The following is a 57106-nucleotide window of genomic DNA, read 5'->3' as shown; positions in this document are numbered from 1 at the left end:
GTTCGTCCTTGCCATGGTCCAGTCGTTCAAGCAGAAGGCCTCACCGCCGGTCATCCTGGCCTACGCGGCCTTCGAGGGCGTCTTCCTCGGCGTGATCAGCGCGGCCGTCAGCACCTACCTCGGTGCCGGCGTCGTCGTCCAGGCCGTGATGGGCACGATGTGCGTCTTCGCCGCCGTGCTCTTCGCGTACAAGATGCGCTGGATCCGCGTGAACCGGCGCTTCACCGGTTTCGTGATGGCCGCCGCCATGGGCTTCATGCTGCTCATGCTGGCGAACCTGCTGTTCTCGGTCTTCGCCGGCGGTGACGGCCTCGGCTTCCGCAGCGGCGGCCTCGGCATCCTGTTCGGCGTCATCGGCGTCATCCTGGGCGCCTGCTTCCTCGCCCTCGACTTCAAGCAGGTCGAGGACGGCGTGACGTACGGCGCCCCGCGCGAGGAGGCGTGGCTGGCGGCCTTCGGCCTCACCATGACCCTCGTGTGGATCTACCTGGAGATGCTCCGCCTCTTCTCGATCCTCTCGGGCGACGACTAGCGGTACCGACGGCCTACCGGCCGTCCGCGCAGGGGGAAGGCCCCGCGAGCACACCGCTCGCGGGGCCTTCCCGCGTTCGTAGGGGACAGGCGACAGGGGGACAGGGGTCGGGAACGGGGTCCCACAGGGCTCAGCCGAAGCGGCGGGCGGCCCTGCGCAGGTCGTACTCGTGGATGATCGCCTTGGCCTGGCCGTACGACAGTTCGTGCGCGCCGCGCAGCCAGCCGACCTTCTCCTCGAACCGGACGAGGGACGGGCCCTCGTCGACGGTGCGGAGCCAGTCGGAGAGTTCACGACCGGTGGTCTGGGGGATTCTTTCGATCATGTTGCGGTGGGTCTGCTCCGAGAACTCTACGGACATATGGGCGCCTCCGGAGGTATCGCCGTGCTGTTCTCTTCACGACACCGTGCCGCAGAGTCCGCCCGTTGGCAATGGCGCCCGGGCGGCGCGTAAGGTCGGCCGGGTGCTTGATACTTCGCCCCTGACCGCCGTCGTGGAACGTTTCGCCGACCGGCTGCGGGCAGCCCCGCAGAGCCGCTTGCAGCGGGGCGCCGCCGCCGTGGCGCTGGAACTGGCCCGGGAGCTCTCCGTACGGGCGCAGCGCCTGGAGGGGTCCGGGCCGGCGCGGGAGATGCCGGACGCGGGGATCTTCGCCGTCGGCGACCAGGTGGCCGTGGCCGGGCTGGACCTCGCCGAGGCGCTGCGCGGCGCCGGGACGGCCCCGCAGACGGCGTCCGGGGCGTCCGGGGCTTCCCGGGGGGCCGAGGCTTCCCCGGAGTCCACGGCGGGGGACACCACGAAGGCCCCGTCCGTGATCCTGGACGAGGCCGTGCGGCTGGTGGAGCAGGCGGACGTCAGAGCGATGCGATGACGCGGTCCGCGAGGATGTAGACGTTGCTGTCGGGGTCCTCGGCGTCGCCGCACGAGAAGGTCAGGGCGTACGCCCCGGAGATGCCCGAGCCGCCCAGCAGGACCGGCGCGGTGCCCGAGCGCAGGGCCTCGGCGAGCCGCTCCGCCGTCTCCCGGTGGCCGGGGGTCATGCAGAGCGTGGTGCCGTCGGTGAAGACGTACACGTCGAGCGTGCCCAGCGGGCCCGGCCGGACGTCCGAGAGGGCCGTACGGGCCTCCGCGAGCTCCTCCAGGCGGCTGACGGTGCGCTCGTGGTCGGCGCCCGGGTGGGAGGTCTGGACCGGTACGAAGTCGGGGTGCGAGGGGTGGCGCCGGCGGGCGGCGGCCAGCTCGGCCGACTCCTCCGGGTAGCCGGTGTACTCCTCGTACGACTCCTCGCCGAGCACCGCCTCCAGACCCACCAGGTCGGCCTGCCGGGGCAGGAAGACCGGGCTGTCCTCGCCGAGCCCGGGCAGACCGCCCAGCAGCGACGGGGCGTCGGCGGCGTCACGGGCCTCCTGCGCGGCCCAGAAGGCCCGCGCCTCGGCCAGCTCCCGCTCCCGCTCCTCGGCGAGGGCTTCGGCCACGGCGGCCCGTATTTCCGCGGCGGGGGACTCCACGGCGCTGCGGGCGTGCGGCACGGTCGCACCGCGGGGGTGGGCCGGCACCGCCAGCTCACTGCGCAGGGCCGTGACCTGCTTGCGCAGGCCGTGGACGGCGTGCAGCGCAGCAGCGCCCACGGTCGTGGCAGCGGCCGTGGTCAGCAGCAGGGCAAGAGACATGGCGCTCACTGGCTAACTCCTGATTGTTTCGATCCCCCGACTTCCTACATCAGAGTGTCCCGACCTGGGAATGGCGTGCAGTGCATTACGTCATGAATTGGACAGGTCTTTCGTCCCGGAGGTCTCGGCCGCACGGTGGTTGACCTGCACATATGCCGATCCCCCAGGACAAAGGTCACATCCTGGGGGAGATTCGGTCACAGGTCGGCCGCGACGGGGTTAGAACCGGTGTCAGTACGGGACGCGGGATCTCGCCGGATCCCTTGCGGCGCCCGGGGTCCGAGGCGCCGGGGCCACTCCCGGCAGGGGCGCCACCCGTTCGGACGAGCGACACGCCCCCTACCCTCCGCTACGACCCGACCGGGAGGTAGCGGCCCGGTTTCGGGGCACGCAGGTGCCGCCCTCGTCCCTCGGGCGACCCCTACCCTCCGCTGCGGGCAGGTGCCGCCCTCGTCCCTCGGGCGACCCCTACCCTCCGCTGCGGCTCAGCTCAGCCGCTCGATCACCATCGCCATGCCCTGGCCGCCGCCCACGCACATCGTCTCCAGGCCGAACTGCTTGTCGTGGAACTGGAGGCTGTTGATCAGGGTGCCGGTGATCCGGGCGCCGGTCATCCCGAACGGGTGACCGACGGCGATGGCCCCGCCGTTGACGTTGAGCTTGTCCAGCGGGATCTCCAGGTCCCGGTAGGACGGGATGACCTGGGCCGCGAAAGCCTCGTTGATCTCGAACAGGTCGATGTCCCCGACGGTCAGGCCGGCCCGCTTCAGCGCCTGCCTGGACGCCTCGACCGGGCCCAGGCCCATGATCTCGGGGGAGAGGCCGGTGACGCCGGTGGAGACGATCCGCGCCAGCGGGGTCAGGCCCAGGTCCCGCGCCTTGGTGTCGCTCATGATGACCAGCGCCGCGGCGCCGTCGTTGAGCGGGCAGCAGTTGGCGGCCGTGATCAGGCCGTCGGGGCGGAAGACGGGCTTGAGGCCCTGGACGCCCTCCAGCGTCACGCCGGCGCGCGGGCCGTCGTCGGCGGAGACGACCGTCCCGTCGGGGGTCGTGACCGGGGTGATCTCGCGCTCCCAGAAGCCGTTCTTGACCGCGGCCTCGGCCAGGTTCTGCGAGCGGACGCCGAACTCGTCCATGTCCTGACGGGTCACGCCCTTCAGGCGGGCCAGGTTCTCCGCGGTCTGGCCCATCGCGATGTACGCGTCGGGGATCAGGCCGTCCTCGCGCGGGTCGTGCCAGGACGCGCCCTCGCTCTGCGCGACGGCGGCCGTACGGCCCTCGGCGTCGGCGAAGAGCGGGTTGTGCGTGTCCGGCAGGCCGTCGGAGGAGCCCTTCACGGACCGGGAGACCATCTCGACGCCCGCGGAGATGAAGACGTCGCCCTCGCCCGCCTTGATGGCGTGCAGGGCCATCCGCGAGGTCTGGAGCGAGGAGGAGCAGTAGCGGGTGATCGTGCAGCCCGGCAGGTGGTCCATGCCCATCTGCACGGCGACGATGCGGCCCAGGTTGTGGCCCTGCTCGCCGCCGGGGAGGCCGCAGCCGAGCATCAGGTCGTCGATGTCGCGCGGGTCCAGCCCGGGAACCTTGGCGAGGGCGGCCTGGATGACCGTCGCGGTCAGGTCGTCCGGGCGGACGTCCTTGAGGGACCCCTTGAAGGCGCGCCCGATGGGCGAGCGGGCGGTCGAAACGATGACGGCTTCGGGCATCGGGACTCCAGGGGGTGCGTCGTTGCGGGACCGCAAGCGAAGTTACCGCCCCGTACGGTCGAGGTCACCGGCCTTGCGGTGTGATGCCGGTCGCTCCCGCGGGGCGGCGGGCGGCCGGGCGGGCGCCGACGCGGGGCGGGCGCCCCGGCCCCGGACCTCCCCGAGGGCCCCGGGCGGTTCAGGCCGGGCCGGAGACCGCCTCCGGGTCCGGCGTGCCGGTGGTGGCCGTCCCGGCGGCGCGGGCGGCCGGTGCCGGCTCCTCGCCCGGGACCCGCCGCCTGCGGCGGTGCTTGAGCAGGGCCCAGGGCCCGCGGGCCGCGGTGACCTCCGTACCCGCCTCGCCCGCGGCCGCCGACGCGGCCTTGGCCACCGGGAGCATGTCCTCGTCCCGGGACACGTCCAGCCGGTCCGACTCGGGCCATACCCCGAGCGCCGCGCACAGCGTGGGCAGCACGGCCATCGCGGCGGTCGCGTACCCCTCCGCCGACGGGTGGTAGGAGTCCGGGCCGAACATCTCGCGCGGGTTCGCGGCGAACTCCGGGCCCAGCAGGTCCCCCATGGAGACCGTGCGGGCACCCAGCGCGACCACGCCCATGGTCTGGGCCGCCGCCAGCTGGCGCGAGACCCGCCGGGCGACCCACCGCAGCGGCTGGTACACCGGCTCGATGGTGCCCAGGTCGGGGCAGGTGCCCACGACGACCTCGGCGCCCGCCAGCCGCAGCCGCCGTACGGCCGAGGTCAGGCACCGCACCGAGTGGGTGGGCGGCATCCGCCGGGTCACGTCGTTCGCGCCGATCATGATCACGCAGACGTCGGGCGGGGGCACGTCCTGCCCCTCGGGCCCGTCGAGCAGCAGGGCCACCTGCCGGTCCAGGTCGTCGGACATGGCCCCCGACAGGGCCACGTTGCGCAGCTCCACCGGCCGCTCGGCCACCGACGCCAGCCCGGAGGCCAGCAGCGCCGCCGGTGTCTGCCGGGCCCGCCGTACGCCCAGGCCCGCGGCCGTGGAGTCGCCCAGCATGCCCAGCCGCAGCGGCCCCGGGCTCAGCTCGGGTCCGCCGAACTCGCTCCCGTACAGCCCGTCCGCGCGCGGCGGATCCGGCAGCCCGGTCCCCACCGTCCGCTTCGCGAACTGGACCTCCGCCAGCACCAGACCCACCGTCGCGGCCCCGACCAGCCCGAGGCCGCCTCCGCCGTACGCCGCTCCCGCCGCGATCCGGCGGGCCGTTCTCGCCCTCGACACGCTTCAGGCCACCTCCTCGTCCCTCGACGACCTACCTGCCCCGTACGTACGGTCGTCCAATCCCTTTCGGCATACCCTGGCCGGACCTCCCGGAGAACCCGTGGAGTCCCCTCCTTGGAGAACATGGTGCAATTCCACGACTCGATGATCAGCCTCGTCGGCAACACCCCGCTGGTGAAGCTCAACCGTGTGACCGAAGGCCTGCAGGCCACCGTCCTTGCGAAGGTCGAGTACTTCAACCCCGGCGGGTCGGTGAAGGACCGCATCGCCGTACGGATGATCGAGGCCGCCGAGCAGAGCGGAGCCCTCAGGCCCGGTGGCACCATCGTGGAGCCCACCAGCGGCAACACCGGTGTAGGACTCGCCATCGTGGCCCAGCAGAAGGGCTACAAGTGCATCTTCGTCTGTCCTGACAAGGTGTCCATGGACAAGATCAACGTGATGCGCGCGTACGGCGCGGAGGTCGTGGTCTGCCCGACCGCCGTCGACCCCGAGCACCCGGACTCGTACTACAACGTGTCCGACCGCCTCGCGCGTGAGCCCGGCGCCTGGAAGCCGGACCAGTACAGCAACCCGAACAACCCCCGTTCGCACTACGAGACCACCGGTCCCGAGCTCTGGGAGCAGACCGACGGGAAGATCACCCACTTCATCGCGGGCGTCGGCACCGGCGGCACGATCTCCGGCACCGGCGGCTACCTGAAGGAGGTGTCCGGCGGCAAGGTCAAGGTCATCGGCGCCGACCCCGAGGGTTCGGTCTACTCCGGCGGCTCGGGCCGCCCGTACCTCGTCGAGGGCGTCGGCGAGGACTTCTGGCCGACCGCCTACGACCGCAACGTCACCGACGAGATCATCGCGGTGTCCGACAAGGACTCCTTCCAGATGACCCGCCGCCTCGCCAAGGAGGAGGGCCTGCTCGTCGGCGGTTCCTGCGGCATGGCGGTCGTGGCCGCTCTGCGCGCCGCCGAGGGCCTGGGCCCGGACGACGTGGTCGTCGTCCTGCTGCCGGACAGCGGGCGCGGCTACCTCAGCAAGATCTTCAGCGACGAGTGGATGGCCGGACACGGCTTCCTCGAGGAGGCCGGTCCCTCCGCGCGCATCGGCGACGTGCTGAACGACAAGGAGGGCGGCATCCCCTCCCTCGTCCACATGCACCCCGAGGAGACCGTCGGCGAGGCCATCGAGGTCCTGCGCGAGTACGGCGTCTCGCAGATGCCGATCGTCAAGCCGGGCGCCGGCCACCCCGACGTCATGGCCGCAGAGGTCATCGGCTCCGTCGTGGAGAAGGAGCTGCTGGCCGCGCTGTTCGCCCAGCGCGCCTCGCTCGGCGACCCGCTGGAGAAGCACATGAGCGCGCCGCTGCCGCAGGTCGGCTCGGGCGAGCCGGTCTCCGAGCTGATGGCCGTGCTCGGCGAGGCCGACGCGGCGATCGTGCTGGTCGAGGGCAAGCCGACCGGTGTCGTCAGCCGCCAGGACCTGCTGGCCTTCCTGGCCAAGGGCTCCAAGTAGCCGCTGCCGGTGCGCGCCCGCCGCGACGGGGCCGCGCGAGCCCGTCGCGCGATCGGTACGGGCCCGACACGTGGGCGCAGCACCGGCTTAACACGGCTGCGGCACAGTGGTGGTCGTCGGCAGGGAAGAGCGGGAGACCGCCCCACCCGGCCGGCACCACCGAACGGCGTTGCGTGACTTCGGAGCGGCTCCCGGACCATGTGCGCCACGGACGCGGACGGCCCTGACCCGGCCCGTGTCCTTCGCGGGGACCGCCGTCGTCCCGCCCCCGGGCAACCGGGGTGCGGCGGTCCCCGCTTCACTCTTTCCCGCCCCGCCCCGTGCGGGCCCGCCGGCCCCGTCAGCCGAGCGGATCGCGGTCGCGGCGGCCGCCGGAGGACGTACGGGCGTGGACGAAGTTCACGGCCACGATGCCCGCCCAGACCACCAGCAGCCCGCTCAGGCGCGCGTGCGCGGCGCCGATCGCCGAGAGCGGGATCGCCAGGACCAGCGTGATGACGGCGAAGCCGAACCGCTCCCCGAACGCGGCCCCGGGCGACACCGCGCCGCCGCCCGCCCCGCCGCGGGCCGCGAGCAGACGTTCCTCGGCCAGCCGGCGCCTGACCTGGGTGTCGACCTTCTCGACGAACGAGTCCACCAGCGCGGCCTCGTACTCCGGCCCCAGCTCCCGCCGGGCGTCCAGGGTGGCGTCGAGTTCCTTCTTCAGCTCTCGGGCGTGCGCGTCCATCCCCCCACCGTAGGAAGCCGCGCGGACCCCGGCACTGGGGCTATCCCCCGTATCGCGTCGCGGGCGCGGGTTGCCCCGCTGCATAACCACATGCAGAGTGCTCCGTGACTGAATATCTCACCGGGGACGGGATGGAGGGGACGGCCATGAGCGACGGCCCGGCCGCACGGCTGCAGAAGCTGTTCGAAGGGCACCGGCTGACACCGACCCAGCGGCGGATCGCGCACTGCATGGTGCGCGGGGCGGCCGAGGTGCCGTTCCTGTCGAGCGTGGAGCTCGCCGAACTGGCCGGGGTGAGCCAGCCCTCCGTGACCCGGTTCGCGGTGGCGCTCGGCTTCGACGGGTACCCGGCGCTGCGCCGGCACCTGCGCGAGGTGGCGCCCGCCGAGCGGGCCGGCACCGAGGACGGGGACGCGTACAACGAGTACCAGCAGGCCGTCCAGGGCGAGATCGAGAACCTGCGGCAGCTCTCGGCGATGCTCGCCGATCCCGCACCGGTCCAGGAAGCGGGCCGGCTGCTCGCCGCCTCGGTCCCGCTGCCGGTGCTCGGGCTGCGGGCGGCGTCCTCGCAGGCGCGCGGGTTCGCGTACTTCGCCGCCAAGGTGCACCCGGACGTACGGCTGCTGGACGAGGGCGGCTCGATGCTGGAGGACCGCGTCGACGCGGCCCGCTACGAGGGGGCCACCGCGCTGCTCTGCTTCGCGCTGCCCCGCCACCCCCGGGAGGTCGTGGAGACCCTGGAGCGCGCGCGGCGGGCCGGGCTGACGGTCGTCACCGTCGCGGACTCGGCGTTCGCGCCGGTCGCCCGCCACTCGGACCTGCTGATCCCGGCCCCCGTCGGCACCGGCCTGGCCTTCGACACGGCCTGCGCCCCGATGCTGCTGGGCCGGGTGCTGCTGGAGGCGATGGCGGACGCGCTGCCGGACGCGCAGGCGCGGCTGGAGACCTTCGACGCGCGGGCCGCGGCGCGGGGGCTGTTCGTGGAGTGAGCCGCGGCGCGGGGCGCGGCGTCAGAGAAGGGCGTCCCGGTGGTCGCCGCCCGCCTCGGCGACGAGGGCCGCGAGGCCCTGCGCCGGGCGGGCCGCGGCGAAGCGGATCGCGCCGTCCGGGCCGGCCGCGTACCCGTGGACCGCGGGGCGGGGCAGGCTGTTGTAGCCGTAGTGGGCCGTGAAGAAGTACGCGCCCGTGTCCGGCACCCCGACCAGGTCGCCCGGGGCCAGCGGGGGCAGCTCCCGGGCCGTGGCGAGCAGGTCGCCCGCGAAGCAGGCCGGGCCGGCGACGTCCTGCGCGACGGGGGCGCCGGTCTTCGGGGCGCCGGTCGCGTCGTACGCCAGGACGCGGACCGGCCAGGAGGCCGGTGCGTACACGGTGCGGGTCGCCACCTGGACCCCGGCGTGCGTGACGGCGACCGGGCGGCCCCCGGTGGTCTTGGTGTACTCGACCCGCGCGAGGACCAGCCCGTGCTTGGCCAGCAGCGACCGGCCGAACTCCGTCACCAGGCCGAACGAGCCGTCGAAGAGCCCGGGCACCGCCCCGCGCAGCGCGGCCGCGTACCGCGCGAACGCCGGGGTCTCCTCGTCCGAGGCGAAGTCCACCGGCAGCCCGCCGCCGATGTCGAGGGTGTCGACCTGGCGGTGCCCGGCCGCCGTGTTGATCTCCTCGGCCAGCGCGTGCAGCTCCCGTACGCCCTCCACGAGCAGGTCGAGCGGGACGCCCTGTGACCCGGAGTGGGTGTGCAGGCGCGTCAGCCACGGCCGGTCCAGGAAGGCCCGGACGAGCCGGGCGCGGGAGCCCGGGTCGCGCAGGGCGATGCCGAACTTCGAGGTGGCGGTGGCGGTGGAGAGCGCGCCGATGGTGCCCGCGCCCGTCTGGGGATTGACGCGGACGCCGACCGGGGAGGCGGTGGGCGCCGCCGTGACCAGGGCGTCGAGGCGCTCCAGCTCCTGGTGGTTGTCGGCGTTGACGGCGATCCCGAGGGCGAGGGCCTCCCGCAGTTCGGCGGTCGTCTTGGCGGGGGAGTCCAGGACGGTGCGCTCCGGCAGGACCCCGGCCGCCCGGGCCAGTGCCAGCTCGCCGGCGCTCGCCACCTCGCAGCCGATCCCGTGGTCCGCGAGCAGCCGCAGGACCGGTACGAGCGGGGCGGCCTTGACGGCGAAGGCGTGCAGGACGGGTGTGCCGGGCGGCAGCACGGCCGCGAACGCGCCGGTCAGGGCGGCGGCCGAGGCCCGGATGCCGGCGGTGTCCAGCAGGCAGACCAGCGGCTCGGAGTCGAGCAGCCCCTGCGCGACGGCCGCCCGTACGGCCAGGTCCCGGCGCCGGGACCTGGCGGGCCCGGTGCCCGGCCCCGTGCCCGGCCCGGGCCCCGCGCCCGCCCCCGGAGCGGCGCCCGTACCCGCGCCCGTACCCGCCCCCGTGCCCGTCTCCGCGTTCGTCTCGGCAGCCATGGCGCCATCCCATCACCACACCGACCCGCCCGCAGCTGTTGACTGAATCTATTCATAGGGACAGGATGTGAATGGATTGACCAACATCGAGGAGGCACAGCCATGTCAGGACCTCGCCCCGTACGGGCCTCGCGCGGTACCGCACTCAGCACCCTGGGATGGCAGCAGGAGGCCGCGCTGCGGATGCTCCAGAACAACCTCGACCCCGAGGTCGCCGAGCACCCCGACAAGCTCGTCGTCTACGGCGGCACCGGCAAGGCCGCCCGCGACTGGCGCTCGTACGACGCCATGGTCCGCACCCTCCAGACCCTCAAGCAGGACGAGACGATGCTCGTCCAGTCCGGCCGCCCGGTCGGCGTCATGCAGACCCACGAGTGGGCGCCGCGCGTCCTGCTCGCCAACTCCAACCTCGTCGGCGACTGGGCCAACTGGGAGGAGTTCCGCCGCCTGGAGAACCTCGGCCTGACCATGTACGGCCAGATGACGGCCGGCTCGTGGATCTACATCGGCACCCAGGGCATCCTCCAGGGCACCTACGAGACCTTCGCCGCCGTCGCCGCCAAGCTGCATTCAATGGGTAAAGGGGTTGGCGGCACCCTCGCCGGCACCATCACCCTCACCGCCGGCCTCGGCGGCATGGGCGGTGCCCAGCCGCTGGCCGTGACGATGAACGACGGCGTCGCGATCTGCATCGACGTCGACCCGCGCGCCATCGACCGCCGCATCGAGCACCGCTTCCTGGACGTCAAGGCCGACAACCTGCGTCACGCCCTCCAGCTGGCCGTCGAGGCCCGCGACGCCCGCAAGCCGCTCTCCATCGGCCTCCTCGGCAACGCCGCCGACCTGCTCCCGCAGATGCTGGCCGAGGGTGCGCCGATCGACATCGTCACCGACCAGACGAGCGCCCACGACCCGCTCGCCTACCTCCCCGTCGGCGTCGACTTCGACGACATGGCCTCCTACGCGGCCAAGGACCCGGCGGGCTTCACCACCCGCGCCCGCGAGTCCATGGCCACGCACGTCGAGGCCATGGTCGGCTTCATGGACGCCGGCGCCGAGGTCTTCGACTACGGCAACTCCATCCGCGGCGAGGCCCAGCTGGCCGGCTACGACCGCGCCTTCGCCTTCCCCGGCTTCGTCCCCGCCTACATCCGGCCGCTGTTCTGCGAGGGCAAGGGCCCCTTCCGCTGGGCGGCCCTGTCCGGTGAGGCGTCCGACATCCACAAGACCGACAAGGCGATGCTGGAGCTCTTCCCGGAGAACGAGTCTCTGCACCGCTGGATCAAGATGGCCGGCGAGCGCGTCCACTTCCAGGGCCTGCCCGCCCGCATCTGCTGGCTCGGCTACGGCGAGCGCGACAAGGCCGGCGAGCGCTTCAACGAGATGGTCGCCGACGGCACCCTGGCCGCCCCGCTGGTCATCGGCCGCGACCACCTCGACTGCGGCTCGGTGGCCTCCCCGTACCGCGAGACCGAGGCCATGCTCGACGGCTCCGACGCCATCGCCGACTGGCCGCTGCTCAACGCCATGGTCAACGTCGCCTCCGGCGCGTCCTGGGTCTCCATCCACCACGGCGGCGGCGTCGGCATGGGCCGCTCCATCCACGCCGGCCAGGTCACCGTCGCCGACGGCACCCCGCTGGCCGGCGAGAAGATCCGCCGCGTCCTCACCAACGACCCGGGCATGGGCGTCATCCGCCACGTCGACGCCGGCTACGACATCGCGGAGACCGTCGCCGACGAGCGCGACGTCCGCATCCCCATGCGCGAGGGTGACGACGCGTGAGCGGGGCCTCCACCTTCCACTCCATGTGGGCGCAGCTCGCGCCCGTCGGCCGGGACGCCGGCAGCGGCGGCTACCGCCGCTACGCCTGGACCGGCGCCGACGCCGACTGCCGGACCTGGTTCCAGGAGCAGGCCGAGGCGCGCGGTCTGGCGTACGAGACCGACCGCAACGGCAACCAGTGGGCCTGGCTCGGCGACCCCCTCGCCGGGGACGCCGTCGTCACCGGCTCCCACCTGGACTCCGTCCCCGACGGCGGGGCCTTCGACGGCCCCCTCGGAGTGGTGTCCTCCTTCGCGGCCCTGGACGAACTCCGCAGCAGGGGAGCGGAGTTCGCCAGGCCGCTGGCCATCACCAACTTCGGTGACGAGGAAGGGGCCCGCTTCGGCCTCGCCTGCGTCGGCTCCCGGCTCGCCGCCGGGCAGCTGACCAAGGAGAAGGCGTACGAGCTGCGGGACGCCGACGGGATCACCCTGCCCCGGGCCATGGAGGCCGCCGGGTACGACCCCGACGCCATCGGGGCCGACCCCGAACGCCTGGCCCGGATCGGCGCGTTCGTCGAACTCCACGTGGAGCAGGGCCGCGCCCTGGACCTGTCCGGCGACCGGATCGGGATCGCCTCCGCGATCTGGCCGCACGGCCGCTGGCGGTTCGACTTCCGCGGCGAGGCCAACCACGCCGGCACCACCCGCCTCGTGGACCGCCGCGACCCGATGCTCACGTACGCGGCGACCGTGCTGGCCGCCCGGACCGAGGCGGCCCTCGCCGGGGCCGTCGCCACCTTCGGGAAGATCGCCGTCGAGCCCAACGGGGTCAACGCCATCCCCTCGCTGGTGCGCGGCTGGCTCGACTCCCGCGCCGCCGACCAGGCGACCCTGGACACCGTCGTCACCGCCATCGAGAAGGCCGCCCGCGAGCGCGCCGACCAGGACGGCATCGACCTTGGCATCGTCCGGGAGTCCTTCACGCCGGTCGTCGAGTTCGAGCACGCCCTGCGCGACGAGATGAACCGGATCCTGGGCGGGTCCGTGCCCGTGCTCGGCACGGGGGCGGGACACGACGCCGGAATCCTCTCCGCGGCCGTCCCGACCGCGATGCTGTTCGTACGGAACCCGACCGGCGTCTCCCACTCCCCGCGGGAGTTCGCCGCCGAGGACGACTGCGTGGCCGGAGTCCTCGCCCTCGCCGACGTACTGGAAGGTCTCGCATGCCGCTCGACCCGCACGCCGTGACGACGTACTGGCTGGAGCACGCCTGGCTCGGCACCCACGTCGAACCGGGCGTCGCCCTCGACGTGACGGCCGACGGCCGCGTCGCCGCCCTGCGCACCGGGGCGGCGACGCCCCCGCCCGGCGCGCAGGTGCTGCGCGGCCTCACCCTGCCGGGCCTGGCCAACGCGCACTCCCACGCCTTCCACCGGGCGCTGCGCGGAACGGTCCAGGTCGGCTCGGGCACCTTCTGGACCTGGCGCGACTTCATGTACAAGGCGGCCCAGAAGCTCACCCCCGACTCGTACTTCGCGCTCGGACGGGCGGTGTACGCCGAGATGGCGCTGGCCGGCATCACGAACGTCGGCGAGTTCCACTACGTCCACCACGCCCCCGGCGGCGTCCCCTACGCCGACCCGAACGCCATGGGCGAGGCCCTGATCGAGGCCGCCGCCGCGGCCGGCATCCGCATCACCCTGCTGGACACGGCGTACCTGGCGTCCGGCTTCGGCGAGGCCCCGAACCCGCACCAGCTGCGGTTCTCCGACGGCACCGCCGACGCCTGGGCCGAGCGGGCCTCCGCCCTGAAGCCCCGCGGGCACGCCCTGATCGGCGCCGCGATCCACTCGGTGCGCGCCGTGCCCGCCGACCAGCTGGCCACCGTCGCCCGCTGGGCCGAGGAACGCCGGGCGCCCCTGCACGTCCACCTCTCGGAGCAGACCGCCGAGAACGACGCCTGCCGGGCCGCCCACGGGTGCACGCCGACCCAGCTGCTCGCCGACCACGGGGTGCTCGGCCCGCGTACCACCGGCGTCCACAACACGCACCTCACCGACGCGGACATCGCCCTCCTCGGCGGCAGCGCCACCGGCACCTGCATGTGCCCCACCACCGAACGCGACCTCGCCGACGGCACCGGCCCGGCCGTCCGCCTCCAGCACGCGGGCAGCCCGCTGTCCCTGGGGAGCGACAGCCACGCCGTGATCGACCTGCTCGAAGAGGCCCGCGCGATGGAGCTGAACGAGCGCCTCAGCAGCCGCACCCGCGGCCACTGGACGGCGAACGCCCTGCTCACCGCCGCCACCGAGGACGGGCACGCGGCTCTGGGGCGGCCCGACGCGGGCCGGCTGGAGGCGGGCGCGCTCGCCGACTTCACCACCATCGCCCTGGACTCCGTACGGACGGCGGGAACCCTGCCCCGGCTCGGCGCCGAGACCGCCGTCTTCGCCGCCACGGCCGCCGACGTCCGCCACACCGTGGTCGGCGGCCGCCACATCGTCCGCGACGGCCGCCACACCCTGGTCGAGGACGTCCCGTCCGCCCTGGCCGACGCCATCGCCGCCCTGCGCTCCTGACCGGGGCGCCCGCGGCGGGCCTCTTCCCCCACCCCGCCCCTTCCCGGAACCGGGGTCCGGGGCGGAGCCCCCGTTCCGGGAAGGGGCGGGGTGGGGGAGGCAACCCTGAGAGGAACCCATGACCACCACCGTCATCACCCACATCGGCAGCCTCGTCACCAACGACCCCGCCCTCGGCGACGGCAGCCCCCTCGGCACGATCCAGGACGCCGCCCTCGTCATCGACGGCGACACGATCGCCTGGGTCGGCCCGACTGCCGAGGCCCCGGCCGCAGACGCGATGTACGACGCCGACGGCCGCGCCGTCATCCCCGGCTTCGTCGACTCCCACTCGCACCTGGTCTTCGCGGGCGACCGCACCGCCGAGTTCAACGCCCGCATGTCCGGGCACAGTTACTCGGCCGGCGGCATCCGCACCACCGTCGCCGCGACCCGCGCCGCCACCGACGCCGAGCTGGAGGCCAACCTGCTGCGCCACCTGCGCGAGGCCCGCCGCCAGGGCACCACCACCTTCGAGACCAAGTCCGGCTACGGCCTCACCGTCGACGACGAGGCCCGCGCCCTGCGGATCGCCGCCGCGCACACCGAGGAGGTCACCTACCTCGGCGCGCACATCGTCTCCCCCGACTACGCCGACGACCCGGCCGGCTACGTCGACCTCGTCACCGGCGACATGCTGGCCGCCTGCGCCCCGTACGCCCGCTGGGTGGACGTCTTCTGCGAGAAGGGCGCCTTCGACGGGGACCAGGCCCGCGCGATCCTCACCGCCGGAGCCGCCGCCGGGCTGATCCCGCGCATCCACGCCAACCAGCTCGGCCACGGCCCCGGCGTGCAGCTCGCCGTGGAGCTCGAAGCGGCCTCCGCCGACCACTGCACCCACCTCACCGACGCGGACGTCGACGCCCTCGGCCAGGCCGCGGCGACGACGGTGGCCACCCTGCTGCCCGGAGCGGAGTTCTCCACCCGCGCCCCGTGGCCCGACGCGCGCCGGCTGATCGGCGCGGGCGCGACCGTGGCCCTGTCCACGGACTGCAACCCCGGCTCCTCCTACACGAGTTCCATGCCGTTCTGCATCGCGCTCGCCGTACGGGACATGCGGATGACCCCCGACGAGGCCCTCTGGTCCGCGACGGCGGGCGGCGCCCGCGCCCTGCGCCGCACCGACGTCGGCACGCTCGCCCCCGGCGCCCGCGCCGACCTGGCGCTCCTGGACGCGCCCAGTCACGTGCACCTGGCGTACCGCCCGGGCGTCCCGCTCGTCTCGGCCGTCTGGCAGCGCGGGGTCCGCGCGCACTGACGGCGCCGGTGCGGCCGACGGGCTCCGGGACCGGCCGCGCCGAAGCGGCCGTCCCTCGGACGGCCACCCCCCCGGCGCGGCCGCCCCGGACGGCCGGTCCGGAGCCCGTCGGCCGCCCCCGGACCGGCCGAAACCGCACGGCCGGAAGCCCGTTGATCCGGGCCGTCACGTGTCTTCCCTCCGTAAGGCCCCCGGCGTACCTTGAGCCACCAATCTGATGTGTCGTCAGTAACTTGTGGCCCGAGGGGAAGACGATCGTGTCCGACCGGAAACGCTCCACCGCGCTCGCGCTGGCGTCCGCGCTGGCCGGATCGGCGGTACTGCTGGCCGCCCCCGCGGCCCGCGCCGCCGTCGTCGACGTGGCCTACGACTGCAAGACCCCCATCGGGGACAAGTCGGCCGTGTCGCCCATCGACATCAAGGCGGTCAAGGAGGGCGACGCCTACAAGCTGACGATGTCCTTCCAGAAGGGCGTCTCGTCCAGCCCCATCGAACTCGGCAAGGGCGCGATGACGCCCAGCGCGGTCGTCCTCGTCGACGGCGCCGAGAAGGTGTCCGTGCCGGTCTCCGGCCCGCCCAACACCGAGGCGGCGCCCGCCGACACCCCCATCAAGATCAGCGACCTCTCGGGCACCTACACGCCCAAGAAGAGCGGCAAGGTCACCTTCACCGCCGGCGTGCTCACCATCAAGGCGATGGGCACCACCACCACCTGCACCCCCGGCAACAGCCCCGGACCCTCCCTGGACCTGGAGGTCACCGCCCCCGCCGGCAGCGCCCCCCAGTCCGGCGACGGCGGCGGCAGCGGCGAGGAGACCCTGCCGCAGACCGGGCCCACCGACTCCGCCCTCGCCCTCGGCACCCTCGGCGCCACCGTGCTGCTCTCCGGCGCCGCCGGCGTGCTCTGGCTGACCCGGCGCGGCCGGCGGGCCCGGTCCTGAACGGAGCACCCCGGCCATGTCCGTGCTCCACACCCCCGGAAGGACCGCCCGCGCCGGCGCGGCCCTTCTCACCGCCGCCGCCCTGTACGCGGCCTGCGCGCCCCCGGCCGCCGCCGACGAGCCCGGCTGGACCGCCGAGCCCGCCGCCGGGAGCGCCGCCCGCCCCGGCGGCGCGCGCCCGTACCACTACCTGGCCGGCACCCCCGGCACCGTGCTGGAGGACCGCCTCGCCCTCGCCAACACCACCGACCGGGAACTCACCGTCACCCTGCGCGGGGCCGACGCCTACAACACCGCCGACGGCGCCTTCGCCGTGCGCCCCGCCCGGGAGTCGGCCGGCGCCGGGTCCTGGATCAGCTTCGGCGCCGGCTCGACGGTGAAGGTCCCGCCGCGCACCCGCGCGGTCGTCCCCTTCACCATCACCGTGCCGCCCGCCTCCCCGCCCGGGGACCACCCCGCGGCCGTGGTCGCCGCCGAGGGGGGCCGCGAAACGGGCGTACGGGTCCACCTGCGGGTCAGCGGCCCGACGCTGGCCGCCCTCACCGTCGAGGACGTCTCCGTGCGCGGCCGGGGCGCCGCCGCGGAGGTCGCGTACGCCCTGGTCAACCGGGGGAACGTGGCCCTCGCCCCCGAGCTGTCCCTGCGCGCCGAGGGCCGCTTCGGCGAGGTCCCCGACCGCACCGCCCGCGCCCTCCCGCTGGAACTCCTCCCGGGGCAGCGGGTCGAGCTGACCGAACCCTGGCCCGGCGCCCCCGTCTTCGACCGGGTCCGCCTCACCCTGACCGTCACCGCGCCCGGCGGCGCCCGGGCCACGGCGGAGGCCGCCGCGTGGTTCGTGCCCTGGCGGGTGGCCGGCTGGACGGGAGCCGGGCTGCTCCTCCTCGGCGGGACCGCGCTGGCCGCGCTGCTCCTCGTACGCGGCCGGCGGACCCGCCCGGAGCCGCCGGAAGCCGAAGCCCGCGCGGCCGCGCCGCACGCCGCGCCGGAACACGAACTGACGGGAGCCTCCAGGTGAGCGCCATGGTCGCCCGCACGCCCGGCGCCGGAGCACGGCTCGCGGCCCTCCTCGCCGCCGCGCTGGCCGCCTGCGTCCTCGCGCTGCTGCCCGCGGCCCCGGCCGCGGCCGACGAGGGCAAGCCCGCGGTGGCGCTCTCGCTCCAGGACGCCGCGAAGGGCACCGAGATCACCGTCACCGGCACCGGCTGGCGGCCCAGGACGATGGTGATGCTGCTGGTCTGCGGCCAGAACATGATCGGCGGCACCAACAGCTGCGCCAACGCCGACGGCGCGGCCGTCGCGGTCGCCGACGACGGCCGCTTCGCCGCCCAGCTGCCGGTCGTGGCCCCGCCCAAGCCGTGTCCCTGCGTCGTGAACGTCACCTCCGTCAACGGGGACCAGTCCACCGTCGCGGCCCCCCTGAGGATCACCGACCACCCGGTCGCCGAGCTGCCCGCCGCGTCCGGTACGGCCCGTCTCGCGATGCTCACCGGGGTCAGGCTGGAAGGTGAGGACGGGGTGCTGACCTGGTTCGGCTCCCCGCCGTCGCGGACGTTCCGGGTCACCGTCGGCAACCTCGGCACCGCCCCGGTCAAGGACCCGGTCTTCCAGCTCGGCATCGCCCACGGCGTCTTCGCGCCGCTGTGGGAGGAGGCCCGCTGGAAGGGCACCATCCCGCCGGGCGGAAAGGCGGAGCTCGCCCTGGACGTCGCCCTCACCGCGGGCGCGTACGGGGACTACACGATCTCCCTCAAGTACGGCGAGACGGTGGTGGCCGCCCAGCCCTGGGGCGTGGACCGCCCGTACGGCGTCCTGCTCTTCTGGGGCCTGCTCCTGGTGGTGGTCCCGGCCGCGGTCTTCCGCGTCGGCATGGCCGTCGTCGACAAGGCCCGGCCGCGCGCCGCGCCCGCCGGCGGACGCCACCGCGGCGCCGGGAACACCGATGCGGCCACCGCCGTGACGGCCCGGCTGCCCCGGCTGCCCCGGCCGGCGTCCGTACGCGGAACCGCGCGGGCGGACCGTACGGAGCCGGCGCCCCCGCCCCCACAGACCACCACGGCGGTCCTGCCGTGGTTCACCCCGGACAGCGCGCCGGAGACAGCACCACAGACGTCCGCACCGTCTGAGAACCGTTCGACGACGAAGGGACATTCGTGAACACCCAACGGAGGGTAAGCGCGGCCGCGGTCGCGCTGCTGCTCGGCGGCGCGGGCATCGCCCTGGCGGCTTCCCCCGCCCTGGCGGCGGAGACCACGTACAAGGTCAAGTGCATTCCGCCGGCCGGCGGCGGCAGCCCGGTGGAGGGCGACACCACGGCCAAGATCACGGCTCCGGCGACCGCCAAGGTCGGTGACGAGGTCGACGTGGTCTGGGAGACCGTCAAGCCCGCCTCGAACAACACCGACCTGATGGTGATCCCGAAGGACTCCGTCCTGCCCACCGGCTGGATCGCGGTCGGCGGCGGGATGGGCGAGCTCAAGGTCGTCGGGGAGAAGAAGAACCCGGAGATCGCCAAGAAGGCCCCCATGGTGATGTCCGCCATGAAGGGCAGGCTGAAGCTCACCAAGGCCGGAAAGATCACCCTGAGCCCCGGCAAGTACGACGTCGCCGTGACCTTCTCCATCGGCACGTTCACCACCAAGTGCGCGCCGACGGGCACCGCCGGCGTCGGGGCGACCATCGACGTGTCGGACGGCTCCAGCGGCGGCGCGACGAACGGGGGCGCCACCAACGGCGGCGCGACGAACGGCGGCGCGACCAACGGCGGCGCGACGAACGGAGGAGCCACCAACGGGGGAGCCGCGAACGGCGGCACCACCGCCGGGGGCGGCGGCCAGAGCGACTTCCCGGGCAAGGCCGTCGACGTGAAGTTCGACTGCGGCGAGACGGTCCCCGGCGGCATCACCACCCCGGTCACCGTCAACGCCAAGAAGAACGGCGGCGGCTACGACCTGACGGTCAAGACCGCCAAGGACGCGATGAAGGCCCCGGTGCCCCTGCCCAAGGGCGCCCTCAAGCCGTCGATGCAGATCAAGCTCGGCGGCGCCGACAGCGGCGCGGTCAAGGTCACCGGCCCGGCCAACGCCGAGCCGATCGGCCAGGGCGCGGGCGTCAGCCTCAGCGACATGACGGGCACCTACAAGCCCGGCAAGACGGGCAAGGTCACCCTCAGCCCGTCCGACATGACGATCGAGGTCACCATGGTCGCGGGCTCCACGCCGCTCAGCGTGCCCTGCAAGGCGGCCACCAGCGCCGTCTCGCTGGAGCTGGACACCACCGCCCAGCAGGGCGGCTCCGCCGGCCCGTCCACCACGGGCGGCTCCGGCAGCGCCACCAGCACCTCGGGCGGCCTCGCCGAGACCGGCGCGGAGGACGAGGGCGGCATCAAGGCCCTGGCCCTGGTCGCCGGCACGGTGGTCCTGCTCGGTGGCGCGGTCTTCACCTTCACCCCGTGGCGCCGCCTGCGCGGCACCCGGTAGGAGCGGGTCCGGACAACGGGACGGCCCGGCACACCTCGCGGTGTGCCGGGCCGTCCCCGTGCGGGGCGGGACGCGTCAGTTCACGTCCCCCATCAGCGCGTTGACCTTCTTGCGGTACATGTAGATCGCGACACCGGCGAGGACGGCGGCGGCCGCCTGGAAGAGGATCACCCCGACGCCGTTCAGCTTCACGTCGGCCAGGCTGAGCAGACCGGTGATGCAGTCACCGGCGGTGACGGCCAGGAACCAGACGCCCATCATCTGGGAGGCGTACTTCTGCGGCGCCATCTTCGTCGTGACCGACAGGCCGACCGGCGAAAGGAACAGCTCGGCGATCGTGTGCATCAGGAAGATCAGCACCAGCCACCACATGGTGACCTTGGTGTCGTTGCCCGCGACCTGGCTCAGCGGCACGGCGAAGACGAAGAACGAGGCACCGACGATGACCAGGGCGATCGAGAACTTCACGATGGTGCTGGGCTCGCGGTTGCGGCGGGCCAGGGCCACCCACACGGCGGCGAAGATCGGGGCCAGGGCCACGACGAAGAGCGGGTTCAGCGACTGGAAGACGACGGTCGGAACCTCCCAGCCGAGCAGGTTCCGCTCGGAGCTCTTGTCACCGAACAGAGAGAGGGTCGAACCGCCCTGGTCGTAGATCATCCAGAAGACGGCGGCGGCCACGAAGAACCAGATGTAGGCGCTCATCCGGGTCTGCTCACCGGCGGAGAGGTCCTTGTCCCGCTTTATGCGCACGAGCACCGCGACCGGGATGATCAGACCGGCGATCGTGATCGGGTACAGCGCCCACTTGATGGTGAACATGTCCGCCGCGACCACGGCGCCGTAGAAGACGGCGATGACGGCCAGGGCGCCGAGGGCCTTGACGATCACGGTCTTGCGCTCGGCGGGGGACAGCGGGTTCGGGACGATGCTGCTCTTCGGGCTGAGGGTCTTGCCGGCCAGCAGGAAGATGACCAGGCCGACGCCCATGCCGATGGCGGCGAGGAAGAAGCCGAGGTGCCAGTTGACGGTCTCGCCGATGGTGCCGATGGCGAGCGGCGCCGCGAAGGCACCCACGTTGATGCCGATGTAGAAGATCGTGAAGCCGCTGTCACGGCGCGAGTCGTCCGCGTCCTTGTACAGGTGGCCGACCATCGTGGAGATGTTGGCCTTCAGCAGACCGGAGCCGATCGCGACCAGCAGCAGGCCGACGAAGAACGCCAGCTGGCCGGGCACGGCGAGCGCCACGTGGCCCGCCATGATCACGAAGCTGGCGATGGCGACCGTCTTGCGGGCACCCCAGACGCGGTCACCGAACCAGCCGCCGGGCATGGCCATGAGGTAGACCATGGCCACGTACACGGAGTAGATCGCCGTGGCCGTCGCCGCCGTGAAGCCGAGTCCCCCGCCCTGGCTGCCGGTCGCGGCGTCCACGCCGCCGGAGACCAGGTACAGGACGAGAAGCGCACGCATGCCGTAGTAGGAGAACCGCTCCCACATCTCGGTCATGAACAGCGTGGCCAGGCCGATCGGGTGGCCGAGGACGGTCTTCTCGTAAGCGGGGCTCGGTGAGGCCGTCGTCAGGCTGGAAGCCATGGTCGTTCCTTGCTTGCTCGGGACGCTGGGCTTCGTGAGCCTGGTAGCGCCCGGTGAGGGTGGCCGGCACCGGCGACCGGAGTTCCGCCCCACGCCTCGGGGTCCGCACCCGAAGAGGGGAGCGGTGGAACGTCCGTCGCCGGGATCCACGCCCGTCGCGCACCTTCGCGCGCAGGGCCCGGCCCACAGGTCATTCACTGTCATCGCACCGGACAGGGCGGCCCGTCGCGTCGGTGCGTGAGGACAGCCAAACCGGCCCGAACAGAATCGAAGACCTCCGGCGCGCTTTTCGGCACAAAGGTCCCCTGAGTAGTGCATCAGGCGTCTCGCCACCATACGACACGACACTGCGGCATATGGAAGGACTTGAGATATGGATCACAGGATTCCGGGGAACCGCCAGACCCTATTCGAAGGCCATAGGTCCTTCGTATGCCCAGTTCCCAGGGCTATGCCGGGAGGCCCCGGCCGGGACTTCGCGCGGACTACCATCACCCCCATGACGCGTGTACTGCTCGCCGAGGACGACGCATCCATCTCGGAGCCCCTGGCCCGCGCCCTGCGCCGGGAGGGGTACGAGGTCGAGGTCCGGGAGGACGGCCCCACCGCCCTGGACGCGGGACTGCAGGGCGGCGTCGACCTCGTCGTCCTCGACCTCGGCCTGCCGGGCATGGACGGCCTGGAGGTGGCCCGCCGACTGCGCGCCGGGGGCCACGGCTTCCCGATCCTCGTGCTCACCGCCCGCGCGGACGAGGTCGACACGGTCGTCGGCCTGGACGCGGGCGCCGACGACTACGTGACCAAGCCGTTCCGGCTGGCCGAGCTCCTCGCCCGGGTACGGGCCCTGCTCCGGCGCGGCGCCACCGAGGCGAGCCAGCCCCCCGCCACCCACGGCGTCCGGATCGACGTCGAGTCGCACCGCGCCTGGATGGGGGAGGAGGAGCTCCAGCTCACGGCCAAGGAGTTCGACCTGCTGCGCGTCCTGGTCCGGGACGCCGGACGGGTCGTCACCCGCGACCAGCTGATGCGCGAGGTCTGGGACACCACCTGGTGGTCCTCCACCAAGACCCTCGACATGCACATCTCCTGGCTGCGCAAGAAACTCGGCGACGACGCCGCCAATCCGCGCTACATCGCCACCGTCCGCGGCGTCGGCTTCCGCTTCGAGAAGAGCTGATCCCCCCTCCTGGGGCATGCTCTAGGGCATGCGCCGCCGCCTGATCAACTCCACGCTCGCCGTGGTGCTCGTCGTCATCGCCGTCTTCGGCGTCTCCCTGGTCATCGTGGAGACCCGCACCATCAGCAGCAGCGCCCAGGACCGGATCGAGTCCGAGGCGCTGCGCCTGGTGGGCGTCGTGGAGTCCGACGTCCTGGAGAAGAAGCCGGTGGACACCGCCGCGCTCGCCGAACTGCTGGAGAGCGGCAAGTACGCCCGGATCACCATCCCCGGACAGCCTGTCGTCGAGGTGGGCGACCGCATCGACGAGTCCGTGATCCGGGGCACCGCGCGCGGCGAGCAGGGCGAGGTCGTCGTCGTGGAGGAGGCCCGCTCCACGGTCACCCGGGAGGTCGTGCGGACCCTGGCCGTCGTCGGCGCGGTGGCCCTGCTGGCCGTCGTGGCGGCCGTACTCCTCGCCGTGCGGCAGGCGAACCGGCTGGCCTCCCCCCTCACCGACCTCGCCGAGACGGCCGAGCGCCTGGGATCGGGCGACCCGCGGCCCCGGCACAAGCGGTACGGGGTCCCCGAGCTGGACCGGGTCGCCGACGTACTGGACTCCAGCGCCGAGCGGATCGGCCGCATGCTGACCGCCGAGCGGCGCCTGGCCGCGGACGCCTCCCACCAGCTGCGCACCCCGCTCACCGCCCTGTCGATGCGGCTGGAGGAGATCACGGTCACCGACGACCTGGAGACCGTACGGGAGGAGGCGACGATCGCCCTGACCCAGGTCGAGCGGCTCACGGACGTGGTGCAGCGGCTGCTCACGAACTCGCGGGACCCGCGGACCGGCTCGGCGGTCCCCTTCGACCTGGACGAGGTCGTCAAGCAGCAGGAGGAGGAGTGGCGTCCCGCCTACCGCAGCGCCGGCCGGGCCATCGTCCGGTCGGGGAAGCGGGGCGTACGGGCCGTCGGCACCCCCGGCGCCGTCTCGCAGGTGCTGGCGACCCTGGTGGAGAACGCCCTGATGCACGGCGGCGGCACCGTCGCCCTGCGGACCCGGGTGATCGGCAACCAGGCGGTGCTGGAGGTCACGGACGAGGGCCCGGGCGTGCCCCCCGACCTCGGGAACCGGATCTTCGAGCGGGCCATCAGCGGCCGCAACTCCACCGGCATCGGCCTCGCCGTCGCCCGGGACCTCGCGGAGGCGGACGGCGGCCGCCTGGAACTGCTCCAGGCGCAGCCGCCGGTGTTCGCGCTGTTCCTCAGCCGGACGGCCCCGGAGCGGGCCGACCCGCAGCAGACCACGGTCCGCTAGCGGGGGCACGGGCTGGGCGTGCGGGCTGGGCGCACGGGCTGGGCGTGCGGGCTTGGCATGCGTGCGGGCGTAGGGGCGGGCCCGCGCGCCGGGCTAGGAGTTCGCGGGCGCCGGCTCGGGGACCGGCCCCGGGGAGGTGCCGCCGCGCGGCCGGGCCGCGGGCTGCGCCGGGGACACCGGGGACGCCGCCGCGTGGCCGGGCCCGGGCTCCGGCGCGGCCGGCACCGCCGCCGCCTCGGGCAGGGCCTTGAAGACCCACGTCCGGTACGACCAGAAGCGGAAGACGGTGGCCGTCCCGATGCCGACGAACTTGAACACGTTGCTCGCCACCGGTCCGTCCCAGCCGAACCCGTAGGTGGCGGTGTACAGCACGCCGTTCTCGATCACCAGGCCGACCGCGCTGAAGGCGGCGAACAGCGCCAGCTCGCGCGTCCGGCCGCTCTGCGCGCGGTCCCGGTAGGCGAAGTACCGGAAACCGAGGTAGTTCGTGGCGATCGCCACGACGGTGGCTATCACGCTCGCGCGCACCACCTGGAGGTCGGTCGTGTGCCGGATCAGGTTGAAGACACCCAAATTGACCAGCACACCCAGACCGCCGACCGCCCCGAACTTCGCGACTTCCCGTACGAGGCCGCGTACGCGTTCGAGGACGGATCCGTTCCCCGGCGTGCTCATCTGATCGTTCAGTCCCTGTCGGTCACCGCCCCGCGCGGGGACGTCCGGTTCTGTACGCCGGCTCTTCCCGCCGACCCGGCCATGTTAAGTGTCGCCCGCGTGCTCCGTCTGTGCCTTCGGGCACCGTGCGACGCACGGCACACCGGGCGGTCCGCACGGGACGCGCGCCGATGCGGGTCCCGATGGCCGAATACCGCCGGATACCCTGGAGGCGTGACGTTCCCGGTAGTCGGCATGGTCGGCGGCGGACAGCTCGCCCGCATGACCCACGAGGCGGGCATCCCCCTCGGCATCAAATTCAAGATCCTCAGTGACACCCCACAGGACTCGGCGGCCCAGGTCGTGAGCGACGTCGTCATCGGCGACTATCGCGATCTGGAGACACTGCGCGCCTTCGCGCGCGGCTGCGACGTGATCACCTTCGATCACGAGCACGTGCCCACCGAGCACCTCCGGGCCCTGGAAGCGGACGGCATCCCCGTCCGCCCGGGGCCCGACGCGTTGGTGCACGCCCAGGACAAGGGGGTGATGCGCGCCAGGCTCGACGAGATCGGCGCGCCCAGCCCCCGCCACCGGATCGTGCGCGATCCGGCGGACGCGGCGGCCTTCGCGGACGAGGTGGGCGGCTTCCCCGTCATCCTCAAGACGGTGCGCGGCGGGTACGACGGCAAGGGCGTGTGGTTCGTCCGCACGCCCGAGGACGCGCAGGCCCCGTTCAAGGCGGGCGTCCCGGTCCTCGCGGAGGAGAAGGTCGGTTACGTCCGTGAGCTCGCGGCCAACATCGTCCGCTCCCCGCACGGCCAGGCGGTGGCCTATCCCGTCGTGGAGTCCGTCCAGGTGGACGGGGTCTGCGACACGGTGATCGCCCCCGCCCCGAACCTCTCCGAAGAGCTCGCGGGCGAGGCCCAGACCCTCGCCCTGCGCATCGCCAAGGAACTCGGCGTGACCGGCCACCTGGCCGTGGAGCTGTTCGAGACCACCGACGGCCGCATCCTCGTCAACGAACTGGCCATGCGCCCGCACAACAGCGGCCACTGGACCCAGGACGGCGCCGTCACCTCCCAGTTCGCCAACCACCTGCGCGCGGTCCTGGACCTCCCGCTGGGCGACCCTCGCCCCCGCGCCCGCTGGACGGTCATGGCGAACGTGCTGGGCGGGGACTTCCCCGACATGTACGCGGCGTACCTGCACTGCATGGCCCACGACCCGCAGCTGAAGATCCACATGTACGGCAAGGACGTGAAGCCCGGACGCAAGGTCGGCCACGTCAACACCTACGGCGACGACCTGGACGACGTGCTGGAGCGCGCACGCCACGCTGCCGACTACCTCAGAGGAACGGTCACCGAATGAGCACCTCCGCCGCTGGTCCCGTCATCGGCATCGTCATGGGCTCCGACTCCGACTGGCCGGTCATGGAGGCCGCGGCCCAGGCCCTGGACGAGTTCGAGATCCCCTACGAGGTCGACGTCGTCTCCGCCCACCGGATGCCGCGCGAGATGGTGGCGTACGGGGAGCAGGCCGCCGGCCGCGGACTGAAGGCGATCATCGCCGGCGCGGGCGGGGCCGCCCACCTGCCGGGCATGCTCGCCTCCGTCACCCCGCTGCCGGTCATCGGCGTACCGGTACCGCTGAAGTACCTCGACGGCATGGACTCGCTGCTGTCGATCGTCCAGATGCCGGCCGGGGTCCCCGTCGCCACCGTCTCGGTCGCCGGCGCGCGCAACGCCGGGCTGCTCGCCGTACGGATGCTGGCCGCGCACGACCCGGAGCTGCTGGGCCGGATGCGGGAGTTTCAGCAGGAGCTGAACGACCAGGCCACCGACAAGGGCAAGCGGCTGCGGGCGAAGGTCGCGGGAGCGGACGCCTTCGGATTCGGCAAGTGAGCGCCGCGCAGCGCCTGGACGAGGCGCGCGAGCTGCTGGCCGAGCACCCCGTCGTCGACGGCCACAACGACCTGCCCTGGGCGCTGCGCATGGGATCTCCCCGTCCGGAGGACAGGGGACAGGTGCGCTACGACCTGGCGCACCGGGACATCGCGGACGACCAGTCCGCCCACCTGCACACCGACATCCCCCGGCTGCGCGCCGGCGGGGTCGGCGCGCAGTTCTGGTCGGTGTTCGTGCGCTCCGACTACGCGGGCGACCAGGCGGTCAGCGCCACCCTGGAGCAGATCGACGCCGTCGCCCAGCTGATCGACCGCCACCCCGGCGACCTGGTGCGGGCGCTGACGGCGGACGACATGGAGGCGGCCCGCGCCGACGGCCGGATCGCCTCGCTGATGGGAGCCGAGGGCGGCCACTCCATCAACAACTCGCTCGCCACCCTGCGGGCGCTGCACCGGCTGGGCGTGCGGTACATGACGCTCACCCACAACGACACCATCGACTGGGCGGACTCGGCGACCGACGAGCCCCGGCACGGCGGCCTCAGCGACTTCGGCCGCGAGGTCGTCCGCGAGATGAACCGCGTCGGCATGCTGGTCGACCTCTCGCACGTGGCCGCCACGACGATGCGCGACGCGCTCGCGGTCTCGCAGGCGCCGGTGATCTTCTCGCACTCCTCCGCACGGGCCGTCTGCGACCACCCGCGCAACGTCCCCGACGACGTGCTGGAGCTGCTGCCCGCCAACGGCGGGGTCGCGATGGTCACCTTCGTACCGAAGTTCATCCTCCCGGCCGCCGTCGAGTGGACCCTGGCCGCGGACGAGAACCTGCGGTCGCACGGCTTCCACCACCTCGACACCACGCCCGCCGCGATGGCCCTGCACCGGGCCTTCGAGGAGCGGCGCCCGCGCCCGGTGGCCACGGCCGCCACGGTGGCGGACCACCTGGACCACATGCGCGCGGTGGCCGGGGTCGATCACCTCGGCATCGGCGGGGACTACGACGGCACGGCCTTCACCCCGTCCGGACTGGACGACGTGGCGGGCTACCCGAACCTGATCGCGGAACTGCTGGACCGCGGCTGGTCGAGGGCCGACCTGGCGAAGCTGACCTGGTCCAACGCGGTACGGGCGCTGCGCGACGCGGAATCGGTGGCGCGCGGCCTGGCGGAGACCCGGGGCCCGTCGAACGCGATGATCCCGCCGGCGCCGTAGGGCGAGGGCGCCCGCGGCCCGCCGCCCGACGGGTGGGGTGACCTGGTGTGACCTGGCGCGACCCGCCGGTTACACCCGAACGCCCCATCCGCCGGGCGACCCGGGCGTCCCACATGTCACGGTGGCACCACCTCTCCCCGCTGCCGCCGAGACCGGAGCGAACGCCATGGCCGACCTGCAGGATGAACCCCACTCCGTGGGCATCGGAGCGGAGTACCTCCCGGCTCCCACGGTTCCCGCCGCTCCCGCGGCGCCGGCCGCTCCCGCGGTACTGCCCGGCGCCCTCGACCGGGCCGCCGCGCTGCTGTCCGTGCATCCCGTCGCGGACGGGTGCAACACGCTCGTCTGGACCCTGCGCCAGAGCCCCTACCACGACATCGGCACCCCCGACGCCGGCGTGGACACCGACCTCCCGCGGCTGCGCGCCGGGGGAGTGGGGGCCCAGTTCTGGTCCCTGCTCGTGCCGTCGGGCCGCCCGGACGGGGCCGCGGCCGCCGACCGGGTCGTCTCCGACACCCTGGAGCAGATCGACGTCGCGCTGACCCTGGTGCGGGACTACCCCGACAGCCTCCTCCTCGGCCTGACCGCGGGCGACATGGCCGACGCCCGCAACCGCGGCCGGATCGCCTCGTTCCTCGGCCCCGTCCCCGGCCGTACGCTCACCGACTCGCTCGGTGCGCTGCGCGCCTTCCACGCCCTGGGCGTACGCATCCTCGCGCCCGCCGGGGCGCCCTGGGCGCAGGACGGCCTGACGGCCTTCGGCCACGAGGTGGTCAAGGAGGCCAACCGGCTGGCCGTGCTGCTGGACCTCACCGACTGCCCGCCGGCGACGGCCTGCCAGGTGGCCGGGGCCTCGAAGGCGCCGGTGATCATCTCGAACACGGCGGCGGCCGCGCTCAACCCGCACCCGGGCAACGTCACCGACGAGGTCCTGCTCGCACTGCGGGCGGCCGGCGGGCTGGCGATGGTCACCTTCGACCCCGCGCGCACCGGTGACTCCCTGCACGCGGTGGCGGACCACGTGGACCACGTACGGGCCGTGGCGGGCCCGAACGCCGTCGGCTTCGGCGCCGCCTTCGGCACCGAACCGGGCAGCCCCCGCCCGGCGGGCCTCACGGACCCCTCGGGTTACCCGAAGCTGATCGCGGAGCTGCTGGAGCGGGGCTGGCCGGAGACCGACCTCGCCCTGCTGACCTGGGGAAACGTCCAGCGGGTGCTGCGCGACGCGGAGTTCACCTCCCGCGCGGCCCAGCACCGCCGGTCGTCGCCGTAGCCCCCCCACGGGTCGTCGCCCTAGCCGGCGCAGAGGCAGACGGGGTGCCCGGCCGGGTCGGCGTAGACCCGCCAGGACCGGGCCGGGTCACCGGCGTCCAGGGGCACGGCCCCCAGGGCGAGGATCCGCTCCTGCGCCGCGTCGAGGTCCTCCACGGTCAGATCCAGGTGGAACTGCTGCGAGCCCTCCGGCGCCGGCCACTTCGGCGGGACGTGGCCGGGGGCCAGCTGGAAGGCCAGCGGGGTGCCCCCGTGCCCCTCCAGATCGACCCAGGTGTCGTCCCCGGTGCTGGGCGTGCCGCCCAGCAGGCCGGCGTAGAAGGCGGCGAGGGCGGGCGGGTCGGGACAGTCGAGGACGACGGTGCCGAGCGTGGCGACGGCCATGGTTCTCTCCTAGCTGTTACCTGTAGATGGCTCCAAGAGGTAACCGCGACTCTACGCGTTACCTCTTGCGGAAGCCAAGAGGTAACGTCGTGTCCATGAGCGGACGCGCACCGGCACCCGGCGGGCTCGCACGGGTGGAACGACTCGTCAACACGCTGAGCGTGGACACGGGGGACGACCGCCTCGCGGCCGAGTTCGGCCTGTCCGGCGCGGCCCTCGCGGACGCGGCGGAACTCCGCGAAGCCCTCCGCGAAGCCCTGCTCGCGCACGCGGGCCACGCGTTCCCGGCCGGCGCGGCCGACCGCCTGAACCGGCTGCTCGCCGCTGCCCCGCTGACCGTGCGCGTCGACGCGGCAGGCGCCGCCGTCCTGGTCCCCGCGGGGGAGCCGTCCCTGGCCTCGGAGGTCGCCGAAGCCGTCGCCGGGGCGGCCGCGGACGGCACCTGGACCCGGCTGAAGGCGTGCGCGGCGGACGACTGCCGGTGGGCGTACTACGACCGCAGCCCGGCGGGCCGCGGCCGCTGGTGCAGCATGTCGGCCTGCGGCAGCCGCGCCAAGATGCGCACCTACCGCGCCCGCGGCTGACCGGACGCGGACGCCGTGCGGAGGGCGCCGCGTCGCGGCCGCCGTGTCGCCGACGCCGTGTCGCCGACGCCGTGTCGCCGACGCCGTGTCGCGGCCGCTGGGCGCGCGGGCGCTAGGCGCGCGGGCGGCCCATCGCGCGGTAGGTCCAGCCGGCCGCCCGCCAGCGCTCGGGGTCCAGCGCGTTGCGGCCGTCGAGGACGAGCCGGTCGGTGACGACCGAGGCCAGCTCGGCCGGGTCGAGGTCGCGGAACTCGCGCCACTCGGTCAGGTGCAGGACCACCTCCGCCCCCCGGGCCGCCGCGAGCGCGGAGTCGGCGTACGCGAGGGTCGGGAAGACCCGCCGCGCGTTGTCCATGCCCTTGGGGTCGTAGACGGTGACCTGGCCGCCCTGGAGGTGGATCTGCCCGGCCACGTTCAGCGCGGGTGAGTCGCGGACGTCGTCCGAGTCGGGTTTGAACGTGGCGCCGAGCACGGCGACCCGCTTGCCGAGGAACGATCCGCCGACCGCGTCGCGCGCCAGCTCGACCATGTGCCCGCGCCGCCGCATGTTGATGGAGTCGACCTCCCGCAGGAAGGTCAGCGCCTGGTCGGCGCCCAGCTCGCCGGCCCGCGCCATGAAGGCCCGGATGTCCTTGGGCAGGCAGCCGCCACCGAAGCCGATGCCGGCCCGCAGGAACTTCCTGCCGATCCGCTCGTCGTGGCCTATGGCCTCCGCCAGCTTCACCACGTCGCCGCCGGCCGCCTCGCAGACCTCCGCCATCGCGTTGATGAAGGAGATCTTGGTCGCGAGGAAGGAGTTGGCGGCCGTCTTGACCAGTTCGGCGGTCGGGAAGTCGGTGATGACCAGCGGGGTCCCCTCCGACATCGGCGTCTCGTACACCTCCCGCAGCACCTTCTCGCCGCGCTCGCCCTGGACACCGATCACGATCCGGTCCGGGTGCAGGGTGTCCTGCACGGCGAAGCCCTCGCGCAGGAACTCCGGGTTCCACGCCAGCTCCACGTCCGCGCCGGCCGGGGCCAGCTCGGCGAGCTTCGCCGCGAGGCGCTCCGCCGAGCCCACCGGCACCGTGGACTTGCCGACCACCAGCACCGGGCGCGTCAGGTGCGGGGCGAGCGAGGCCATCGCCGCGTCCACGTACGACATGTCGCAGGCGTACTCGCCGTGCTTCTGCGGCGTGTTCACGCAGACGAAGTGGACGTCGCCGAACGCGCCGACCTCCTCCCAGGAGGTGGTGAACCGCAGCCGCCCCGTGGAGCCCGGCAGTCCGGCCACGTGCGCCGCGAGGAGCTCCTCCAGCCCGGGCTCGTACATGGGCACCCGGCCCGCCGCCAGCATCGCGATCTTCTCCGGAACCACGTCCAGCCCCAGCACCTCGAACCCCAGCTCGGCCATCGCCGCGGCGTGCGTGGCGCCGAGGTAGCCGGTGCCGATCACAGTGATCCTGAGGGGGGCCATGGGTGCTCCAGAGGTGCGGGGCCGTTTGCGGCCACGAGCATAGTCGGGCCTGGCGGGGGGGACGTTCCCCAGACGGCCCCAGCTGTCACGCAACTCACGTGGGCGGTCCATATCGCCATCCGGACGCCGGACACTAAGCTTGGGGTTACTTAACGGTAGTTAGCATCACGCATCACCTTTGGGGAGTGAGAGTCTTGGCGGGTTCTGCCGACTTCGACCTGTACCGCCCGGCCGAGGAGCACGACATGCTCCGCGAGTCGGTCCGCTCGCTCGCCGAGGCGAAGATCCTGCCGTTCGCCGCCGCGGTCGACGAGGAGTCCCGCTTCCCGCAGGAGGCCCTCGACGCCCTGGTCGCCAGCGACCTGCACGCCGTCCACGTGCCCGAGTCCTACGGCGGCGCGGGCGCCGACGCCCTCGCCACCGTGATCGTGATCGAGGAGGTGGCCCGCGTCTGCGCGTCCTCCTCCCTGATCCCGGCCGTGAACAAGCTCGGCTCGCTCCCGGTGATCCTCTCCGGCTCCGAGGAGCTCAAGGCCAAGTACCTCGGCCCGCTGGCCAAGGGCGACGCGATGTTCTCGTACGCCCTCTCCGAGCCGGACGCCGGCTCCGACGCCGCCGGCATGAAGACCCGCGCCGTGCGCGACGGGGACTTCTGGGTGCTCAACGGGGTCAAGCGCTGGATCACCAACGCGGGCGTCTCCGAGTACTACACGGTCATGGCCGTGACCGACCCCGAGAAGCGCTCCAAGGGCATCAGCGCCTTCGTCGTGGAGAAGGGCGACGAAGGCGTGTCCTTCGGCGCCCCGGAGAAGAAGCTCGGCATCAAGGGCTCCCCGACGCGCGAGGTCTACCTCGACAACGTCCGCATCCCGGCCGACCGCATGATCGGCGCCGAGGGCACCGGATTCGCCACCGCGATGAAGACCCTGGACCACACCCGCATCACCATCGCCGCCCAGGCGCTCGGCATCGCCCAGGGCGCACTGGACTATGCCAAGGGCTACGTCCAGGAGCGCAAGCAGTTCGGCAAGCCGATCGGCGACTTCCAGGGCGTGCAGTTCATGCTCGCGGACATGGCCATGAAGATCGAGGCCGCCCGCCAGCTGACCTACTCGGCGGCCGCCCGCTCGGAGCGCGTCTCCTGCGGCGGTCCCCACGAGGACCTGACCTTCTTCGGCGCCGCGGCCAAGTGCTTCGCCTCCGACGTGGCCATGGAGGTCACGACGGACGCGGTCCAGCTCCTCGGCGGCTACGGGTACACCCGTGACTACCCGGTGGAGCGCATGATGCGCGATGCGAAGATCACGCAGATCTACGAGGGAACGAACCAGGTCCAGCGGATCGTGATGGCCCGCAACCTGCCGTAGCGCTTCCGCCCGATGGCCCCCGGCGCGAGCCACCGGGGGCCATCGGACTGCCCGCCGGGCGGCGGCACCCGGACCCCGGCGGACCGGCCCTGCCGAGCGAGGCAGTGCGGGCATTACGGGACACAGCGGGCGCTTCCGCGGTACGGGTGCGCGCGCGGACGGACGGAACCGCCTCCGGCCTTGGCATGACCCCCGCATGGGCTAAATTTGGACCTTCGCACGCAGGAATCGGTTGGGGAGAACGCAATGACGGAAGCGATCCTGCTGGTCGGAGGCCAAGGAACGCGCCTGCGTCCCGTGACCGTGAACACGCCCAAGCCGATGGTCCCCACGGCCGGCGTCCCGTTCCTCGCCCACCAGATAGCCAGGGCCACCGCGGCGGGCGTCACGCACATCGTGATGGCCACCTGCTACCTCGCCGAGGTCTTCGAGCCGTACTTCGGCGACGGCTCGGAGTTCGGCATCACCCTGGAGTACGTGGTCGAGGACGAGCCCCTGGGCACCGGCGGGGCCATCCGCAACGCCGCGCAGCGCCTGACCGGCGGCCCGGACTCCTCCGTCCTCGTCTTCAACGGCGACATCCTCACCGGCCTGGACATCGCCGGGCTCGTCTCCGCGCACGAGGCGGCCGACGCGGACGTCTCCCTGCACCTCGTGCAGGTCGAGGACCCGCGCGCCTTCGGCCTGGTCCCCACCGACTCCGACGGGCGGGTGCTGGCCTTCACCGAGAAGCCGCAGACCCCGGAAGAGATCATCACCGACCAGATCAACGCCGGCTGCTACGTCTTCCGCCGCAGCGTCATCGACTCCATCCCGGCCGGCCGGCCCGTCTCCGTCGAGCGCGAGACCTTCCCCGGTCTCCTCGCCTCCGGGGCCAACCTCCACGGAGTCACCGAGAACACGTACTGGATGGACCTCGGCAAGCCGGAGGCCATCGTCCAGGCTTCCGCCGACCTGGTCCGCGGCGTGGTCTCCTCCCCGGCCGTCCCCGGGCGCCGCGGCGAGTCCCTGGTGCTGCCCGGCGCAGAGGTCGCCGCCGGCGCGAAGCTGTCGGGAGGCACCGTCGTGGGCGCCGGAGCCCGCATCGAGGCCGGGGCGGTCGTCGAGGGCTCCATCGTGCTGGCCGGGGCCGTCATCGGCCCCGACGCGCAGGTCAACGCCAGCCTGATCGGCGCCGGGGCCTCGGTCGGCCCCCGCAGCGTGCTCGACAACGCGGTCATCGGCGACGGGGCGGTCGTCGGCGCCGACAACGAGCTGCGCGCGGGCGTCCGCGTCTGGTGCGGCGCCGAACTGCCCGCCGCCGCGATCCGCTTCTCCTCCGACTCCTGACCGACCCCGGAATCCGGACCGGCCCCCGGCGTACGGGAGGGGGCGGCGGGGTCTCCCCGCCGCCCCCTCCCGCCGTCACCCGGCCGGGCGAGCGCCGCCTCACTGGCCGCGGACGGTCACCTTCTCGTCGTTCTGGATCTGCTTGACCAGCTGCTGCACCTTCGCCTTGTCCCAGACGAGGTTCCCGCCGCGCTGTCCGGAGATCGGCATGTTCATCGAGACGCCGTCACCGCCGTTGACGCCCTTCATCGCGAAGAACATCTGGCCCATGTCCCACAGGCCCATGTCCTTGTCCACGATCAGGGTGTCCAGGCCCGCCCCCAGCATCGGGTAGAGCGAGAACGGGTTGAGGACCGTCCCCGGCGTCGCCGCCTGGCTCGCGAGCGCCGACAGGAACTTCTGCTGGTTCTTCGTCCGCTGGAGGTCCGACTCGGCGAAGGCGTACCGGGTCCGTACGAACGCCAGCGACTGCTCGCCGTTCAGCGTCTGCTTGCCGGCCTGGAAGTCGGCGCCCGACTTCTCGTCCTTGAAGGCCTTCTCGATGTCGAGCTCCACCCCGCCCAGCGCGTCCACGATGTTCGCGAAGCCGGCGAAGCCGATCTCCGCGTAGTGGTCGATGCGCAGGCCCGTGTTGTGCTCCACCGTCCGTACGAGCAGCTCCGGGCCGTCCTCCGCGTACGCCGCGTTCAGCTTGACCCGCCGTCCCTGACCGGCGAACTTCTTGCCCGACTGGGAGCCCACGAACGAGGGGATCTCCACGTCCGAGTCGCGCGGCAGCGAGATCATCGTGTTCCCGCTGGAGCACTTCGCCAGGATCATCATCGAGTCGGTCCGCTTGCCCTCGGCCGAGCCCGTGTGGAGCTTCTTCTTCTCCTCGGCGGACATGCCCTCGCGGCTGTCGGAGCCCACGATGAGGTACGTCGTGCAGTCGCCCTCCTTCGGGCGCTCGATCACCTTGGAGAGGTCCACCTCCCGGCGCACCTTGGAGTCGGCCCAGAAGTAGGTGGCGACCGTCGTCACCAGCAGCGCGGAGACCAGCACGATCGAGCCGACCTTGATCCGCCTGCGCCAGTCCGGAGCCGGGCCGGGGGCCCGCCCCGGGCGGCCGGGCCCCGACGGCGGCTGCGTCGGCCCGCCGGGCCCCGCGGGGCCGGCCGGCGAGCCGTAGACCTGGCCGGTGTTGTAGCCGCTGTCGAAGCCGCCGTAGGTGTCGTGGCCCTGTGCGTGCTGCGGGGGCACTCCCGGTGCGGGGGGCGCCGGAGTTCCGGGCCGCCGGCCGGGCGGCGGGACCGCCGGGCGCGGGGGCTGCTGCCGCTGGACGTGCCGCATCCGCTGCGCGCCCTCGGGCCGCGCCTGCGCGCTGCCGCGTCCGTACCCGTCGTCAGGGCGGTCGCGCTCGTCGTGGTCGCCGTTGCGCCCTGCTGGCCAGTCATTCATGCGCCCTAGGATGCACGCCCGGGCGTGTCGTCCGACAGCCCGGGTGGCGTTCCGTACCGGTGCTGTTGCAGAGCTGATGCCTCCGGTACCCAACTAAGGTGTGCGTATGACAGACATACCGGTCGAGCTGCCGGGGAAGGCGACCTCGGCCTCCCGGACCACCCTCAGCCACATCATGACCGCGAACGACACCAACCTCCTCGGCACCGTGCACGGCGGCGTGATCATGAAGCTGGTGGACGACGCGGCCGGAGCCGTGGCCGGCCGCCACTCCGGCGGCCCCGCGGTCACCGCGTCCATGGACGAGATGGCCTTCCTGGCCCCCGTCCGCGTCGGCGACCTCGTCCACGTGAAGGCCCAGTGCAACTGGACCGGCCGCTCCTCGATGGAGATCGGCGTACGGGTCCTGGCGGAGCGGTGGAACGAGTCCACCCCCGCCACCCAGGTCGGCAGCGCCTACCTCGTCTTCGCGGCGGTCGACGCCGAGGGCAAGCCCCGTACGGTGCCGCCCGTGCTCCCGGAGACCGAGCGCGACGAGCGCCGCTACCAGGAGGCCCAGATCCGCCGCACCCACCGGCTCGCCCGCCGCCAGGCGATCATGGCGCTGCGCGAGGAGCGGGCGGCGCAGGGCTTCGACGACTGACGGCCGCCGACCGACGGCCGACGGCCCCCGCCACCCGGGACCACCCCCGTTACGTCCCGCAGACCACCTGGTCGCCGGAGACCGCCCCGGACGCCCCGCCCTGGTAGGGGTCCTCCGCGCGGACCGGAACCACCTTGCGGTAGTCCGCGCCCGCGATCACCACCACGGTCCGCCCCTGCCCCGGTACGGCCCGCAGCTCGCTGCCCGGCAGGGCCGTGGACACCGTACGGGCGGAGCGGTCCCAGCGCGGGTCGTACGTGATCACCGTGCGCTTGACCTCGCGGCTGGCGCCGTTGCCCGGGGCCCGGGTGGTGTCGAAGCCGGTGGCGCGCAGGGCCGCGTCCACCCGCCCGCCCAGGCCGTCGATCCGCGTCCCGTTCTCCACCTGTACCCGGATCTGCTGCGGCGGCACGTCCACCGGCACGGACGCCGGCCGGCCCCGGGCCGGGCCGGGCCGGGCGGGGGCCAGCGGCCGGTCCTCCCGTACCGCCGCGAACAGCTTGGCCGCCTTCGCCTCATCCCACTTCACGGTGGAGCCGATGCCCTTGACCCGGTACGAGGGGCTGCCGATCGGCACCGAGGCGAACTCCGACGAGGACGGGGTGAAGTCCCGCATGGCCTGCCCGAGCGCGAGCATCTGCTCCGAACCGAAACCGGCGTCGGCCCGGACCGAGCCGAGCAGGGTGGAGCTGACCTGCTTGAACTTGACCGGGTTCAGCAGCACCCCGCCGCCGGTCGCCTGCTTGATCAGGGCGGCGATGAACCGCTGCTGGCGCTGCATCCGGCCGAGGTCGGAGGCCCCGTCGATGTGGCGCGAGCGCACGTACTGCAGGGCCTGGCCGCCGGTGAGCCGGTGGGTGCCGGGCAGCAGGTCCAGGCCGGTGTAGGTGTCGCGCATGGTCTTGGCGGTGCAGATCTCCACGCCGCCCATCGCGTCGACCGTCCTCATGAAGCTGGTGAAGTCGACCTCCAGGTAGTGGTCGATCTTGACCCGGGTCATGTTCTCCACGGTCCGCACGGTCAGGTTCGGCCCGCCCTCCGCGTACGCCGCGTTCAGCTTCACCGGGTGCGGCTTGTGCGCCTTGCCGGTGACCAGGTCCTGGTGCGCGGGCACCTCGGCGTAGCTGTCGCGGGGCAGGCTGATGACGCTCGCGCGTTCCCGGTCGGCCGACAGGTGCACCAGCATGATCGTGTCGGTGCAGTGGCAGGGCGCGCCGCCGAGGCGGTACTCGCGCTTCTCGTCCGGGGTGATCTTCTCCCGGCCGTCGGTGCCGACCAGCAGGAAGTTCATGCCGTGCCCGGCCTGGGGGCGGTTCTTCATGTCCTTGAAGGGGTCCACCCGCTCGATCCCGGTGTCCAGGCCGGTCATCACGGCGTGCCCGACGGCCCCCGAGCCCAGCACCACCACCGACAGGCCGGCCGCGAGCCGCACCCCCCACCGGGGCCGGTCACCGCGGTGCCGGGCCGGGCCGCCGCCGGGTCCGCGCCGCGCGCGCTGCGGCTCGGGCGGCCTGGCGGGACGGGTGGGGCGGTGCGGCTGGGGCACGGTGGACACCTCCGCGGGGACAGCAGGGGGACGGTCGGTCGTTCCGTCTGATTCGGCTGAACAGTAGGCCCATACGATCAGCTTCTGTCCGTACCGCTCATTCGGCGCGCACCCGGTTCCCCCGTACGCGGTAACGTGACACCGATACCCGACCTTGAAGGACGACATGCCCGCCCAGCAGCCCGCAGTCTCGGTGATCATGCCGGTGCTCGACGAGGAGCACTACCTCCGCGATTCCGTCCGCCACATCCTGGAACAGGAGTACGCGGGCGAGATGGAGGTGGTGATCGCCCTCGGGCCGTCCACGGACCGCACCGACGAGATCGCCGCCGCACTCGTCGCCGAGGACCCGCGCGTCCACACCGTCCCGAACCCCACCGGCCGGACCCCGGCGGCCCTCAACGCCGCCATCAGGGCCTCGCGTCATCCCATCGTGGTGCGCGTCGACGGCCACGGCATGCTCTCCCCGAACTACATCGCCACCGCCGTCCGCCTCCTGGAGGAGACGGGCGCGCAGAACGTCGGCGGCATCATGCACGCCGAGGGCCAGAACGCCTGGGAGGAGGCCGTCGCCGCGGCGATGACCTCCCGGATCGGCGTCGGCAACGCGCCCTTCCACACCGGCGGCCGGGCCGGACCCGCCGAGACGGTCTACCTCGGCGTCTTCCGCCGCGAGGCGCTGGAGCAGCAGGGCGGATACAACGAGGAGTTCATCCGCGCCCAGGACTGGGAGTTGAACTTCCGCATCCGCGGGGCCGGCGGTCTGATCTGGTTCTCGCCGGAGCTGAAGGTCCAGTACCGGCCGCGGCGTTCCGTACGGGCCCTGGCCAAGCAGTACAAGGACTACGGGCGCTGGCGCCACGTGGTGGCCCGCTACCACTCGGGCTCCATCAACCCGCGCTATCTCGCCCCGCCGACGCTGGTGTGCGCCCTCGCGGCGGGCGTGGTCGTCGGCGCGGCCGTCACCCCCTGGGGCTTCGCCGTCCCGGCCGGCTACCTCGCGGGCATCGTCGTCGGCGCGGTCCCGGCGGGCCGCGGCCTCCCGCTGAAGGCCCGGGTGCGGATCCCGGTGGCCCTCGCCACCATGCACCTGTGCTGGGGCTTCGGCTTCCTGACCAGCCCGCGCGCGCTGGCGAAGCGGCTGATCGCGACCCGCCGCCCGGTGGTCCGGCGCGACGCCTCGCAGGTCTGACCCGTACGCGGGCCCGCACGACGGGAGGGGCCCGGCGGCTGTGACCACACAGCCGCCGGGCCCCTCCGTCCGTACGCCGCTACCAGGTGAAGCCGGGCTGGACCGGCATGCACGCCCGGTCGTTGTCGCCGTTGAGCGGGCGGGCGGAGTCCGGCGCCTTGGTCGGGGCGGGCGGCGGCGGGGTCGGCGCGTCGCCGGTCCGCCAGTCCTTGCCGACGAACAGGACGATGCCGGACACCTCGTCGGACTTCTGCACCGAGGACGCCGGCAGCCCGAGTGCGGTCGCCAGGGCGGCGGCGCTGCCCGCCCGGTCCGCGCCGGAGAAGCGGATCACCGTCATGTCCTCGGTGCCGGTCCGGTTGTCGGCGACGGCCTTGGTGTAGCCCTTGCCGCCCAGCAGGGCGGTGACGTCGCGCGCCCGGTTCCGGGCCGGAGCCTCGGCGCCGTCCTTGCCGCCGGAGGCGTTGCGGACGCTGACGGCGGTCTTGGCGGGGGGCTCGGCGGAGGGCTCGGCGGCGGTCGGCTGGGCCGAGGGGGTCGCCGGCGCCGGGGTGCCGGTCGCGGCCGACGGGGAGGCGGCGGGGTCCGCGGGCGTCCCGGAGCCCTTGCCGTCGAGCGCGATGTCCTCGCGGACCATCCGGAACAGGTCCTCGGCCTCGCCCGACTTGGGCTCGACCCGCCCGTCCATGCCGGACCGCGTGCTGTAGACCCACGGCATGGTGGTCATGGTGATCCGGCCCGGCGGGACCTTCTTGAGCTCCATGCTGAGGTCGAACAGCTTGTCTATCTTGTTCAGGCCGGTGTCCACGACCATGGCCTCGATGGCGGCCTGCGCCAGGCTGTTGAGCTTCACCGGGTTGGTGAGCTTGGCGTTCTTGCGGAACTCGCGGGCCATCGAGTTCATGTACTGGTGCTGGGCGTGGGTGCGGCCGATGTCGGTGCCGTCCTCGAAGCCGTAGCGGGTGCGCAGCCACTGGAGGGCCTGCTCGCCCTGGATGACGCTTTCGCCCTTGGGCAGCTTCAGACCGGAGCCCTTGCCGTCGCGGGTCAGGGAGTGCACGTTCTGCTCGACGCAGACCGGGACGCCGCCGATGGCGTCCGCCATGGAGACCACGCCCTTGAAGTCGATCATCATGAAGTGATCGACGGGGATCTTGGTCAGTTCCGTCCAGGTGGCCACCGTGCAGCCCGGGCCGCCGCGGCTGAGGGACTCGTTGGTCTGGACGAGCCCCTTGCTGGCCTCGTGCACCTTGCCGCCCGGCTCGGTGCACTTGGGCATCATCAGGATCGTGTCGCGCGGCATCGACACCACGGACATGTTGCTGCGGTCGGCGGAGAGGTGCAGCAGCATCTGCACGTCCGCGAGGGGCGGGCCGTCGAAGGTGTCGGTGGCGCCGCCGAGGGCCTGGTTCGCCGCGTCGTCGCGCGCGTCGGAGCCGATGAGCAGGATGTTCAGCGGGGTCTGGCCGAAGGCGTTGGGCTTGGAGCCGCCCAGTTTGTTCTCGCCGAGGTTGAGCGCGTCGGTCTGGATGCTGCCGTTCAGGTGGCGGTAGTACAGGTAACCGGCCGCCCCCGTGCCGAGTATGAGCAGGGACAGCACCGAGGCCGTCCAGCGCAGCACGCGCCGTCGTCCCGGCCGGCCGCCCGCCGCCCGTCTGCCTCCCGTCGGCCGCGTGCCGCCGGAGCCGGACGCGCCTGAGCCGGACGTGCCGGAGCCGGCGGAGCCGCCGGATATGCCGCCGGATGCGCCGGACGTGTCTCCGGCGGTCCGGGTGGTCGCCCCCTCCCCCCGCACGCTGCTGTGCCTCACGCGTCCCCCCATCAAGATCCCCTCGTGCTTCGTGTGGTGCCGGTCCTACCGGCCGTGATCGGTCATTTCACGCAGACCGCCTTGTCCGCCTCGGTGCGCTGGACGTTCTCGGGCAGCTGCTGGGGCGCCGGCGCCGCCAGCGGAGTGCCCGGCTCCTTGAAGTCCGGACCCAGCGTCAGCTTCATCGGGGTCTTCGCCGCGGCGTCCGCCGTGCCCACCTTCATGGAGGCCGCGTGGAGGCCCAGCAGGTCCGCGAGCGCCCGGGCCTGGTCGGCCTGGTTGGGCGCGTACTCCAGCTGGGTGGCGCCCACCTTCGCGGGCGCGTTGCCGCGGTTGCTGCTCCTGGACACGCCCTTGGTGTTCTGGAGCCAGTTCAGGGTGGTGGAGGCCGAGCCCTTGGGGCCGCCCCCGTTGTACACGTCCACCCGTACGTCGCCCGCGGCCGCGCGGCCGCCCTGGAGCAGGCCGTCCTGCTTGGCCTTCGCGTCGGCGTCGGCCGACTCCTTCGCGGCGGCCTCCTTCTTCTCGACCTCCGTGAGCGAGACGTCCCCCCGGACCATCTTCAGCAGCGGATCGGCCAGTTCCTGGTTGAGGACGACGGTCGCCTTGACCTTCTCGGCCGGGTTGTCGAGGACCGGCAGGGTGGTGAAGGTGACGTTCTTGAGGTCTATGTCCTTCAATTCGCCCGCGAGGTCGGTGAGTTTGTCGATGGAGCCCAGACCCTGGTCGACGGTCAGCGACTTGGTGGCGGCCTCCGCCAGCGAGAAGAACTTCTTCGGGCTGGTCAGCGTCTCCTTCGACTTCATCTCGCGCATCATCGAACTCAGGAACGCCTGCTGGGTCTTGATGCGGTCCAGGTCGCTCTCGTTGCCGAAGGCGTGCCGGGTCCGTACGAACGCCAGTGCCTCCTCGCCCGCCAGGCGGTGTTCTCCCGCGCCCAGTTTGAGCTTGGAGTCCCTGTCGTCGACGGCCTTCTCCAGGCAGACGGGCACTCCGCCGACGGCGGTGCTGAGGTTCTTCACCGCGTTGAAGTCGACCATCATGAAGTTGTCGATCTCGATGCCGGTCAGGGCCTTGACCGCACGCATCGTGCAGCCCGCGTCGCGCCCCTCCTGCCCGAGGCTGTTGTTGAACCGGGTGCCCTTGGTGGCCCCGATCTCCTTCGTCGACCCGTCCGGCTGCTTCGTCGGGCAGGCCGGGATGTCCGTGATCAGGTCGCGCGGGATGGACAGCGCGGTCGCGTTGCTGCGGTCCTTCGCGACGTGGAACAGGATCGTGGTGTCGGCGTGGCCGACGCTGTTCGCGTCCCCGTACCCCTCGTTACCGGCGCCGCTGCGCTTGTCGGTGCCGATGACGAGGATGTTGATGGCCTCGTTCTTCCTGAAGCCGCCGGTGCCGGCGCCCGCGGTGTCCGTGACGGTGAGGTTGCCGTTCAGGTGCTGGTAGTAGAGGTACCCCGCCACCGAACCGCCGACCAGCAGGAAGGCCAGCGCGCCGCCGGTGATGACCAGCGACTTCTTGCGGCCGCCGCCACCGCCCTTGCGGGAGCGGCCGGTCCGCCGCCCGGGGGGGCCGCCGCCGCGCCGCGGCCCCGGAACGGCGGGGGAGGGGGCGGCCGGTGCGGGGGCCGGAGCGGTTCTCGATCTGCGCTGCGCCGAAACGGAGGGCCGCTGCCGCTGCCGCTGTTGCTGCTCCTGCTGCTCAGCGGAGTCGGCCAGTCGCAGTTCGTAGTGGCCGGTGCGCGGGTTGATCACCCATTGGTCTGCGGGGTCGATCTCGTCGGCCCGCCCACGGCTTTGCGCATCCACGGTTGCTCGAATCCTCCGTCGGTGCCTCGCGACGCGCCTCCCCCAGGCGCACGGTCAACGATCCGGCTGGTGCGCGGCCTCTTGGTCGGCCGGGCACCGGATCGCTCACCCTATCCGTCAGGTTCAGCTGCAAACCATGCTGGTGACAAATTCCACTTCCCTGATAACGGGGCGAAACGCCCATCATGCTCGGTTCGGTCACCGGCTTTTGGGATTGCTTTACCGGCAGTCGGCCCGACCCGCGGTGGTTCCCGTGAAAGTCGGGACGGGGGCAGGGGCGGTTCCGGTTCCAGAGGAGGTCCCGGCGGGCTCCGTGGCGGGCGCGGAGGGCTGCTCGGACGCCGTCCCGGAGCCGGGTTCCCGCGTGTCCTGCGGCTTCGGCGGGGTCACCGTCACGGGCCGGTCCGTCCGCAGCCGCTCGAACAGCCGGGCCGCGTCCGGTTCCACCAGTTCGTCCCGGTTGGGATTGGGCGGGTACGGCCTCCGGGGCACCGTGAGGAACTTGACCTGGTCGGTCGGTATGTCCCGTACGCCCCGCACGAGTTCGTACAGCCCGCGCAGCGACGCCAGCCCCGGGTCGGTGGTCACCGAGGAGGTCGCCGCGTCCAGCAGCGGGACCAGGCGGGCCGGGTTGAGCAGCACACCGTTGCTCTGCACCTTCTTGACCAGCGAGCCGAGGAACTGCTGCTGGCGCTGCATCCGTTCGGTGTCGCTGCCGTTGCCCAGGCTGTGCCGGGCGCGCACGTAGCCGAGAGCCTGTTCGCCGCGCAGGGTGTGCAGCCCGGCGGGCAGTTTCGCCCTGGCCGCCGCGTCGTCCACCGGCTCCTTGAGACAGACCTCCACCCCGCCGACGGCGTCGACCATCCTCTTGAAGCCGCCGAAGTCGACGACCATGTGGTGGTCGACGCGGATGCCGGTCAGCTTCTCGACCGTACGGATCGTGCAGGCGGCCCCGCCCCACTCGAACGCCCAGTTGAACTGCGCGTACTGGGCGGCGGTGCGCGTCCCGTCCGGCTTCAGGCAGGACGGGATGTCGCTCATCAGGTCCCGGGGCACCGAGACCGCGGTCGCGCTCTTCCGGTCCGCGGGCAGGTGCAGCAGGATCACCGTGTCCGAGCGCTGCGTGCCCTTGTCGGTCCCGTAGGGGGCGTTCTCCTTGCCGGAGCGGGAGTCCGATCCGATCAGCAGGATGTTCTGGGCCCCGGTGGCGAGGTTCGCCGGACGCTCCCGCTCGTAGCGCCTCAGTTCGGCCTCCGCCGAGGTGTCCGCGGTGATGTTGCCGTCGAGCCTGCTGTAGAGCCACCAGCCGGTGGCGGCGCCCCCCAGGACCAGTACGCAGGCCCCGAGACAGCTCCGGCGCAGCAGCCTGCGCCTGCGGGCGTGCGGAGGCGGGGGAGTGCCTCCGCCCGCTCCGCCGCCGCCGGCTATGCCCGCGCTGTCCGTCACCCGCGTCAGTCCCCTCGCCGCTCCGGAAACAAGCCGTACGAGTGAGTGCGGCCATTGCCGATCCTGCCCCCGGTGCGCCGGGGCGGCCCGGGGGCAGGGGCTGTCAAGGGCCGGGCGGGTGACAAATAGTCCGTTCTCCGCGTTTGGAGCGGCACGGAACCCCCGCGTGGAGCGGGAAACGCGGCCGGTCAGACGCGGTGCGTGACGCGTTCGCTCTCGACCCGCTGGGCCAGCCCGTCCGCCGGCAGGGCGTCCAGGTTCCGGCACAGCACCACGGAGCCGCCGGCCGCCAGGGCCGCGTACAGCCCGGCCGAGAGGCCCTCCCAGGTGTCGTAGCCGAGGCCGGTCAGCACCCGCGAACCGGCGCCGAGCCCGAGCTTCGCCGCGTCCGCGCGGGCGCGGTCGGTCAGCTCCGCGTACGAGAGCTCCTCGCCGCCGACGGCCAGCCCGGGCCCCTGCGGGTCCACCGGGGCGAACGGCGCGAAGCGGTCGCCCTGCCCCGGCACCTCCACCGCGTAGTCCGCGAACCCGGCCGGCGGCTGCGGGAACCGCCCGCCCAGCGGCCGCAGGGCCAGCGCCACGCGCTCTCCGGAACAGGCACGGGCCTCCTCCAGCGAGTCCGGCCCGCTGACCACGAGGTCGGCGCCGGCGGGATCGCCGCCGACCTGCGCCACGACCCCGACCGAGGCGCAGGCGAGCAGCCACACGGCGCTCTGCCAGTGCGCGGGGAGCAGCAGCGCCAGCCGGTCGCCGGGCTCGGCGCCCAGGTCGCCCTGGAGCAGGTTGGCGGTCTTGGCCACCCAATTGGCGAAAGTGGCGACGGACAATTCGACGCGCTCGCCGGTGGCGTCGTCGTAGAAGGTGACGAGCGGGCGGCCCGGATCGGCGGCGAGCGCGGATCGCAGCAGGTCGGCAGGGGTGCGGTCAGTGGCGTTCACCCGGCACAGGGTACGCGGGGCCGTCCCCCGTACGAGGGGCCCCGGCTCCTCCGTACGGGGGAGGGGTACGCGGGGTCGAGCGGACGGTTCGTCAGTTCTCGGTTGGCGCCGGGCCGTGCGGGTGTTCAGCATCCTTGTCATGCGTGGATTCCTTGCTTCCTCGATCGGCGTCGCGACGGCCGCCGTACTGGCCCTGCCCCTCGCGCTCCCTACTCCGGCCCTGGCCGCCCAGTCCCCGGACGCGGTCTCCCCCGTGACCCCCGCCGGGTCCACCCGGTCGCTTCCGCTCGTCCCCGTGGGACCCGCCGCCGACCGCAGCCCCGGCGTCCCCGGCATGAGCGCCTCGCCCCGCCTCCCCGAGACGCAGGGCCTCGCGGCCCGCGAGGTCACGACGTTCTCGCTGGTCGGCGTCGTCTGGGACGACGCCGCGACCCAGCTCCACGGCCGGGTCCAGGTCCGTACCCGCTCCAAGGCGACCGCCGTCTGGTCCGACTGGCAGGACGTGGAGACCCACAACGACGAGCACGCCGCCGACCCCGACGCGGTGGAACGCGGCTCCGGCCGGGTCCGCGGCGCCACCGCCCCGCTGTGGGTCGGCGCGTCCGACGGGGTGGAGGTCCGGGTCCAGGCCGAACCGGGCGCTCCGGCCACCCGCGCACCGGCCCGGCTCCCGTCGGGCCTGCGCATCGAACTCGTCGATCCGGGCGAGGAGGTGCCGGTCCGGGGCACGGACGGCAAGAACGCCGGCCCCGGGGGCGACGACAAGGGCGAGCTGGCCGTGCCCGGCATGACGATGGAGATGGCCGAGTCCTCCGCGGCCAACCTGCCGCACGCGGAGCTCGGCGCCACCGAGATCTCCGCGCTCGACAAGGCCGACTCCACCGCCGACGCCGTCTTCGCCAGCGACGGCCGGCTGACCGCCGCGGCCGCCCCGTACATCGGTCCGCGCCCGCGGATCGTCACCCGCGCGGGCTGGGGCGCGGACGAGAAGCTGCGCGAGCCCGGCTTCGGCTACACGAACACCGTCAAGGCCGCCTTCGTCCACCACAGCGCCTCCGGCAACAACTACGCCTGCAAGGACGCGCCGGCGGTGCTGCGCAGCCTGTACCGCTACCACGTGGTCAGCAGCGGCTGGCGGGACATCGGCTACAACTTCGCCGTCGACAAGTGCGGCACGGTCTACGAGGGCCGCGCGGGCGGCGTCTCCAAGGCGGTCCTCGGCGCGCACACCATGGGGTTCAACACGGACAGCATGGGCGTCGCGGTCATCGGCTCCTACACCGGCACGGCCCCTCCGGCGGCGGTCGTCGACTCGGTGGCCCGCCTCACGGCCTGGAAGCTGGGCCTCTTCGGCGCGGACCCGCGGGCGAAGACGACCCTGAAGTCGGGCGGCGGCAACCTGTACGCCAAGGGCAGCAATGTGAGGATGAACGTGATCTCGGGCCACCGGGACGGCTTCGCGACGGAATGCCCCGGCAAGCTCCTGTACGGCAAGCTCCCCACCACCCGCACCGCCTCCGCCCAGTTCCAGGGCCGCCCCTAGCCCAGGGGCCACAGCGCCGCCCCTGGCGCAGGAGGCCACAGCGCCGCCCGCGTCCCTTCCCCGTCCCTTCCCCGCCCCCCGCGCGTCGGCGGGGAAGCAGCGGGCGGGGGCGGGGGCCGTCCCCGCACGGCTACGCTCGAAGGCATGGCCGGCCGCTTCGACCCCCTCACCCGAGCCGCCGTCCGCGGCGGCCGCACCACCGTGCCCGCGGCGCAACCCGCACGGCCCGGCCCGGAGCGGCCCGCACCGGGGCCGCTCCCCGCGGCCGGAGCCGGGCAGCGCCGCCGCTGGACCCCCGACGGGCCCCTCGACCTCGGGATCACCCTCGGGCCCCTGCGGCGCGGCCCCGGGGACCCCACCTTCCGCGCGGCCCCCGACGGCTCCGTGTGGCGTGCCACCCGGACCCCGCAGGGCCCGGCCACCCTCCGGGTCTCCCGTACGGGCACGGGCGGCGGTACGGAGATCGACGCCGAAGCCTGGGGACCGGGCGCCGACTGGATCCTCGACCGGCTGCCGGCGCTGCTCGGCGCCGGCGACGACCCCGCCGCCTTCGTCCCCCGCCACCGGCTCGTGCACGCCAGCCACCGCCGCCGCCCGGGCCTGCGCCTGACGCGCACCGGCCTGGTCCTGGAGTCCCTGATCCCCACCGTCCTGGAGCAGAAGGTCACCGCCGACGAGGCATACCGGGCGTGGCGCCGGCTCGTGCGCCAGTACGGCGAGCCCGCCCCGGGCCCGCGGGAGCCCGGCCTCCACGTGATGCCCTCCGCCCGCACCTGGGCCCTGATCCCGTCCTGGGACTGGCACCGGGCCGGGGTCGACGACAAGCGTGCCGCCACGATCGTCCGGGCCGCCCGCGTGGCGCACCGGATGGAGGAGGCCGCCGCGATGGAGCCCGGACCGGCCGCCGCCCGGCTGGAGGCGGTCCCCGGCATCGGCCCCTGGACCTCCGCCGAGACGCTCCAGCGAAGCAACGGCGACCCGGACGCCGTCACCACCGGCGACCTCCACCTGCCCGGCATCATCGGCTACGCCCTCGCGGGGGACCGCGACGCCGACGACGCCGCCATGCTGGAGCTCCTCGCCCCGTACGCGGGACAACGCCACCGGGCCGCCCGGCTCGTCCTCCTCGCGGGCCGCACCCCGCCCCGCCGCACGCCGCGCATGCCGAGGAGCGACATCGGCAGGCTCTGACGGAACCGGCCGGCCCGGCCGCACCGTACGGCGGCCACCCGGCTCGGCTCAGCGGACCTCGATGAAGTCCGCCGCCGCCCGCGCGGGCCGCTCGGGCGCGGCCGCGGCCGGGTGGCCCACCGCCACGGCGCCCATCGGGTCCCAGTCGTCCGGCAGCCCCAGCACCCCGCGCACCACGTCCCGGCAGAACATCGTCGAGGACACCCACGCCGAGCCCAGCCGCTCCCCGGCCAGCGCGACGAGGAGGTTCTGCACGCCCGCGCCCATCGCGACCACGAACATCTCCCGCTCGGCCGCGTCGCGCCGGGCGTGCCCGTAGTCGTGCGCGCCGTCCGTCACCAGACAGGGCACCACCAGGTACGGGGCGGCCCGCAGTACGTCCCCCCGCTTGACCCGCCGCGCGATGGACTCCTCGGACTTCCCGTCGGCCCGCAGGTCGGCGGTCCACGCGTCCCGCATCGCGTCCAGCAGTTCCAGCCGGGCCGCGGCCGACTCCAGCAGGACGAACCGCCACGGCGTCGTGTGGTGCGGAGCCGGAGCCGTCACCGCCGCCGCCACCGCCCGCCGCACCGCGCCGGGGTCCACCGGCTCGGCGGTGAAGGCCCGTACCGTACGGCGCTGCGTCACGGCCTCCCGTACGGCCTCCGAGGTGCCGAGGCGGAACATGTCGTCGGCCGGGGCGCGGACCAGGTCCCGCGCCGAGGAGCCCTCGCCCACGAGGTGGGCCAGCCCGCGGACGACGGCCACCGGCAGCCCGGCCGCCTTGCCCTTGACCAGGTCCCCGGCGGCGGCCAGTTCGTCCGCCGTGGCCACCACGGTCGCGCTCAGCGGATTGCCGTGCGCGTCCGTACCGCCCCTCAGGTCGTCCAGGACCCGCACCCCGGCCGAGCCGATGGCGACGTCGGTGAGCCCGGTGCGCCACGGCCGCCCGAAGGTGTCCGTGACGACGACGCCCACGTCGGCGCCGAGGATGTCGCGCAGCCCCTGCCGGATCGCGGCGGCCGAGGCGTCGGGGTCGGCGGGCAGCAGCAGCACGGTGCCGGGGGCGGTGTTGGAGGCGTCCACACCGGCCGCGGCCATGACGAGCCCCTGCCGGTTCTCCACGATCCGCAGCGGGCCCCGGCGCGCGACCACCCGTACCGTCTCGGCGTCGATGGCCTCCTCGCGCGAGGTGGCCTCGACGATCCGCCCCTCCGCCTTGGAGACGATCTTCGAGGTGACCAGCAGGACGTCACCGTCGCGCAGGCCGGGCGCGGCCACCGCGATCAGTTTCGCCAGGTCGTCGCCGGGCCTGATCTCGGGGATCCCGTCGACCGCCCGGACCTCGTACGAGCGACCGGTCCCGCTCGGAGCGTGCGCCGCCGTCACCGGGCGGCCTCGGCCAGCTCCAGCGCGGCCCGGGCCATCTCGGCGGTGGCCTCCAGGTCGGTCATCATCAGCGGCACCGCGCGGCAGGTGATCCCGGCGGCCTCGACCTCGGCGACGGAGTCCGCGTCGGTGGTGTCCACCAGCCAGGCGTCGAGCAGCCCGGTCCCGTAGTGCAGGGCGACGGCGGCGGCCGTGGACTCGACGCCGACCGCGGCCAGCACCTTGTCGGCCATGCCGCGCACGGGCGCGCCCCCGACGATGGGGGAGAGGCCCACGACGGGCGCCGGGGCGGCGGCCACGGCTTCCCGGATCCCGGGCACGGACAGGATCGTCCCGACGGACACCACCGGGTTGGACGGCGGGAAGACGATCACGTCGGCGGCCGCGATGGCCTCCAGGACGCCGGGCGCGGGCTTGGCCTGCTCGGCGCCCACGGGGACGACCGCCTCGGCGGCGACCGAGGCGCGCAGCCGGACCCAGTACTCCTGGAAGTGGATGACCCGGCGCTCGCCGGTACCGGCCTCGGTGATGGCGACGTGGGTCTCGACCCGGTCGTCGGACATGGGCAGCAGCCGGACGCCGGGCTGCCAGCGGTCGCAGAGGGCCTCGGTGACCGCGCTCAGCGGGAAGCCCGCGCCGAGCATCTGCGTACGGACGATGTGGGTGGCGAAGTCGCGGTCGCCGAGACCGAACCAGGTGGGTCCGACCCCGTAGGCGGCGAGCTCCTCCTTGACGGTGAAGGACTCCTCCGTGCGGCCCCAGCCCTGGTCCTCGTTGATGCCACCGCCGAGGGTGTACATCACCGTGTCCAGATCGGGGCACACCTTGAGCCCGAACAGGTGAATGTCGTCACCCGTGTTGCCGATGACCGTGATGTCAGCGTCGGGGACCGCGGACTTGAGTCCGCGCAGGAAACGGGCGCCGCCTATACCGCCGGCCAGAACAACAATGCGCATGCACCGAAGTCTGTCAGGCCCGCCCGCTCAGACGGGAAGGGCCTCCGGCCGGGCCGGGGAGCAGCTGTGCATCGGCATCTCGGTCAGACCGGGGAAGTAGACGTGCAGGCTGACGGCGCCGTCGAGGGTGTCGTTGACGACCTCGTGGGCGTAGCCGGGGGCGAAGACCCGCTGGGAGCCGGCGCCGAGGGAGAGCCGTCCGCGGGGGCTGTGCTCGGTGAGCTCGCCGTCGAGGACGGTCATCACGCCGGAGGAGCTGCCGTGGCCGTGGGAGCCGCTGCCCTGGCCGGGGACCCAGCTGAGCAGCCAGACCTCGTAGCCGGGGCCGGTGCGCAGCCGGTGGTACCAGCGGGTGGTGGCGTCGTACCGGACCAGGTGCTCCCAGGAGGCGCGGTCCCGGGCGATGGAACGGGCGAGGCCCACGAACTCGGCGACGGTGGCCGGGTGCTCGCGGGCGGGCTGGAGGAGGTGCTGGACGGCGAGGATGTCGCCGGCGATCTGGAGGTCGCTCTCGCCGCCCGTGGCGGGCGCCGGGGCGGTGACGGCGGGTACGGCCGCGGCGGTGACGGCGGGTGCCGGGGCGGTCGGCGCCGGGGCGGTGGAGGGCGCGGCGGTGGGGGCCGCGGCGGGGGCGATCACGGTGGGGAGGGCGCTGTTCATCGTGGGGATACCTCGACGGATGTCAGTCGTGCTGGCGGTTGCTGTGGGGGCCGGCCGGAGCTCAGCGGAGCCGGAGCTCCGTGGGCATCAACAGCTGCAACAGCAACAGCGAACCTGGGCAGCGCACAGGAACCCACGAATGGGGGTCCGGGTGGCGGCTGCGGGCGCTGACATGCGAACAAGGAGAACGGGTCGAAGGCCGGACTGTCAACTCAATGACCGTTTCGAGGCAAAAGTTTCACCTCATCCGGTTAATGGGCCCGGAGAAAGGTTTGTGCAGTCCAGGCCAGGGGATGTGGCGCTGTATCGCGACTCAAACCCATACCCGCCATCTCGTGACCTGAATGTGATCTGCGCCGCTTCTGTGACCGGATCGCAACCACGCCTCCGAGTGGAACGTCGATTCCGGGTAATGGGCGTCATGTGGTGCGCGAGGCATGTGTCATGATTTTTGGCGATTTGAACACTTACTGCGTACGCTTGGTTCCGCAGAGTGAATAAGGGGCCCAATAGCAGATCCCGGCTTGACTGCTTCGGAGCCACGCACTTGTAATTTCACTCGTGTCGTTACGTAGCGATCGGTGACGGCAACACCACGGGGACGCACAGACAGAGCGAGGGGCGCACATGACCGAGCTGTTTCAGGAACTGCTGGTCGAGGAGGCGGACGAGGAGCTCGGATGGCAGGAGCGCGCTCTGTGCGCCCAGACCGACCCCGAGTCCTTCTTTCCCGAGAAGGGCGGCTCCACCCGCGAGGCCAAGAAGGTCTGCCTCGCCTGCGAGGTCCGGTCCGAATGCCTTGAGTACGCCCTCGCCAACGACGAGCGATTCGGCATCTGGGGCGGACTCTCCGAGCGCGAGCGCCGCCGGCTGAAAAAGGCAGCGGTCTGAGGAGGGCCCGGCGCCCCCGAGCGGGCACCTACGGCACATCGCACGACATATCCGACGGCATATCCGACGGCACATCGCCCGGCACGTCCGGCGGCACGGCCGACGGCGCACCACACCGATCGAGCAGAGCAAACGGTCCGCCTCCCGCACCTTCCCCGCAGGAGGCGGACCGCCTTGTTCCCAGCCGTTAGTGTGGGGCGCTGTCCAGCAGCCTCCGAGGGTCCACCACCCCCGGACCCCCGGCCGGAGGGCCCGTACCGCGATGTCCCTGCACAGCCAGTCGACGGCCTCCCACCAGGCCCCCGCCACCCCGGAGTTCCCCCGGCACGTCGTCACCGCGGTCCTCGTCGCCCATGACGGCGCCCGCTGGCTGCCGCGGACCCTCGCCGGCCTCCTCGGCCAGGAACGCCCCGCCCAGAACCACGTCGCCGCCGACACCGGCAGCGCCGACGAGTCCGCCCGGCTGCTCACCGAGGCCCTCGGCGACGACCGCGTCCTGCACCTCGCCCGGCGCACCGGCTTCGGCACCGCCGTCGACGAAGCCGCCCGGACCGCGGGCACGCTGACCCCCGAGGACCTCCCGTACCTCAAGCGCCCCAGCGGCTGGGACCCCGTCAGCCGCACCTGGCGCGACGACGCGTACGACCTCCCCGAACTGCCCCACGGCGAACCGGTCCAGTGGCTCTGGCTGCTCCACGACGACAGCGCCCCCGAACCGGACGCCCTCACCGAACTGCTCCGCGTCGCCGACGAGAACCCCGAGGCCGCCGTCATCGGCCCCAAGCTGCGCGGCTGGTACGACAGGAAGCAGCTCCTCGAAGCCGGCGTCACCATCGCCCGCAGCGGCCGCCGCTGGACCGGCCTGGACCGCCGCGAACAGGACCAGGGCCAGCACGACCAGATCCGCCCCGTGCTGTCCGTCTCCACCGCCGGCATGCTCGTGCGCCGCGACGTCTACGACGCCCTCGGCGGCTTCGACCGCCGGCTGCCGCTCATGCGCGACGACGTCGACCTGTGCTGGCGCGCCCACAGCGCCGGCCACACCGTCCTCGTCGCCCCCGACGCCGTCCTGCGGCACGCCGAGGCATCCGCCCGCGAACGCCGCACCGTCGACTGCGCCGGCCGCACCACCGCCGGCCCGCACCGCGTCGACAAGGCCGGCGCCGTCTACACGATCCTCGCCAACAGCCCCGGCCGCGCCCTCCCGTACGTGCTGCTGCGCGTCCTCGTCGGCACCGTCCTGCGCACCCTCGCCTACCTCGTCGGCAAGGCGCCCGGTCAGGCCGTCGACGAGGTCACCGGCCTGCTCGCCACCCTGCTCCGCCCCGGCCGCGTCCTCGCCGCCCGCAAGGCCCGCCGCCGCCCCGCCGTCCCCGCCGCCGAGCTGCGCCCGCTCTTCCCGCCGCCCGGTGCCTCCCTGCGCGCCAACGCCGAGGCCCTCGCCGGGTACTTCGGCGAAGGCCGCGCCACCGACACCGCCCCCGCCGGCCGGCACGGCGGCGCCAGCATCCTGACCGCGCCCGGCGAGGACGGCGACTACCAGGAGACCGAACGGTTCGCGCGCCTGAAGCGGATCGCCCGCAACCCCGCGCCCGTCCTGTTCGGCATCCTCCTGCTCGTCTCCCTCGCCGCCTGCCGCTCCCTGATCGGCGGCGGCTCCCTCATGGGCGGCGCCCTGCTGCCCGCCCCCGACAGCGGCCTCGACCTCTGGCGCGCCTACACCGACCGCTGGCACAACGTCTCCACCGGCTCCACCGCCGACGCGCCCCCCTACCTCGCCGTCCTCGGAGCCGTCTCCACCCTGCTGTTCGGCTCCACCCAGGCGGCCCTGACCCTCCTGCTCGTCGGCTCCGTGCCGCTCGCCGGACTCGCCGCGTACTTCGCCTCGCGGCCGCTCGTCGAGTCCCGCCTGCTGCGCGCCTGGGCCGCCGTCGCCTACGCCTTCCTGCCCGCCGTCACCGGAGCCCTCGCCACCGGCCGGCTCGGCACCGCCGTCCTCGCCGTGCTGCTGCCCCTCATGGCCCGCTCCGCCGTCGCCGCCTTCGGCCTCGGGGGCGCCGACGCCGACGCGGCCGGCCTGCGCCCCGTGTGGACCCACACCCTCCTGCTCACCCTCGCCACCGCCTTCACCCCCGTCGTCTGGCCGCTCGCCGCCGTGCTCGGCGCCGCCGCGCTCGCCGCCCGCCGCGACCGCTGGAAGACGTACGGCCCCCGGCTCCTCGCCACCCTCGCCGTCCCGGTCCTCGTGCTGGCCCCCTGGTCCCTCGGCCTCCTGACGCACCCCGGCCGTCTGTTCCACGAGGCCGGACTGCCGTTCGGAGCCGGCTCCGCCTCACCCCTCGGCCTGCTCGGCGTCAACCCCGGCGGCCCCGGCACCGGCGCCTCCCTGCTCCTCGCCGGCGTCGTCCTCGCCGCCCTGGCCGCCCTGCTGCGCGCCGACCGGCGGTCCGCCGTCGCCGCCGCCTGGGCCGCCGCCCTCACCGGGCTGCTGTTCGCCGTCCTCCTCGCCCGCACCGCCTGGGCCGGCCCCGCCACCCTCGTGTACGGGCTCGCCCTCCTCGCCGCCGCCGTGCTCGGCGCCGACGGCGCCAAGCACCGCGTCGCCGCCCGCAGCTTCGGCTGGCGCCAGCCGCTGGCCGTGCTGGTCGCGCTCGCCGCCGCCGCCGGCCCGCTGCTCGGCGCGGCCGGCTGGGTGCTCGACGGAGCCGCCGGCCCGCTCCAGCGCCGGGACCCCGTACAGGTACCGGCCTTCGTCGCCGACGCCGGCGGGGACGACAACCAGACGCGCACCCTCATCCTCGACCTGGACGGCCCCGCCGGCGTCTCCTACAGCCTCGTCCGCGGCTCCGGCGGCCGCCTCGGCGACGCCGAGACCACCGCCCGGGCCGGCGGCGACGCCCGCCTCGACAAGGTCGTCTCCAACCTCGTCGCGGGCTCCGGCGCCGACCAGTCCAGCCAGCTCAGCGCCTTCGCCATCCGGTTCGTCATGTTCCGGCCGGGCGGCCCCGAGGAGATCCGACGCGTCCTCGACGCCACCCCCGGCCTGAGCCGCCGCCACCAGCAGGACGGCACCGCCCTCTGGGGCGTCGAGCCCTGGCTGCCCCGCACCGTCATCCTCTCCGGCAAACCCGGCGAGGCACCCGTCCCGGTCGCCTCCGGCCCGGTCGAGGCCCACGCCGAGATCCCGGCCGGCGAGGCGGGCCGGACCCTGCGCGTCGCCGACCGCGCCGACTCCGGCTGGCGAGCCACCCTCGACGGCAAGCCCCTGAAGCCGAAGACCCTGGACGGCTGGGCGCAGGGCTTCGAACTGCCCGCCGCCGCCGGCCGCCTCGACCTCGTCCACCAGACGTCCCTGGTCCGCACCGCCTGGCACTGGACGCAGGGCCTCCTCGCGCTGGTCCTGCTGGTGATGGCGCTGCCCGGCCGCCGGGCCCGGCTCGACGACGACCTGCCGGAGGAGGAGGTCGCGCTGCCGTCCCAGCCCGGTCCCGGCGAGGCCGGCGAGGGCCGCCGCGCCCGCCGGCTGCGCGCCGAGGCGGAGGCCGTGGCCGCGCCCGCCCCCGCGCAGGACCCCGGGGTCGCCGACCCGTACGCGCAGATCCCCGCGCAGCCGGCGTACGGGGAGGAGACGTACGCCTACCAGGGCTACGGCGAGGACCAGGGGGGCTACGCGTACGACCCCCGGCCCCAGCAGCCCTACAGCCCGGCGCCGGGCTACGAGCAGTACCCCGGGCAGGGCCCGTACGAGGAGCAGGACCCGTACAACCAGCAGAACCAGCAGAACCAGCAGAACCACCAAGGCGGTCAGGGCCACCAGGGCTACGAGGCCGCCCCCTACCCGCCGCACCCGCCGGCCCAGGACCCGGTCCGGCCGGACCACCCCTACCCGTACGAGCCGTACGACACCTACGGACAGCACGACCCGCGTCCGGACGGGAGCCCCCAGCAGTGAAGCAGCGCGCACCCCTGACGCTGGCGGCCGCCGTCGCGGCGCTGGCCGCCCTCACCGGGCTCGCCGCCCTCACCGCGCCCGGGGCGCAGAGCGCCGGCAACACGGCGGCCGCGTCCCGGATGCCGGTGGAGCGGTCCCTGCTGGTCTGCCCGGCGCCCAGCTCCTCGGACATCGCGGACACGACGTACACGGCGTTCACCCCGGCCGCGACCGGGGGCAAGGGCGCGGCCGCGCCCGGCCCGGGCTCGGCCCGGCTGCTCGGCGCGACCAAGGACGCCAAGGCGGTACTGGAGCCCAAAGAGCCCGGCAAGCCCTTCGGGGCCACCGCGTCCGGCGCCGACGCCCCCGCCCTGACGGGCACCGCCGACGGGTCCCTGGCCCCCGGCTGGACGGCGCAGCAGACCACCAAGGTCTCGGTCGGCCGCGCCCGCGGCGTGCTGGGCGCCGGCTGCACCGCGCCCGGCACCGACTTCTGGTTCCCCGCGGTGAGCACCGCCAAGGGCCGCGAGGACTACGTCCACCTCACCAACCCGGACGACGCCGCGGCCGTCGTCGACATCAAGCTCTTCGGCCCCGACGGGCCGCTCAAGTCCGAGGCGGGAACCGGTGAGAACATCCGGATCGACCCCCGGTCCAGCAAGGCCGTCCTGCTGTCCTCCCTGGAGCCCGCGACCCAGCTCGCGGACGCCACCGCGCACGTGACCACCCGGGCCGGCCGGGTCGGGGCCTCCGTGCAGGTCGCCGAGGAAGGGGTGGGCGCCGACTGGCTGCCCGCCGCCACCGACCCGGCCGGATCCCTCGTCCTGCCCGGGATCCCGGCGGACGCCACGTCCGTACGGCTGGTCGCGTTCGTGCCCGGCGACCAGGACGCGGACCTCAGACTCCGGCTGGCCGGCCAGGGCGGCTCGATCAGCCCGGCGGGCAACGAACAACTGCACGTCAAGGCGGGCATGACGGCGAGCGTGGACCTCGCGGACCTCACCCGGGGCGAGGCGGGCTCCCTGCTGCTGACCCCGGTGGACGCGAAGAAGACCTCGCCGGTGGTCGCCGCGGTGCGGGTGGTCCGCGGCAGCGGCGCCAAGCAGGAACTGGGCTTCGTCCCGGCGGCCGGGCCGGTGGGCGCGCGGGCGACCGTCGCGGACAACCGGCCCGAGGAGAACACGAGCGTGCTCGCGCTGACCGCGCCGGGCACCGAGGACGCCAAGGTCAGGGTGACGGCCTCGCCGGGCACCGGGGGCGGGGAGGCCGCCTCCCAGGAGGTCGTCGTCAAGGCGGGCACCACGCAGAACGTGACGGTGGTCCCGGCGGGCGGCAAGGGCTCGTACGCCCTCACGGTGGAGACCCTTTCGGGCGGTCCGGTCCACGCGGCCCGCACCCTGTCGCTCCCGCACGAGGGCATCGCGATGTTCACGGTGCAGACGCTGTCGGACGACCGCTCCACGGTCTCGGTCCCCAGGGCCGCCCAGGACCTGTCGGTCCTCACCCGCTGACGGCGGCGCCGCGGCCGGGCGATCACCGCGCCGTCCGTGTCGAGCAGGGTCCACAGGCAGTGGCCGAGCTGCGCGTCGTGCATGCGCTGGCGCGCGGTGAACTCCTC

Annotated in this window: 47 protein-coding genes and 1 pseudogene (1 of these 48 cut by a window edge); 28 read left to right on the top strand and 20 right to left on the bottom strand. The window is 73.5% G+C overall.

Features of this window, described 5'->3' with window-relative positions; all coding sequences use genetic code 11:
- Nucleotides 1-532, top strand: partial view of a Bax inhibitor-1/YccA family protein gene (locus tag ABT106_RS09405; protein ID WP_351274676.1) — the 3' portion only. The gene continues 329 nt to the left of window position 1, outside the view; only the last 532 of its 861 coding nucleotides appear in the window; its start codon lies off the left edge, out of view; its stop codon occupies nucleotides 530-532.
- Nucleotides 533-662: 130 nt separating this feature from the next.
- Here ABT106_RS09405 and ABT106_RS09400 read toward each other — a convergent pair whose 3' ends face one another.
- Nucleotides 663-893 carry a DUF4287 domain-containing protein gene (locus ABT106_RS09400; RefSeq protein WP_351274673.1) on the bottom strand — a complete coding sequence of 77 codons (231 nt, stop codon included), beginning with the start codon at nucleotides 891-893 and terminating at the stop codon, nucleotides 663-665.
- Nucleotides 894-996: 103 nt separating this feature from the next.
- On the opposite strand from ABT106_RS09400, the gene ABT106_RS09395 reads away from it, so the two are divergent.
- Nucleotides 997-1404 (top strand): hypothetical protein, encoded by a 408-nt coding sequence (locus tag ABT106_RS09395; protein WP_351274670.1) that lies wholly within the window; start codon nucleotides 997-999, stop codon nucleotides 1402-1404.
- On the opposite strand, the gene ABT106_RS09390 is transcribed toward ABT106_RS09395, so the two are convergent.
- The 3 genes from ABT106_RS09390 to ABT106_RS09380 all read right to left on the bottom strand — a co-directional run bounded on the left by ABT106_RS09390 (nucleotide 1388) and on the right by ABT106_RS09380 (nucleotide 5152).
- Nucleotides 1388-2203 (bottom strand): hypothetical protein, encoded by an 816-nt coding sequence (locus tag ABT106_RS09390; protein ID WP_351274690.1) that lies wholly within the window; start codon nucleotides 2201-2203, stop codon nucleotides 1388-1390. The two genes, ABT106_RS09395 and ABT106_RS09390, sit on opposite strands and share 17 nt — an antisense overlap.
- Before the next feature lie 485 nt (nucleotides 2204-2688).
- Nucleotides 2689-3909 carry an acetyl-CoA C-acetyltransferase gene (locus ABT106_RS09385; protein ID WP_351274667.1) on the bottom strand — a complete coding sequence of 407 codons (1221 nt, stop codon included), beginning with the start codon at nucleotides 3907-3909 and terminating at the stop codon, nucleotides 2689-2691.
- A 178-nt stretch (nucleotides 3910-4087) separates the two neighbouring features.
- A complete protein-coding gene (locus ABT106_RS09380; RefSeq protein ID WP_351274664.1) occupies nucleotides 4088-5152 on the bottom strand; it encodes an SGNH/GDSL hydrolase family protein in 1065 nt (354 codons plus the stop codon).
- 126 nt (nucleotides 5153-5278) lie between these two features.
- Between ABT106_RS09380 and ABT106_RS09375 the strand changes: the two genes are divergently transcribed.
- Complete coding sequence (locus ABT106_RS09375) at nucleotides 5279-6661, top strand: cystathionine beta-synthase (protein ID WP_351274688.1); 1383 nt, start codon at nucleotides 5279-5281, stop codon at nucleotides 6659-6661.
- Between the two features lie 340 nt (nucleotides 6662-7001).
- Here the strand turns inward: ABT106_RS09375 and ABT106_RS09370 are convergent, their stop codons facing one another.
- The gene (locus ABT106_RS09370) at nucleotides 7002-7388 is read right to left on the bottom strand and encodes a hypothetical protein (protein ID WP_351274661.1); all 387 of its coding nucleotides are present in this window, start codon (nucleotides 7386-7388) and stop codon (nucleotides 7002-7004) included.
- 146 nt (nucleotides 7389-7534) lie between these two features.
- Here ABT106_RS09370 and ABT106_RS09365 point away from each other — a divergent pair, with 146 nt between their 5' ends.
- Nucleotides 7535-8377: a MurR/RpiR family transcriptional regulator gene (locus ABT106_RS09365; protein WP_351274658.1), complete on the top strand. Its 843-nt coding sequence runs from the start codon at nucleotides 7535-7537 to the stop codon at nucleotides 8375-8377.
- 21 nt (nucleotides 8378-8398) lie between these two features.
- Here ABT106_RS09365 and ABT106_RS09360 read toward each other — a convergent pair whose 3' ends face one another.
- A complete protein-coding gene (locus ABT106_RS09360) occupies nucleotides 8399-9832 on the bottom strand; it encodes a type III PLP-dependent enzyme domain-containing protein (protein ID WP_351274655.1) in 1434 nt (477 codons plus the stop codon).
- 102 nt (nucleotides 9833-9934) lie between these two features.
- Between ABT106_RS09360 and hutU the strand changes: the two genes are divergently transcribed.
- The 8 genes from hutU (at nucleotide 9935) to ABT106_RS09320 (ending at nucleotide 19891) form a co-directional block, all read left to right on the top strand.
- A complete protein-coding gene (hutU, locus tag ABT106_RS09355; RefSeq protein ID WP_351274652.1) occupies nucleotides 9935-11617 on the top strand; it encodes a urocanate hydratase in 1683 nt (560 codons plus the stop codon).
- A gap of 23 nt (nucleotides 11618-11640) precedes the next feature.
- Nucleotides 11641-12846 (top strand): allantoate amidohydrolase, encoded by a 1206-nt coding sequence (locus ABT106_RS09350; RefSeq protein WP_351274685.1) that lies wholly within the window; start codon nucleotides 11641-11643, stop codon nucleotides 12844-12846.
- A complete protein-coding gene (locus ABT106_RS09345) occupies nucleotides 12822-14177 on the top strand; it encodes a formimidoylglutamate deiminase (protein ID WP_351274649.1) in 1356 nt (451 codons plus the stop codon). Before ABT106_RS09350 ends, ABT106_RS09345 begins: the two co-directional genes overlap by 25 nt.
- Nucleotides 14178-14295: 118 nt before the next feature.
- Nucleotides 14296-15474 carry an imidazolonepropionase gene (gene hutI / locus ABT106_RS09340; RefSeq protein ID WP_351274646.1) on the top strand — a complete coding sequence of 393 codons (1179 nt, stop codon included), beginning with the start codon at nucleotides 14296-14298 and terminating at the stop codon, nucleotides 15472-15474.
- Between the two features lie 257 nt (nucleotides 15475-15731).
- A complete protein-coding gene (locus tag ABT106_RS09335) occupies nucleotides 15732-16415 on the top strand; it encodes an LPXTG cell wall anchor domain-containing protein (RefSeq protein ID WP_351274643.1) in 684 nt (227 codons plus the stop codon).
- A gap of 16 nt (nucleotides 16416-16431) precedes the next feature.
- Nucleotides 16432-17430: a hypothetical protein gene (locus ABT106_RS09330; RefSeq protein WP_351274640.1), complete on the top strand. Its 999-nt coding sequence runs from the start codon at nucleotides 16432-16434 to the stop codon at nucleotides 17428-17430.
- A 5-nt stretch (nucleotides 17431-17435) separates the two neighbouring features.
- A complete protein-coding gene (locus ABT106_RS09325) occupies nucleotides 17436-18569 on the top strand; it encodes a neocarzinostatin apoprotein domain-containing protein (protein ID WP_351274682.1) in 1134 nt (377 codons plus the stop codon).
- Entirely contained in the window at nucleotides 18566-19891 is a 1326-nt protein-coding gene (locus tag ABT106_RS09320; protein WP_351274638.1) for a hypothetical protein, read from the top strand. The genes ABT106_RS09325 and ABT106_RS09320 overlap by 4 nt, the downstream gene beginning before the upstream one ends.
- A 75-nt stretch (nucleotides 19892-19966) precedes the next feature.
- On the opposite strand, the gene ABT106_RS09315 is transcribed toward ABT106_RS09320, so the two are convergent.
- Nucleotides 19967-21487: a peptide MFS transporter gene (locus ABT106_RS09315; protein ID WP_351274635.1), complete on the bottom strand. Its 1521-nt coding sequence runs from the start codon at nucleotides 21485-21487 to the stop codon at nucleotides 19967-19969.
- A gap of 499 nt (nucleotides 21488-21986) precedes the next feature.
- Here ABT106_RS09315 and ABT106_RS09310 point away from each other — a divergent pair, with 499 nt between their 5' ends.
- Complete coding sequence (locus tag ABT106_RS09310; RefSeq protein ID WP_351274632.1) at nucleotides 21987-22664, top strand: response regulator transcription factor; 678 nt, start codon at nucleotides 21987-21989, stop codon at nucleotides 22662-22664.
- Nucleotides 22665-22692: 28 nt separating this feature from the next.
- Entirely contained in the window at nucleotides 22693-23961 is a 1269-nt protein-coding gene (locus tag ABT106_RS09305; protein WP_351274629.1) for a sensor histidine kinase, read from the top strand.
- 93 nt (nucleotides 23962-24054) lie between these two features.
- On the opposite strand, the gene ABT106_RS09300 is transcribed toward ABT106_RS09305, so the two are convergent.
- Complete coding sequence (locus tag ABT106_RS09300; RefSeq protein ID WP_351274626.1) at nucleotides 24055-24636, bottom strand: GtrA family protein; 582 nt, start codon at nucleotides 24634-24636, stop codon at nucleotides 24055-24057.
- Between the two features lie 234 nt (nucleotides 24637-24870).
- Between ABT106_RS09300 and ABT106_RS09295 the strand changes: the two genes are divergently transcribed.
- From ABT106_RS09295 to ABT106_RS09280, 4 genes are all read left to right on the top strand, one after another.
- Nucleotides 24871-25989, top strand: coding sequence for a 5-(carboxyamino)imidazole ribonucleotide synthase (locus ABT106_RS09295; protein ID WP_502979276.1), 1119 nt, complete (start codon nucleotides 24871-24873; stop codon nucleotides 25987-25989).
- Complete coding sequence (gene purE / locus ABT106_RS09290; protein WP_351274620.1) at nucleotides 25986-26522, top strand: 5-(carboxyamino)imidazole ribonucleotide mutase; 537 nt, start codon at nucleotides 25986-25988, stop codon at nucleotides 26520-26522. The genes ABT106_RS09295 and purE overlap by 4 nt, the downstream gene beginning before the upstream one ends.
- Nucleotides 26519-27736 carry a dipeptidase gene (locus tag ABT106_RS09285; RefSeq protein WP_351274617.1) on the top strand — a complete coding sequence of 406 codons (1218 nt, stop codon included), beginning with the start codon at nucleotides 26519-26521 and terminating at the stop codon, nucleotides 27734-27736. The genes purE and ABT106_RS09285 overlap by 4 nt, the downstream gene beginning before the upstream one ends.
- 166 nt (nucleotides 27737-27902) lie before the next feature.
- The gene (locus ABT106_RS09280; RefSeq protein ID WP_351274614.1) at nucleotides 27903-29009 is read left to right on the top strand and encodes a membrane dipeptidase; all 1107 of its coding nucleotides are present in this window, start codon (nucleotides 27903-27905) and stop codon (nucleotides 29007-29009) included.
- Nucleotides 29010-29029: 20 nt separating this feature from the next.
- Here the strand turns inward: ABT106_RS09280 and ABT106_RS09275 are convergent, their stop codons facing one another.
- Entirely contained in the window at nucleotides 29030-29392 is a 363-nt protein-coding gene (locus ABT106_RS09275; RefSeq protein ID WP_351274611.1) for a VOC family protein, read from the bottom strand.
- Nucleotides 29393-29487: 95 nt separating this feature from the next.
- On the opposite strand from ABT106_RS09275, the gene ABT106_RS09270 reads away from it, so the two are divergent.
- Complete coding sequence (locus tag ABT106_RS09270; RefSeq protein ID WP_351274608.1) at nucleotides 29488-29976, top strand: CGNR zinc finger domain-containing protein; 489 nt, start codon at nucleotides 29488-29490, stop codon at nucleotides 29974-29976.
- A gap of 112 nt (nucleotides 29977-30088) precedes the next feature.
- Here ABT106_RS09270 and ABT106_RS09265 read toward each other — a convergent pair whose 3' ends face one another.
- Entirely contained in the window at nucleotides 30089-31432 is a 1344-nt protein-coding gene (locus tag ABT106_RS09265) for a UDP-glucose dehydrogenase family protein (protein WP_351274605.1), read from the bottom strand.
- A 194-nt stretch (nucleotides 31433-31626) separates the two neighbouring features.
- Between ABT106_RS09265 and ABT106_RS09260 the strand changes: the two genes are divergently transcribed.
- A complete protein-coding gene (locus tag ABT106_RS09260) occupies nucleotides 31627-32799 on the top strand; it encodes an acyl-CoA dehydrogenase (RefSeq protein WP_351274603.1) in 1173 nt (390 codons plus the stop codon).
- Between the two features lie 246 nt (nucleotides 32800-33045).
- Nucleotides 33046-34128: a mannose-1-phosphate guanylyltransferase gene (gene manB, locus ABT106_RS09255; protein WP_351274600.1), complete on the top strand. Its 1083-nt coding sequence runs from the start codon at nucleotides 33046-33048 to the stop codon at nucleotides 34126-34128.
- A 99-nt stretch (nucleotides 34129-34227) separates the two neighbouring features.
- On the opposite strand, the gene ABT106_RS09250 is transcribed toward manB, so the two are convergent.
- Nucleotides 34228-35565: an LCP family protein gene (locus ABT106_RS09250; RefSeq protein WP_351274597.1), complete on the bottom strand. Its 1338-nt coding sequence runs from the start codon at nucleotides 35563-35565 to the stop codon at nucleotides 34228-34230.
- A 106-nt stretch (nucleotides 35566-35671) separates the two neighbouring features.
- On the opposite strand from ABT106_RS09250, the gene ABT106_RS09245 reads away from it, so the two are divergent.
- Nucleotides 35672-36208 (top strand): acyl-CoA thioesterase, encoded by a 537-nt coding sequence (locus ABT106_RS09245; protein ID WP_351274594.1) that lies wholly within the window; start codon nucleotides 35672-35674, stop codon nucleotides 36206-36208.
- Nucleotides 36209-36257: 49 nt separating this feature from the next.
- On the opposite strand, the gene ABT106_RS09240 is transcribed toward ABT106_RS09245, so the two are convergent.
- The gene (locus ABT106_RS09240; RefSeq protein ID WP_351274591.1) at nucleotides 36258-37763 is read right to left on the bottom strand and encodes an LCP family protein; all 1506 of its coding nucleotides are present in this window, start codon (nucleotides 37761-37763) and stop codon (nucleotides 36258-36260) included.
- Between the two features lie 157 nt (nucleotides 37764-37920).
- On the opposite strand from ABT106_RS09240, the gene ABT106_RS09235 reads away from it, so the two are divergent.
- Nucleotides 37921-38946 (top strand): glycosyltransferase family 2 protein, encoded by a 1026-nt coding sequence (locus ABT106_RS09235; protein ID WP_351274589.1) that lies wholly within the window; start codon nucleotides 37921-37923, stop codon nucleotides 38944-38946.
- Nucleotides 38947-39025: 79 nt separating this feature from the next.
- Here the strand turns inward: ABT106_RS09235 and ABT106_RS09230 are convergent, their stop codons facing one another.
- From ABT106_RS09230 to ABT106_RS09215, 4 genes are all read right to left on the bottom strand, one after another.
- Complete coding sequence (locus ABT106_RS09230; RefSeq protein WP_351274587.1) at nucleotides 39026-40768, bottom strand: LCP family protein; 1743 nt, start codon at nucleotides 40766-40768, stop codon at nucleotides 39026-39028.
- A gap of 50 nt (nucleotides 40769-40818) precedes the next feature.
- Nucleotides 40819-42564, bottom strand: a complete 1746-nt coding sequence (locus ABT106_RS09225; RefSeq protein ID WP_351274585.1) for an LCP family protein — start codon at nucleotides 42562-42564, stop codon at nucleotides 40819-40821.
- Between the two features lie 219 nt (nucleotides 42565-42783).
- Complete coding sequence (locus ABT106_RS09220; RefSeq protein ID WP_351274582.1) at nucleotides 42784-44010, bottom strand: LCP family protein; 1227 nt, start codon at nucleotides 44008-44010, stop codon at nucleotides 42784-42786.
- 188 nt (nucleotides 44011-44198) lie between these two features.
- Nucleotides 44199-44948 carry a TIGR03089 family protein gene (locus ABT106_RS09215; protein WP_351274579.1) on the bottom strand — a complete coding sequence of 250 codons (750 nt, stop codon included), beginning with the start codon at nucleotides 44946-44948 and terminating at the stop codon, nucleotides 44199-44201.
- Nucleotides 44949-45087: 139 nt separating this feature from the next.
- Between ABT106_RS09215 and ABT106_RS09210 the strand changes: the two genes are divergently transcribed.
- On the top strand, nucleotides 45088-46491 hold the full coding sequence (locus tag ABT106_RS09210) for a peptidoglycan recognition protein family protein (RefSeq protein WP_351274576.1): 1404 nt from the start codon (nucleotides 45088-45090) through the stop codon (nucleotides 46489-46491).
- Nucleotides 46492-46635: 144 nt separating this feature from the next.
- Nucleotides 46636-47682, top strand: a complete 1047-nt coding sequence (locus tag ABT106_RS09205) for a DNA-3-methyladenine glycosylase family protein (RefSeq protein WP_351274574.1) — start codon at nucleotides 46636-46638, stop codon at nucleotides 47680-47682.
- A gap of 48 nt (nucleotides 47683-47730) precedes the next feature.
- Here the strand turns inward: ABT106_RS09205 and ABT106_RS09200 are convergent, their stop codons facing one another.
- From ABT106_RS09200 to ABT106_RS09190, 3 genes are read right to left on the bottom strand one after another with little or no spacing between them, the layout of a single operon-like run.
- Nucleotides 47731-49050, bottom strand: coding sequence for a coenzyme F420-0:L-glutamate ligase (locus tag ABT106_RS09200; protein ID WP_351274571.1), 1320 nt, complete (start codon nucleotides 49048-49050; stop codon nucleotides 47731-47733).
- Nucleotides 49047-50006 carry a 2-phospho-L-lactate transferase gene (cofD, locus tag ABT106_RS09195; RefSeq protein WP_351274568.1) on the bottom strand — a complete coding sequence of 320 codons (960 nt, stop codon included), beginning with the start codon at nucleotides 50004-50006 and terminating at the stop codon, nucleotides 49047-49049. Before cofD ends, ABT106_RS09200 begins: the two co-directional genes overlap by 4 nt.
- A gap of 27 nt (nucleotides 50007-50033) precedes the next feature.
- Nucleotides 50034-50504, bottom strand: coding sequence for a cupin domain-containing protein (locus ABT106_RS09190; protein ID WP_351274680.1), 471 nt, complete (start codon nucleotides 50502-50504; stop codon nucleotides 50034-50036).
- Nucleotides 50505-51293: 789 nt separating this feature from the next.
- Between ABT106_RS09190 and ABT106_RS09185 the strand changes: the two genes are divergently transcribed.
- From ABT106_RS09185 to ABT106_RS09175, 3 genes are all read left to right on the top strand, one after another.
- Nucleotides 51294-51557: a WhiB family transcriptional regulator gene (locus ABT106_RS09185; protein ID WP_003983763.1), complete on the top strand. Its 264-nt coding sequence runs from the start codon at nucleotides 51294-51296 to the stop codon at nucleotides 51555-51557.
- 262 nt (nucleotides 51558-51819) lie between these two features.
- A complete protein-coding gene (locus ABT106_RS09180) occupies nucleotides 51820-55509 on the top strand; it encodes a glycosyltransferase (RefSeq protein WP_351274565.1) in 3690 nt (1229 codons plus the stop codon).
- Entirely contained in the window at nucleotides 55506-56999 is a 1494-nt protein-coding gene (locus ABT106_RS09175) for a DUF5719 family protein (protein ID WP_351274562.1), read from the top strand. The genes ABT106_RS09180 and ABT106_RS09175 overlap by 4 nt, the downstream gene beginning before the upstream one ends.
- A gap of 20 nt (nucleotides 57000-57019) precedes the next feature.
- Here ABT106_RS09175 and ABT106_RS09170 read toward each other — a convergent pair.
- Nucleotides 57020-57106, bottom strand: a pseudogene (locus ABT106_RS09170) (GNAT family N-acetyltransferase); the annotation flags it as partial.

Source organism: Streptomyces sp. NPDC002044, assembly GCF_040296725.1.
Taxonomy (GTDB): Bacteria; Actinomycetota; Actinomycetes; order Streptomycetales; family Streptomycetaceae; genus Streptomyces; species Streptomyces antarcticus.
This window is presented reverse-complemented; position numbering and strand designations above follow the sequence as displayed.

Excerpts from the sequence above, each read along its gene's own strand:
- ABT106_RS09250 (WP_351274597.1), bottom strand. The coding sequence starts at position 35,565 with ATGAATGACTGGCCAGCAGGGCGCAACGGCGACCACGACGAGCGCGAC.
- hutI (WP_351274646.1), top strand. The coding sequence starts at position 14,296 with ATGACCACCACCGTCATCACCCACATCGGCAGCCTCGTCACCAACGAC.
- ABT106_RS09350 (WP_351274685.1), top strand. The coding sequence starts at position 11,641 with ATGTGGGCGCAGCTCGCGCCCGTCGGCCGGGACGCCGGCAGCGGCGGC.
- ABT106_RS09295 (WP_502979276.1), top strand. The coding sequence starts at position 24,871 with ATGGTCGGCGGCGGACAGCTCGCCCGCATGACCCACGAGGCGGGCATC.
- cofD (WP_351274568.1), bottom strand. The coding sequence starts at position 50,006 with ATGCGCATTGTTGTTCTGGCCGGCGGTATAGGCGGCGCCCGTTTCCTG.
- ABT106_RS09310 (WP_351274632.1), top strand. The coding sequence starts at position 21,987 with ATGACGCGTGTACTGCTCGCCGAGGACGACGCATCCATCTCGGAGCCC.
- ABT106_RS09365 (WP_351274658.1), top strand. The coding sequence starts at position 7,535 with ATGAGCGACGGCCCGGCCGCACGGCTGCAGAAGCTGTTCGAAGGGCAC.
- ABT106_RS09280 (WP_351274614.1), top strand. The coding sequence starts at position 27,903 with ATGGCCGACCTGCAGGATGAACCCCACTCCGTGGGCATCGGAGCGGAG.
- ABT106_RS09230 (WP_351274587.1), bottom strand. The coding sequence starts at position 40,768 with ATGGGGGGACGCGTGAGGCACAGCAGCGTGCGGGGGGAGGGGGCGACC.
- ABT106_RS09325 (WP_351274682.1), top strand. The coding sequence starts at position 17,436 with ATGGTCGCCCGCACGCCCGGCGCCGGAGCACGGCTCGCGGCCCTCCTC.
- manB (WP_351274600.1), top strand. The coding sequence starts at position 33,046 with ATGACGGAAGCGATCCTGCTGGTCGGAGGCCAAGGAACGCGCCTGCGT.
- ABT106_RS09235 (WP_351274589.1), top strand. The coding sequence starts at position 37,921 with ATGCCCGCCCAGCAGCCCGCAGTCTCGGTGATCATGCCGGTGCTCGAC.
- ABT106_RS09265 (WP_351274605.1), bottom strand. The coding sequence starts at position 31,432 with ATGGCCCCCCTCAGGATCACTGTGATCGGCACCGGCTACCTCGGCGCC.
- ABT106_RS09270 (WP_351274608.1), top strand. The coding sequence starts at position 29,488 with ATGAGCGGACGCGCACCGGCACCCGGCGGGCTCGCACGGGTGGAACGA.
- hutU (WP_351274652.1), top strand. The coding sequence starts at position 9,935 with ATGTCAGGACCTCGCCCCGTACGGGCCTCGCGCGGTACCGCACTCAGC.
- purE (WP_351274620.1), top strand. The coding sequence starts at position 25,986 with ATGAGCACCTCCGCCGCTGGTCCCGTCATCGGCATCGTCATGGGCTCC.
- ABT106_RS09245 (WP_351274594.1), top strand. The coding sequence starts at position 35,672 with ATGACAGACATACCGGTCGAGCTGCCGGGGAAGGCGACCTCGGCCTCC.
- ABT106_RS09400 (WP_351274673.1), bottom strand. The coding sequence starts at position 893 with ATGTCCGTAGAGTTCTCGGAGCAGACCCACCGCAACATGATCGAAAGA.
- ABT106_RS09185 (WP_003983763.1), top strand. The coding sequence starts at position 51,294 with ATGACCGAGCTGTTTCAGGAACTGCTGGTCGAGGAGGCGGACGAGGAG.
- ABT106_RS09385 (WP_351274667.1), bottom strand. The coding sequence starts at position 3,909 with ATGCCCGAAGCCGTCATCGTTTCGACCGCCCGCTCGCCCATCGGGCGC.
- ABT106_RS09330 (WP_351274640.1), top strand. The coding sequence starts at position 16,432 with ATGTCCGTGCTCCACACCCCCGGAAGGACCGCCCGCGCCGGCGCGGCC.
- ABT106_RS09305 (WP_351274629.1), top strand. The coding sequence starts at position 22,693 with ATGCGCCGCCGCCTGATCAACTCCACGCTCGCCGTGGTGCTCGTCGTC.
- ABT106_RS09205 (WP_351274574.1), top strand. The coding sequence starts at position 46,636 with ATGGCCGGCCGCTTCGACCCCCTCACCCGAGCCGCCGTCCGCGGCGGC.
- ABT106_RS09300 (WP_351274626.1), bottom strand. The coding sequence starts at position 24,636 with ATGAGCACGCCGGGGAACGGATCCGTCCTCGAACGCGTACGCGGCCTC.
- ABT106_RS09315 (WP_351274635.1), bottom strand. The coding sequence starts at position 21,487 with ATGGCTTCCAGCCTGACGACGGCCTCACCGAGCCCCGCTTACGAGAAG.
- ABT106_RS09210 (WP_351274576.1), top strand. The coding sequence starts at position 45,088 with ATGCGTGGATTCCTTGCTTCCTCGATCGGCGTCGCGACGGCCGCCGTA.
- ABT106_RS09275 (WP_351274611.1), bottom strand. The coding sequence starts at position 29,392 with ATGGCCGTCGCCACGCTCGGCACCGTCGTCCTCGACTGTCCCGACCCG.
- ABT106_RS09370 (WP_351274661.1), bottom strand. The coding sequence starts at position 7,388 with ATGGACGCGCACGCCCGAGAGCTGAAGAAGGAACTCGACGCCACCCTG.
- ABT106_RS09390 (WP_351274690.1), bottom strand. The coding sequence starts at position 2,203 with ATGTCTCTTGCCCTGCTGCTGACCACGGCCGCTGCCACGACCGTGGGC.
- ABT106_RS09345 (WP_351274649.1), top strand. The coding sequence starts at position 12,822 with ATGCCGCTCGACCCGCACGCCGTGACGACGTACTGGCTGGAGCACGCC.
- ABT106_RS09180 (WP_351274565.1), top strand. The coding sequence starts at position 51,820 with ATGTCCCTGCACAGCCAGTCGACGGCCTCCCACCAGGCCCCCGCCACC.
- ABT106_RS09360 (WP_351274655.1), bottom strand. The coding sequence starts at position 9,832 with ATGGCTGCCGAGACGAACGCGGAGACGGGCACGGGGGCGGGTACGGGC.